At 66.4% G+C, this 57,671-nt stretch carries 48 protein-coding genes (2 of these 48 running past the window's edge); 25 read left to right on the forward strand and 23 right to left on the reverse strand.

Annotation, left to right across the window (positions count from 1 at the left end; all coding sequences use genetic code 11):
• Together galK and galT are read right to left on the reverse strand one after the other, a co-directional pair.
• Positions 1–947, reverse strand: the 5' portion of a protein-coding gene (gene galK / locus NQJ30_RS00790) for a galactokinase (protein WP_255767826.1). It extends 274 nt beyond the left edge of the window; the window shows 947 of its 1,221 coding nt (coding positions 1–947); the start codon lies at positions 945–947; the stop codon falls past the left edge of the window.
• Positions 944–2,116, reverse strand: coding sequence for a galactose-1-phosphate uridylyltransferase (gene galT / locus NQJ30_RS00795; RefSeq protein ID WP_255767827.1), 1,173 nt, complete (start codon positions 2,114–2,116; stop codon positions 944–946). The genes galK and galT overlap by 4 nt, the downstream gene beginning before the upstream one ends.
• 123 nt (positions 2,117–2,239) lie before the next feature.
• On the opposite strand from galT, the gene NQJ30_RS00800 reads away from it, so the two are divergent.
• The 4 genes from NQJ30_RS00800 to NQJ30_RS00815 are packed head-to-tail and all read left to right on the forward strand — an operon-like array spanning position 2,240 to position 6,475.
• Complete coding sequence (locus NQJ30_RS00800; protein WP_255767828.1) at positions 2,240–3,199, forward strand: aldose 1-epimerase family protein; 960 nt, start codon at positions 2,240–2,242, stop codon at positions 3,197–3,199.
• A gap of 41 nt (positions 3,200–3,240) precedes the next feature.
• Positions 3,241–4,563 (forward strand): AI-2E family transporter, encoded by a 1,323-nt coding sequence (locus tag NQJ30_RS00805; RefSeq protein WP_255767829.1) that lies wholly within the window; start codon positions 3,241–3,243, stop codon positions 4,561–4,563.
• Positions 4,564–4,610: 47 nt separating this feature from the next.
• Positions 4,611–5,849 carry a threonine ammonia-lyase gene (gene ilvA / locus NQJ30_RS00810; RefSeq protein ID WP_255767830.1) on the forward strand — a complete coding sequence of 413 codons (1,239 nt, stop codon included), beginning with the start codon at positions 4,611–4,613 and terminating at the stop codon, positions 5,847–5,849.
• An 8-nt stretch (positions 5,850–5,857) separates the two neighbouring features.
• Positions 5,858–6,475 carry a rhomboid family intramembrane serine protease gene (locus NQJ30_RS00815; protein WP_255767831.1) on the forward strand — a complete coding sequence of 206 codons (618 nt, stop codon included), beginning with the start codon at positions 5,858–5,860 and terminating at the stop codon, positions 6,473–6,475.
• 34 nt (positions 6,476–6,509) lie between these two features.
• Here the strand turns inward: NQJ30_RS00815 and greA are convergent, their stop codons facing one another.
• A complete protein-coding gene (greA, locus tag NQJ30_RS00820; protein WP_255767832.1) occupies positions 6,510–7,004 on the reverse strand; it encodes a transcription elongation factor GreA in 495 nt (164 codons plus the stop codon).
• A 152-nt stretch (positions 7,005–7,156) separates the two neighbouring features.
• A complete protein-coding gene (locus NQJ30_RS00825; RefSeq protein WP_255767833.1) occupies positions 7,157–7,615 on the reverse strand; it encodes a DUF4307 domain-containing protein in 459 nt (152 codons plus the stop codon).
• 178 nt (positions 7,616–7,793) lie between these two features.
• On the opposite strand from NQJ30_RS00825, the gene mca reads away from it, so the two are divergent.
• From mca to NQJ30_RS00840, 3 genes are all read left to right on the forward strand, one after another.
• Positions 7,794–8,699 (forward strand): mycothiol conjugate amidase Mca, encoded by a 906-nt coding sequence (mca, locus tag NQJ30_RS00830; RefSeq protein WP_255767834.1) that lies wholly within the window; start codon positions 7,794–7,796, stop codon positions 8,697–8,699.
• A gap of 114 nt (positions 8,700–8,813) precedes the next feature.
• On the forward strand, positions 8,814–9,167 hold the full coding sequence (locus NQJ30_RS00835; protein WP_255767835.1) for a hypothetical protein: 354 nt from the start codon (positions 8,814–8,816) through the stop codon (positions 9,165–9,167).
• An 83-nt stretch (positions 9,168–9,250) separates the two neighbouring features.
• On the forward strand, positions 9,251–11,458 hold the full coding sequence (locus NQJ30_RS00840) for a thioredoxin domain-containing protein (protein WP_255767836.1): 2,208 nt from the start codon (positions 9,251–9,253) through the stop codon (positions 11,456–11,458).
• On the opposite strand, the gene trhA is transcribed toward NQJ30_RS00840, so the two are convergent.
• On the reverse strand, positions 11,451–12,170 hold the full coding sequence (gene trhA, locus NQJ30_RS00845; protein WP_255767837.1) for a PAQR family membrane homeostasis protein TrhA: 720 nt from the start codon (positions 12,168–12,170) through the stop codon (positions 11,451–11,453). The two genes, NQJ30_RS00840 and trhA, sit on opposite strands and share 8 nt — an antisense overlap.
• A gap of 155 nt (positions 12,171–12,325) precedes the next feature.
• Between trhA and NQJ30_RS00850 the strand changes: the two genes are divergently transcribed.
• Together NQJ30_RS00850 and NQJ30_RS00855 are read left to right on the forward strand one after the other, a co-directional pair.
• Positions 12,326–13,087 (forward strand): isoprenyl transferase, encoded by a 762-nt coding sequence (locus NQJ30_RS00850; RefSeq protein WP_255767928.1) that lies wholly within the window; start codon positions 12,326–12,328, stop codon positions 13,085–13,087.
• A gap of 237 nt (positions 13,088–13,324) precedes the next feature.
• Positions 13,325–14,749 carry a PhoH family protein gene (locus NQJ30_RS00855; RefSeq protein ID WP_255767838.1) on the forward strand — a complete coding sequence of 475 codons (1,425 nt, stop codon included), beginning with the start codon at positions 13,325–13,327 and terminating at the stop codon, positions 14,747–14,749.
• A 166-nt stretch (positions 14,750–14,915) separates the two neighbouring features.
• On the opposite strand, the gene NQJ30_RS00860 is transcribed toward NQJ30_RS00855, so the two are convergent.
• Positions 14,916–15,563: a GNAT family N-acetyltransferase gene (locus tag NQJ30_RS00860; protein WP_255767839.1), complete on the reverse strand. Its 648-nt coding sequence runs from the start codon at positions 15,561–15,563 to the stop codon at positions 14,916–14,918.
• 49 nt (positions 15,564–15,612) lie between these two features.
• Positions 15,613–16,407 carry a hypothetical protein gene (locus tag NQJ30_RS00865; protein WP_255767840.1) on the reverse strand — a complete coding sequence of 265 codons (795 nt, stop codon included), beginning with the start codon at positions 16,405–16,407 and terminating at the stop codon, positions 15,613–15,615.
• Between the two features lie 59 nt (positions 16,408–16,466).
• On the opposite strand from NQJ30_RS00865, the gene NQJ30_RS00870 reads away from it, so the two are divergent.
• Together NQJ30_RS00870 and NQJ30_RS00875 are read left to right on the forward strand one after the other, a co-directional pair.
• A complete protein-coding gene (locus NQJ30_RS00870; protein ID WP_255767841.1) occupies positions 16,467–17,021 on the forward strand; it encodes a prepilin peptidase in 555 nt (184 codons plus the stop codon).
• 162 nt (positions 17,022–17,183) lie between these two features.
• Positions 17,184–18,992 (forward strand): HNH endonuclease signature motif containing protein, encoded by a 1,809-nt coding sequence (locus NQJ30_RS00875; RefSeq protein WP_255767842.1) that lies wholly within the window; start codon positions 17,184–17,186, stop codon positions 18,990–18,992.
• A gap of 278 nt (positions 18,993–19,270) precedes the next feature.
• Here NQJ30_RS00875 and NQJ30_RS00880 read toward each other — a convergent pair whose 3' ends face one another.
• The 5 genes from NQJ30_RS00880 to NQJ30_RS00900 form a co-directional block, all read right to left on the reverse strand.
• Entirely contained in the window at positions 19,271–20,995 is a 1,725-nt protein-coding gene (locus NQJ30_RS00880) for an MDR family MFS transporter (protein ID WP_255767843.1), read from the reverse strand.
• Entirely contained in the window at positions 20,992–21,651 is a 660-nt protein-coding gene (locus NQJ30_RS00885) for a TetR family transcriptional regulator (RefSeq protein ID WP_255767844.1), read from the reverse strand. The genes NQJ30_RS00880 and NQJ30_RS00885 overlap by 4 nt, the downstream gene beginning before the upstream one ends.
• A gap of 130 nt (positions 21,652–21,781) precedes the next feature.
• Entirely contained in the window at positions 21,782–23,209 is a 1,428-nt protein-coding gene (locus tag NQJ30_RS00890; protein ID WP_255767845.1) for a class II fumarate hydratase, read from the reverse strand.
• Between the two features lie 76 nt (positions 23,210–23,285).
• A complete protein-coding gene (locus NQJ30_RS00895) occupies positions 23,286–23,900 on the reverse strand; it encodes a carbonic anhydrase (RefSeq protein WP_255767846.1) in 615 nt (204 codons plus the stop codon).
• 9 nt (positions 23,901–23,909) lie between these two features.
• A complete protein-coding gene (locus tag NQJ30_RS00900) occupies positions 23,910–24,590 on the reverse strand; it encodes a DUF4245 domain-containing protein (RefSeq protein WP_255767929.1) in 681 nt (226 codons plus the stop codon).
• 218 nt (positions 24,591–24,808) lie between these two features.
• Here NQJ30_RS00900 and glpX point away from each other — a divergent pair, with 218 nt between their 5' ends.
• Positions 24,809–25,831: a class II fructose-bisphosphatase gene (gene glpX / locus NQJ30_RS00905; RefSeq protein WP_255767930.1), complete on the forward strand. Its 1,023-nt coding sequence runs from the start codon at positions 24,809–24,811 to the stop codon at positions 25,829–25,831.
• 151 nt (positions 25,832–25,982) lie between these two features.
• Positions 25,983–27,077 (forward strand): lipid II:glycine glycyltransferase FemX, encoded by a 1,095-nt coding sequence (locus tag NQJ30_RS00910; RefSeq protein WP_255767847.1) that lies wholly within the window; start codon positions 25,983–25,985, stop codon positions 27,075–27,077.
• 78 nt (positions 27,078–27,155) lie between these two features.
• On the opposite strand, the gene manA is transcribed toward NQJ30_RS00910, so the two are convergent.
• From manA to NQJ30_RS00930, 4 genes are all read right to left on the reverse strand, one after another.
• Complete coding sequence (gene manA, locus NQJ30_RS00915) at positions 27,156–28,418, reverse strand: mannose-6-phosphate isomerase, class I (protein ID WP_255767848.1); 1,263 nt, start codon at positions 28,416–28,418, stop codon at positions 27,156–27,158.
• A 68-nt stretch (positions 28,419–28,486) separates the two neighbouring features.
• Positions 28,487–30,136, reverse strand: a complete 1,650-nt coding sequence (locus NQJ30_RS00920) for an LCP family protein (RefSeq protein ID WP_255767849.1) — start codon at positions 30,134–30,136, stop codon at positions 28,487–28,489.
• Positions 30,137–30,147: 11 nt separating this feature from the next.
• Positions 30,148–30,741, reverse strand: coding sequence for a 5-(carboxyamino)imidazole ribonucleotide mutase (gene purE / locus NQJ30_RS00925; RefSeq protein WP_255767850.1), 594 nt, complete (start codon positions 30,739–30,741; stop codon positions 30,148–30,150).
• On the reverse strand, positions 30,738–31,934 hold the full coding sequence (locus tag NQJ30_RS00930; RefSeq protein ID WP_255767851.1) for a 5-(carboxyamino)imidazole ribonucleotide synthase: 1,197 nt from the start codon (positions 31,932–31,934) through the stop codon (positions 30,738–30,740). Before NQJ30_RS00930 ends, purE begins: the two co-directional genes overlap by 4 nt.
• A gap of 171 nt (positions 31,935–32,105) precedes the next feature.
• Here NQJ30_RS00930 and NQJ30_RS00935 point away from each other — a divergent pair, with 171 nt between their 5' ends.
• On the forward strand, positions 32,106–32,711 hold the full coding sequence (locus tag NQJ30_RS00935) for a GtrA family protein (protein ID WP_255767852.1): 606 nt from the start codon (positions 32,106–32,108) through the stop codon (positions 32,709–32,711).
• 81 nt (positions 32,712–32,792) lie between these two features.
• On the opposite strand, the gene NQJ30_RS00940 is transcribed toward NQJ30_RS00935, so the two are convergent.
• On the reverse strand, positions 32,793–33,491 hold the full coding sequence (locus NQJ30_RS00940) for a TIGR03089 family protein (protein ID WP_255767853.1): 699 nt from the start codon (positions 33,489–33,491) through the stop codon (positions 32,793–32,795).
• A gap of 427 nt (positions 33,492–33,918) precedes the next feature.
• On the opposite strand from NQJ30_RS00940, the gene NQJ30_RS00945 reads away from it, so the two are divergent.
• From NQJ30_RS00945 to NQJ30_RS00955, 3 genes are read left to right on the forward strand one after another with little or no spacing between them, the layout of a single operon-like run.
• Positions 33,919–34,458: a WhiB family transcriptional regulator gene (locus NQJ30_RS00945; RefSeq protein WP_255767854.1), complete on the forward strand. Its 540-nt coding sequence runs from the start codon at positions 33,919–33,921 to the stop codon at positions 34,456–34,458.
• 29 nt (positions 34,459–34,487) lie between these two features.
• Complete coding sequence (locus tag NQJ30_RS00950) at positions 34,488–37,823, forward strand: glycosyltransferase (protein WP_374113200.1); 3,336 nt, start codon at positions 34,488–34,490, stop codon at positions 37,821–37,823.
• Positions 37,813–39,570 carry a DUF5719 family protein gene (locus NQJ30_RS00955; RefSeq protein ID WP_255767855.1) on the forward strand — a complete coding sequence of 586 codons (1,758 nt, stop codon included), beginning with the start codon at positions 37,813–37,815 and terminating at the stop codon, positions 39,568–39,570. The genes NQJ30_RS00950 and NQJ30_RS00955 overlap by 11 nt, the downstream gene beginning before the upstream one ends.
• Positions 39,571–39,625: 55 nt before the next feature.
• Here the strand turns inward: NQJ30_RS00955 and NQJ30_RS00960 are convergent, their stop codons facing one another.
• A complete protein-coding gene (locus NQJ30_RS00960; RefSeq protein ID WP_255767856.1) occupies positions 39,626–40,141 on the reverse strand; it encodes a metallopeptidase family protein in 516 nt (171 codons plus the stop codon).
• 120 nt (positions 40,142–40,261) lie between these two features.
• Here NQJ30_RS00960 and NQJ30_RS00965 point away from each other — a divergent pair, with 120 nt between their 5' ends.
• From NQJ30_RS00965 to NQJ30_RS00985, 5 genes are all read left to right on the forward strand, one after another.
• Complete coding sequence (locus NQJ30_RS00965; protein WP_255767857.1) at positions 40,262–40,651, forward strand: DUF3499 domain-containing protein; 390 nt, start codon at positions 40,262–40,264, stop codon at positions 40,649–40,651.
• Positions 40,652–40,853: 202 nt separating this feature from the next.
• On the forward strand, positions 40,854–41,075 hold the full coding sequence (locus NQJ30_RS00970; protein WP_255767858.1) for a Trm112 family protein: 222 nt from the start codon (positions 40,854–40,856) through the stop codon (positions 41,073–41,075).
• A gap of 72 nt (positions 41,076–41,147) precedes the next feature.
• Positions 41,148–42,635: an adenosylhomocysteinase gene (gene ahcY / locus NQJ30_RS00975; protein WP_255767859.1), complete on the forward strand. Its 1,488-nt coding sequence runs from the start codon at positions 41,148–41,150 to the stop codon at positions 42,633–42,635.
• Between the two features lie 63 nt (positions 42,636–42,698).
• Complete coding sequence (locus NQJ30_RS00980; protein WP_255767860.1) at positions 42,699–43,937, forward strand: L,D-transpeptidase; 1,239 nt, start codon at positions 42,699–42,701, stop codon at positions 43,935–43,937.
• A gap of 81 nt (positions 43,938–44,018) precedes the next feature.
• On the forward strand, positions 44,019–45,242 hold the full coding sequence (locus NQJ30_RS00985) for a TIGR01906 family membrane protein (RefSeq protein ID WP_255767932.1): 1,224 nt from the start codon (positions 44,019–44,021) through the stop codon (positions 45,240–45,242).
• On the opposite strand, the gene NQJ30_RS00990 is transcribed toward NQJ30_RS00985, so the two are convergent.
• Positions 45,239–47,071: an AMP-dependent synthetase/ligase gene (locus NQJ30_RS00990; RefSeq protein WP_255767861.1), complete on the reverse strand. Its 1,833-nt coding sequence runs from the start codon at positions 47,069–47,071 to the stop codon at positions 45,239–45,241. The two genes, NQJ30_RS00985 and NQJ30_RS00990, sit on opposite strands and share 4 nt — an antisense overlap.
• Positions 47,072–47,138: 67 nt before the next feature.
• Positions 47,139–48,812, reverse strand: coding sequence for a dolichyl-phosphate-mannose--protein mannosyltransferase (locus tag NQJ30_RS00995; RefSeq protein ID WP_374113201.1), 1,674 nt, complete (start codon positions 48,810–48,812; stop codon positions 47,139–47,141).
• A 46-nt stretch (positions 48,813–48,858) separates the two neighbouring features.
• Between NQJ30_RS00995 and rsmI the strand changes: the two genes are divergently transcribed.
• Positions 48,859–49,833, forward strand: a complete 975-nt coding sequence (gene rsmI, locus NQJ30_RS01000) for a 16S rRNA (cytidine(1402)-2'-O)-methyltransferase (RefSeq protein WP_374113202.1) — start codon at positions 48,859–48,861, stop codon at positions 49,831–49,833.
• 258 nt (positions 49,834–50,091) lie between these two features.
• Positions 50,092–51,591 carry an NAD-dependent succinate-semialdehyde dehydrogenase gene (locus NQJ30_RS01005; protein WP_255767862.1) on the forward strand — a complete coding sequence of 500 codons (1,500 nt, stop codon included), beginning with the start codon at positions 50,092–50,094 and terminating at the stop codon, positions 51,589–51,591.
• 14 nt (positions 51,592–51,605) lie between these two features.
• On the opposite strand, the gene NQJ30_RS01010 is transcribed toward NQJ30_RS01005, so the two are convergent.
• The 3 genes from NQJ30_RS01010 to NQJ30_RS01020 are packed head-to-tail and all read right to left on the reverse strand — an operon-like array spanning position 51,606 to position 56,663.
• The gene (locus tag NQJ30_RS01010; RefSeq protein WP_374113203.1) at positions 51,606–54,104 is read right to left on the reverse strand and encodes a transglutaminase TgpA family protein; all 2,499 of its coding nucleotides are present in this window, start codon (positions 54,102–54,104) and stop codon (positions 51,606–51,608) included.
• Entirely contained in the window at positions 54,101–55,540 is a 1,440-nt protein-coding gene (locus NQJ30_RS01015; RefSeq protein WP_255767863.1) for a DUF58 domain-containing protein, read from the reverse strand. Before NQJ30_RS01015 ends, NQJ30_RS01010 begins: the two co-directional genes overlap by 4 nt.
• A gap of 13 nt (positions 55,541–55,553) precedes the next feature.
• The gene (locus tag NQJ30_RS01020) at positions 55,554–56,663 is read right to left on the reverse strand and encodes an AAA family ATPase (protein WP_255767864.1); all 1,110 of its coding nucleotides are present in this window, start codon (positions 56,661–56,663) and stop codon (positions 55,554–55,556) included.
• Between the two features lie 165 nt (positions 56,664–56,828).
• Between NQJ30_RS01020 and NQJ30_RS01025 the strand changes: the two genes are divergently transcribed.
• A protein-coding gene (locus tag NQJ30_RS01025; RefSeq protein ID WP_255767865.1) for a TatD family hydrolase crosses the window boundary here: on the forward strand, positions 56,829–57,671 show its 5' portion. Its footprint extends 63 nt past the window's final position; only the first 843 of its 906 coding nucleotides appear in the window; it begins with the start codon at positions 56,829–56,831; its stop codon lies beyond the right edge, outside the window.

Raw genomic sequence — 57,671 nt, forward strand, 5'->3', positions numbered from 1 at the left:
CCGATGGCGCCAGGGCCCTGGTCGGTGAGCAGCTCCACAACCTGCCGGACCCTGTCGTTTTCCGTCACCACGTGCCGCACCCGCCGGAAGGTGACGTCATCGAGCAGCCCGGCGGCCTCCTCAAGGTCGCTGACGTCGACATCCCGGAGTGCCCTGACGCCAAGAACTTCCGCACCCAGCTCGCAGGACGCCCGGCGGGAGGCGTACCCGCCGTCGGCATGCGAGTGGGAGACACGAGTGTCGATGACCAGCATCACCAGGCCCGCGGACTCGGCATCGAAAGGAACCAGCTGGACGCTCTGATCCCGGCAGTCCAGGAAAACTGCATGACCCTTTGACCCGCGCAGCGAGGCGGACTGGTCCATGATCCCGGTAGGTGCGCCCACGAAGTCGTTCTCCGCCTGCTGGGTGGCCAGGACCATCTCCTCCGGTGCCAGGCCGGCTCCGGTCAGATCGTTGAGGGCGGTGATCACGGCGCATTCGATGGCGTGGGAAGACGACAGCCCGGCGCCCAGGGGGACTTTGGAATCGAGGAGCAGGTCCAGCCCCGGAACCTCGATGCCGCGCTCTTGGAGGGCCCAGACGACCCCCAGCGGGTACTTCGTCCAGCCCTTGGCGGCTGACGGCTCCAGGCCGCCCAGGCCGGTGCTGAACAGGCCCTGGTCGCCGTAGGTGGACAGCAGGCGCACCGTGGAGCCGGGCCGGAGTGCCACGGCCACCCTGGCTGTCTTGTCGATGGCAAAGGGGAGCACAAAGCCCTCGTTGTAATCGGTATGCTCCCCGATCAGGTTGACGCGCCCCGGCGCCTGCCAGACGCCGTCGGGAGGCGTGCCGAACTCCCGCTCAAACCGGGCGGCCAGCTCCGCGGCACCGGTCGACCCTTCGGAACCGGTCGTCCCTGTGCCACCGGTCGTCCTTTCGGCGGGCGGGTTAGCTGGGGCGCTCATGCACGTGCTCCTTCGGGCTGGGGCCGGACCGCTGCGTGGCTGTCCGGGGACGGCGGAACGGTGACTTCCCGAAGCCGCTGGGCCACCGTTTCCGGGGTGGTGTCGTTGATAAAAGCGCCCATGGCGGCCTCGGAGCCGGCGAGGTACTTGAGCTTGTCGGCGGCGCGGCGCGGGGACGTCAGTTGGAGGTGCAGGTAGCTTGCCGGGCGCAGCACGTCGTCCAGCGGCGCCTGGTGCCACGCCGAAATGTAAGGGGTGGGCGTGGGGTACAGGGCGTCCAGCCGTTTGAGCAGGTCCAGGTAAACGTGCGCCAGTTCATCCTTTTCGGTGCCGCTCAGCGCAGCCAGGTCGGGTACCTGGCGGTGCGGGACGAGGTGGATTTCCAGCGGCCAGCGCGCGGCGAAGGGCACGTATGCGCTGAAGTTCCGGCCTTCGTGCACCATCCGGCTCCCGTCGTTGCGTTCGGCCTTCAGCAGTGACCCGGTGAGGGTCTGCCGGCCATCCGCTCCATCGTAGAACCGGCGGGCCGCTGCGCCCAGCGTTGCCGCGCGCGGGGTGACATAGGGATAGGCGTAGATTTGGCCGTGCGGGTGGTGCAGGGTCACACCGATGTCGGCACCGCGGTTTTCGAAGGGAAACACCTGGCGGATGCCCGGAAGGTTGCTGAGCGCCTCGGTACGGTGGGCCCAGGCTTCCACCACGGTCCGGGCGCGGGCCTCGCTCAATCCACTGAACGAACCCGTGTGCTCGGGCGTAAACGACACCACTTCGCAGCGCCCCACTGCGGGGCCCGCGGTTCCCCAGGACGGTGCATCCGGGATCAGGCCCAGCTCGGGCCCGAGTGACGGGAAGCGGTTCTCGAACACGGCGACGTCGTAGGTAGCCGCCGGAATTTCCGACGGGTTCGCCGGCGTGGTGGGGCAGATGGGGCACTGGTCTGCAGGCGGCAGGTGGGTGCGTGCCTGCCGGTGCGCGGCAACAGCCACCCATTCACCCGTCAGTGCGTCGAACCGCAGTTCCCCCGGTGCGGAGCGGCCCGGCAGGTCCCGCTGGTCAGGGGTGCCAGCCAGCGTTGCAGACCTCCCGGCGGCGTCGGGGAAGTGCCCGTCGTCGTCAAAGTACATAAGCTCGCGGCCATCGGCGAGCCGCGTGGTGGTGATGCCTGTCATGGTGGATTCCTTCGGGTGCAGGACGGTCCATCAATCATGTCATGTTTCGCTCAAAAAGAAAGAGATTCGAACAAAATATAACAACGGTGATGCGCCGGCGCGCTCCGCTGTACGGTGGTGCTCATGACTTCGAGCGCAGCCCCGGACAGCAGCATGGCCTCCGGATTCCAGACTTATGCCACCGGCCGGCAGTACGAGATCCGCAGGGGCGACGCCCTGGCGATCGTCACCGAACTTGCGGCGGGGCTGCGCCTCTACAGCAGGGCCGGTGTGCAGCTCACAGAAACCTACGGTGACGAAGAAATATCCCCCGGCGCGGCCGGAATCACGCTCGCACCCTGGGCGAACAGGGTGGAGGACGGGGTCTGGTACCTCGACGGAAAGAAGCAGCAGTTGGACATCACGGAGGTTTCGCGGAACAACGCCAGCCACGGGCTGCTCCGCAACGCCGCCTACAACCTTGTTGACGAATCCCAGTACTCAGTGACACTCGAGGCGACGGTCTTCCCGCAGCACGGGTATCCGTTCCTGGTCCGTCACCGGGTGCAGTACCTCCTGGCGGAGGACCTGGGCCTGGAAGTCCGCCAGAGCCTGATCAACGACTCCGCGGCCCCGGCTCCGTTCGTGCTGGGTGCCCACCCATACCTGCGGCTTGGCGACGATGAAGTGGACAACCTGGTCCTGACTGTGGCTGCTGAGACCCGCCTGGTGACGGACGAGCGCCTGATTCCGCGCAGTTCGGAACCCGTCACCGGCGACTCTGACCTTCGCAGCGGCCGGCGCGTGCGGGACCTGGCCATTGATGTGGCACTGACTGATATTGCGTTCGACGGCGGTACGGCCCGGCATACGCTCAGCTCACCGGATGGCCGCAGCGTGACGCTCTGGCAGGACGAGTCCTGCGGTTACGTGCATGTCTTTGTGACAACCCAGCTGCCGGGCCGGCCCAGGGCCGTAGCCATCGAACCCATGACAGGGCCCGCGAATGCCTTCAACTCAGGTGACGGGTTGCAGTGGCTCCCGCCGGGAGAATCCTTCACCATGACGTGGGGCATCGATGCCGTGTTGGGCGACGCCGGGTAGCCGTTTTCGCATATGAGCCGTGGCTGGGGAAGTATTAGGCTATGACGCCAGCCGAGGACGCCACCCCATCCACTTCAACTCCTGGCCGGCAGGAGGCGGATCCGGTCGCGCCTGCCGCTGACCCTCGGCCGCCCCGGGTCCGGGCAGACCGGGCCCGGGCGGACCTCGAACAGGACATCCCGTACGGGGTCCGCATCGCAGCCTCGTGGGCCTGGCGCGTCGGGCTCATCCTGGTGGTAGGCGGCGCCCTGATCTGGCTGCTAAGCCGAATCAGCTTCCTGATCATACCCGTCATGGTCGCAGCGCTCCTGGCCGGACTGCTGAGCCCGGTGGTGCGCTGGCTGCGGAGCAAGCGGCTGCCCAACGGCGTGGCCGTAGCCGTCACGGTGCTCGGATTCATCGGCCTGATCGTCGGTTCCCTCGCCCTCGTCGGGCGCCAGCTGGCATCCGGCTTCGGCGAGCTCTGGGCGCAGGCGCTGGCCGGAGTAACGCAGATCCAGGACTGGCTGGCCGACGGGCCGCTGCACCTTACGGCGGACCAGATCGACCAGTACCTCAAGGATGCCACCGCTGCCCTCCAGAACAACAGCAGCAGCATCCTCAGCGGCGCACTGTCCTTCGGCAGTACTGCAGGCCACTTCGCAGCGGGCCTGGTGCTGGCCCTTTTCATCCTGATTTTCTTCCTGCTTGAGGGCGACCGGATCTGGGCCTTCATCGTCCGGCTCCTGCCGAAGAACGCGCGCGCCGCCACGTTCGGCGCCGGCCGAAAGGGCTGGGCGTCGATGGTGAGCTATGCGCGGATCCAGATGTTTGTCGCCTTCGTGGACGCGGTGGGGATTGGCGTCGGAGCGGCGATCATCGGTGTTCCGCTGGCCCTGCCGCTGGGCGTCCTGGTGTTTATCGGTTCCTTTATTCCGGTAGTGGGCGCCCTCGTGACAGGAGCCATCGCAGTCCTCCTGGCCCTCGTGGCCAACGGTCCGATCAACGCCCTCATCATGCTGGCCATCGTGCTGCTGGTCCAGCAGTTGGAGAGCCACATCCTGCAACCGCTGGTGATGGGCAAGGCCGTGTCCCTGCATCCGGTGGCGGTCATCCTCAGCGTGGCGGCAGGATCATACCTGGCCGGTATCCCGGGGGCGCTGTTCTCAGTGCCCATTCTCGCCGTAGCAAACTCGGCAATTCGCTACATCGCTGCCAGAACGTGGGAATATGAACAGGTGCTGGTAACCCCCGAAGGGCCAGTGACGCTTGGTCCGGACACTGATGACACCATCAGGGAAGCCCGGTTGCCGGGCGGCAGGTCACAGCATGGCAACGACGCCGCAGCCAGCACAGAAGCATCCAATCCGGAGGGCCGGGCCTGACCCGTCCGTCTGCCGCCGGAGCCGAATCCACCCAAGGAGAACAGTCCGTGAACACCCTCGATACCCTTCCCGTCACGCTGGACGATGTCCTGGAGGCGCAGAAGCTGCTCGAGGGAATTATTACCCGGACACCGGTGGAATCGTCGCGGGCCCTCGGCGGCATGGTGGGCGGCGAGGTATTTTTCAAGTGCGAAAACCTGCAGCGTGCAGGATCCTTCAAGGTCCGCGGCGCCTACGTGCGAATGGCAAAGCTGTCCGCCGAGGAGAAGAAGCGCGGCGTTGTCGCTGCGTCGGCAGGCAACCACGCCCAAGGTGTGGCGGTGGCCGCCAAAGCACTCGGCATCAAGGCACGGATCTACATGCCGCTGGGTGTGGCGCTGCCCAAGCTGGCCGCCACCCGCAGCCACGGAGCCGAGGTGATACTCCACGGGCACAACGTGGATGAGGCCCTCGCCGAAGCGCAGCGGTATGCCAACGAGTCCGGCATGGTCTTTGTGCACCCCTTCGACAACGTCGATGTAGTGTCCGGACAGGGCACCGTCGGCCTGGAGATCCTGGAACAGATCCCCAACGTGGACACCATCCTCATGGGTGTGGGCGGTGGCGGGCTGCTGGCCGGCGTGGCCGTCGCCGTGAAGGCCAAGGCCCGGGAGCTCGGGCGCGAGATCCGGATCATCGGGGTCCAGGCTGAAAACGCGGCGGCCTATCCGCCGTCACTTGCCGCCGATGCGCTGGTTCCGCTGAAGAAAGTCTCCACCATGGCCGACGGCATCGCCGTGGGCCGCCCGGGCCAGCTGCCGTTCAGCATCATCCGTGAGCTGGTGGATGATGTGGTCACCGTCAGCGAGGACTCCTTGGCGCGTGCGCTGATCTTCCTGCTGGAACGGGCCAAGCTCGTGGTGGAACCCGCAGGAGCTGTGGGGGTGGCAGCATTGATGGACGGGAAGATCGAAAACCCCGGCACCACCGCTGTGATCCTGTCCGGCGGAAACATCGACCCGATGCTGATGCTCAAGGTCATCCAGCGCGGCCTGTCCGCCGCCGGCCGCTACATGACCGTACGCATGATGCTCGATGACCGCCCGGGCTCGCTGGCAACCATCGCCCGGATCATTGCCGAAAATGATGCCAACGTGACCGGCCTGGACCACACCCGCGTTGGCGGGTCCATCAGCATGGGCGACGTCTCCATTACCGTCAATCTCGAAACCAAGGGCCACGAACACTGCGAACAGGTCCTGGGCGCCCTCCGCGCCGAGGGTTTTCAACCGATTGTGGTGCACTAGGAGCAGCCATGTTGGACGCGCTGGGGGACAGAAAGCCAAAGAGCCGGGAAACCACGGCCTCGCGTGCGCGGGGCGGGTTGCTGGTTTCGGGCGGTTTCGTCCTCCTGCTGTTTGTCATTGAGTTGGTCAACATGCTGACGCTGCACTCGCTGAACCGGACGTTCGGGCTGAGGCCCAGGTCCTTGGACGGGATCCTGGACATCTTCACGTTCCCGCTCCTGCACGCCAACATGAACCATCTGCTGTCCAACGCCCTTCCGTTGGTGATTTTCGGGTTCCTGGTTTTCCTTTCAGGGCTGCGCGTGTTCCTGACGGCGCTGGCGTTCAGCTGGCTTGGCTCCGGGCTGACCGTGTGGCTGATTGGCGACGGCGGCATCACCGTGGGCGCTTCCGGCCTGGTCTTCGGACTGTTCGCCTTCCTCCTGGTCCGGGGTTTCTTCAACCGCAGTTGGCGGCAAATCCTCCTGGCCGTGGTCCTGTTCATGGTCTACGGCAGCATCCTGCTCGGTGTGCTGCCGATCATGGGCGGCCTGGTCTCCTGGCAGGCGCACCTAGGCGGGGCGGTGGGCGGGGTGGCCGCTGCCCTGTTGCTGCGCCCCAAGTACGCCAAAACGCCGGCCCCCTGACGGGGACCGGCGTTGCGGTTGATGCTAGTGGATATCAGGCCGTGTATGGCTTGGCCGAGATGATCTCCACCGTGATGTCCTTGCCGTTCGGGGCGGTGTAGCTGAGCGTCTCGCCCTCTTTGTGGCCCACAATGGCGGCGCCGAGCGGTGACTTCTCGCTGAAGACATCCAGGTCGGAGTCGCCGGCGATTTCGCGGGAGCCGAGCAGGAACCGTTCTTCGTCGCCGGCGATCTTGGCGACAACAAGCATGCCGGCCTCCACGATGCCGTCATCTGCAGGGGCTTCCCCCACATGGGCGTCGCGCAGAAGTACCGTCAGTTGGCGGATCCGGGCTTCAATCTTTCCCTGTTCCTCTTTGGCTGCGTGGTAGCCGCCGTTTTCCTTAAGGTCGCCCTCCTGCCGGGCAGATTCAATCTTCTGGACAATCTCCGCACGGCCAGCGCCGGAAAGGTGGTCCAGCTCTGCCTTCAGGCGGTCAAAAGCTTCCTGGGTGAGCCAGGCTGCAGGCGCGCTGTTGGTGGTAGACACGGACTTCTCCTAATGGTCATACATGCAAAAGACCCCGCCACGGTGGCCACTTGTGGAACTCAGTAACCAGCTCAGCGGGGTAAAGGTATTGATCCATTGTAGTCAAAACTGTGGAGATATCCCAACGGGCAAGCGGCGCAGATCACATGTTGTTACTTTCCGCTACCCGGGACCCAGCAGCTGTCCACTACACCGGAAACGGAAGGTGACTCGGTCCGAACTGCCACGCGCTGCGCAACGGTCCGGCCGCCGTCGGCCGTTTTGTCCGCTGCTCCCACCGGGATGTCCACCACTTTCCAGCCCACCACGGCGAACTTGGAATCGAGGGCCTTTACCGCGCACTTAACGGCCGTGCCGGGGTCCCTGACCACCTGGAAATCAATTTCGGCCTGCGTGGCGTCCACCGTGCTGAAGCCAATGTCTTTGAAGCTCACACCACCGGTGGCCGAGGATGTGGAGGACCAGGCCAGGAAGCCCACGCCGGCGGCGAGGGCGGCCAGAACGATGCCGCGTTTGGCCGCGCGCGAAAGGGGGCGCTTTTGGCCGCCATAGCGATTGGCTAGGCTAGTGTCTGCAGGCGGGGACACGGCGGGCTGATCCTGGGTAGTCACCAGTCCAGTTTAGTTCGGATCCGGAGTGAGCCCGTCCCGGCGGATCATGCAGCGGTCCGTGCATTCCCGTGAACCGTCATCGCCAGCGCAGCCGTCAACGTTCCCAGCCCGTTCAGCAAAGCGGCAGAAATGCCAACCCGGAAGAAACCAGCCCAGAAGAAAGAGGAGCCGTCCTTCGATGACAGCGTCCACCCCCAGCCCGGATTCACTGCGTCTGCTCGCCGTTCATGCGCATCCTGACGACGAGTCCAGCAAGGGCGCAGCCACTATGGCCATGTACGCTGCCGCCGGCGTGGACGTGATGGTGGCCACCTGTACGGACGGCTCCCGGGGCGATATCCAGAATCCCGCGGTGGAAGGCGCCCCCCATCCGAAACGGGACATGGCCGGCGCCCGGCGGCTGGAGATGACCCAGGCAGCCGGGATCCTCGGTATCAGGCAGCGCTGGCTGGGGTTTACGGATTCCGGGCTGCCCGAGGGTGACCCGTTGCCGCCTCTGCCGGCCGGATCGTTCGCAGTGCAGCCGCTGGAGCGCGCCGCTGCACCCCTGGTCCGGCTGGTGCGGGACTTCAAGCCGCACGTCATCATCAGCTATGACGAAAACGGGGGATACCCGCACCCCGACCACATCATGGCGCACAAGGTGGCCGTCGAGGCCTTTGCCGCAGCCGGCGACCCGGCCCGCTACCCGGGAACAGGGCCCGCCTGGGAGCCCAGCAAGCTCTACTACGACCGTGCCTTCAACCCGGAGCGGTTCCGTGCTTTGCACTTTGCCCTTGAAGAAGCCGGCCTGCGCTCCCCGTATGCGGAGCGCCTGGCCGCGTGGCTGGAGGCTGACGCCGAGGGCCATACCCCGCCGCCGGGCACCCATCCCACCACCACGCAGATTGATTGCGGCGACTACTTTGAGGCCCGCGACGACGCCCTCCGGGCACACAGCACCCAGGTGGACCCCTTGGGATTCTTCTTTGCCGTGTCCGCTGAGATGCAACGCCGGGTGTGGCCATGGGAAGACTACTCGCTGATCGAGTCCAGGGTTCCGTCCACCGTTCCGGAGAAGGATTTGTTCGCCGGGCTAAGATAGATGCGGCAGATTGTTCTATGCCGTGTAGAAAAGCAGTGGGATGATCCGGGTCCAGCGGCCCCGGGTGCGGAAACCGTCGCCGGCTGCCCACCAGTTTCCATAGAAGGTTAAACCGTGCATCACTTCCTCCTCGCGTTGTCCACCACGCCCACGCCCCTGCCCACGCCGAGCCTGCGGGACGGCATCACCGAGGACCAGATCACGCCGGGCCTGTGGGGCTTCATCATGACGGCCTTTTTTGTCCTGGCTACCACGCTGCTGATCGTGGACATGGTCCGTCGCATCCGCCGGGTCCGGTACCGCGGCCAGGTGGAAGAAGAACGCCAGGCGGCGGCCGAGGCGGCAGACATTGAAGCCGACGATGCCCGTCATCCGTCCGTGAACCAGGCCCAGGCCGAGGTCGAGGACCATGCCCAGGACCACGCCCGGGACGGCTCGGACACCAGCCAGCGCAGCCCGAAGGACTAGCCGGGACGCCACCCCTGTTCGCCGCAACTTTCATAGACTGGGACTGACTGCATCATTCCCGGTAGCGGAGAAGAGGGGCACGGATGAACATCGAGGACCCGGGCCTTCCCGCGGGAGCGCGGGTGCCCGCCGCCAATGCCCTGGGCAGCGAACCTTCGGCTTATCTGCGCCAGCATGCGGGCAATCCGGTCCACTGGCAGCCGTTCGGCGATGCTGCCTTCGCCGCCGCCGCTGCCCGGGATGTGCCGGTGTTCCTGTCGGTGGGCTACGCCGCGTGCCACTGGTGCCACGTCATGGCGCAGGAATCGTTTGATGACCAGGAAACAGCGGACTTCCTGAACGCGCACTTCGTAGCCGTGAAAGTGGACCGCGAAGAGCGGCCCGACGTTGACGCCGTGTACATGGCAGCCACGCAGGCGATCAGCGGCGAGGGCGGCTGGCCGATGTCCGTGTTCCTCACCCCAAAAGGCCTGGCCTTCCACGCCGGCACCTACTTCCCGCCCCGGCCGATGCCCGGGCGGCCGTCGTTCCGCCAGGTCCTGGAAGCTGTCCGGGATGCGTGGCAGGAGCGGCGCGATGCGGTGGAACAGAACGCCTCCAACCTGGCACAAAGCCTCGGCGACGCACAGCTCTCCGCCGCCGTAAGGGTGTCCGGGCCTCCGCCGGTGCTTGACCCGGACCTCCTTCCCGCCGCGGTGGCGTCGCTGGCGCGTTCCGAGGATGTGGCCGACGGCGGATTCGGCACCGCCCCCAAATTCCCGCCGTCGGCGGTTCTTGAGTTCCTCCTGCGGCACGCCGCCGTACCCTCGGACACCGCTGACGCGGCCCGGGACATGGCAGGCCGCACGTTGGCGGCCATGGCACGCTCGGCGCTGTTCGACCAGTTGGACGGCGGCTTTGCCCGGTACTCCGTGACCCGGGACTGGTCAGTGCCGCACTTCGAAAAGATGCTGTACGACAATGCGCAGCTGCTCCGCGGCTACGTGCACTGGGTGCGCCTGGGCGGCAACGAGGTGTTCTCCACGGAGGAGGCCGCGGACGTGGCCGTTCGCACTGCTGAATGGATGCTGGAATCCCTCGGCCTGGCCGGTGACCCGGCCGGTTCCGGCGAGGCAGGCTTCGCACTCGCCTCCTCTTTGGATGCCGACTCCGTGGTGGACGGTGAGCATCACGAAGGGGCCGCCTACCTCTGGACGGTTGCCGGCCTGGCGGACGTGCTGGGCGACGCTGACGGGGCGGCTGTTGGCCGCCTAATGAACGTCGGACCGGCAGGCACAGTCTCCGCAGATGGCTCACCCTTGCACCCCGCCCGTCGCCTTGACGGCGACGGGGCAGAGTTGTGGGCCAGGGTCCGTCCAGCCCTGCTGGGCGCCAGGAACCTGCGGCCGCAGCCTGCGCGGGATGACAAGGTGGTGGCCGGCTGGAACGGGCTGGCCGTCGCCGCGCTGGCAGAGGCCGGTGCTGTGCTGGGCCGCAATGACTTTGTGGTGGCGGCCGGGACGATCGCGGCCTACCTGGAAGGCGTCCACTGGCAGCCGGAATCCCGCTCTCTGATCCGGGTCTCCCACGCCGGGAAAGCCCGCGGGATGGATGGGCTGCTGGAGGACTACGCTTTCTGCGCAGAAGGCCTGTTTGCCCTGTACGCAGCCACCGGCCGGACGCACTGGTACCGCTTCGCCGAGCAACTCGTGCACACGGCCACCAGCCGCTTCGTGGTGGCGGGCCGCCTGGTGGACACGGCCGGGGGAGACGGCCAGGTACGGGCGGCGCAGGGCGGCCAGGCGGGCTTGGACCCGTTCGACAACGCCACTCCCAGCGGAGCTGCGGCGTTCGCGGGCGTCCTGCTCAGCTACGCGGCCCTCTCCGGGTCCGCGGAGCACCGTGACCTGGCCTGCCAGGTCCTCGCGCTCGTGCCGCCGCTGGCAGGCCGCGCGCCGCGGGTGGCCGGCTGGCTCCTGGCGACCGCCCAGGCTGCCCTCGCGGGCCCGGTGGAGGCCGCCGTCGTCGGGCCGCCCGGTCCCGAAAGGACGGAACTGCACCTGGAGCTGCTCAAGTCGGCCAGTCCCGGCCTGGTGATCGCGGTGGAGGACGACGACGGCACGGACGTTCCGCCGTCGGACGCCCCTTCCGGAGGAGAGCCCGTCCCGCTGCTGGCGGGCAGGCCTGCGGGACCGGGAGGTGCCCCCCTGGCCTATCTGTGCCGGAACATGGTGTGTGAACGACCCGTGGCTACGCCCAGGCAACTGCGGGCGCGGCTGGCGGTAATGGTGGCCGCAGGACCCGTCAGCTGAGGACGGCGATGAGGATCGCCGCGAAATGCGCCCCGAACGCAAAGACGGTCAGCGCGTGGAACAGCTCATGGAAGCCGAAGTGCTGGTAGCTGAAGTTGGGTTTCTTGAGCGCATAGAACACGGCGCCGGTGATGTACAGGACACCCCCAGCGCAGATGAGGACGGCCGCCGGAGCGCTGGCGGCGAAGAATTCCGGCAGGTAGAAGAGCGCCCCGCAGCCGAGGGCGATGTAGATGGGCACATACAGCCAGCGCGGGGCGTCGGTCCACAGGAGGCGGAAGAGGACGCCGAGGATCGCGCCGGACCAGATGACCCAGAGCAGCAGGACGGCTTGGGGCTGCGCCAGCAGGGACCAGGCCAGCGGCGTGTAGCTGCCCGCGATGACCAGCATGATATTGGTGTGGTCCAGCCGTTTGAGGACCATCTTGACGCGGGGGGACCAGTTTCCCCGGTGGTAGACGGCACTGACTCCGAATAGCAGGACGCCGGTGGCTGCGTAGATGGCTGAGGTGATCTTGCGGTCCGTTGTGGGGGCCACGGCCACCAGGATGATCCCTGCCGCCAGCGCTAGCGGTGCGGCGACCGTGTGGATCCAGCCGCGCCATTTGGGCTTGATCATCAGGAGTTCGGCGAGCCGGACCGCGGCGTTATCCACCGGGCCGCGGCTGTCCGGTCCGGGTGCGCGGCCGGCGTCGGGGGTCTGGCTGTTCATGGCTCCAGAATATCCTCCGGCGCCACTAAGTTACTCATCGGTAACCCGAGTGCTGGTGCCGGATTGTTGGCGACGGCGCCAGCGGCCTGCCTGTGGACGGTAGCCTAAGATGTGCAATGCCGTCGATCAGTAACGGAAGTCAGGTGAGTCTCCTCGTGGAATTGGGCGGGTTCCTTTATGGCTTCTACGAGAGGCGGCTGCTCCGGGAGTTGGCCGGCGGCCGCATCCCCAAACACATTGGCGTGATGGTGGACGGCAACCGCCGGTGGGCCAAGCAGTTCAACGCACCTACCAGCCAGGGCCACCAGGCCGGCGCCGACAAGATCCACGAGTTCCTGGGCTGGTGCCAGGAACTCGGCGTCAAAGTAGTCACGCTGTACATGCTGTCCACGGACAACATGAGCCGCTCCACCGAGGAACTGGATCTCCTGATGGGGATCATCGCCAACACCCTGGACCGGCTGGACGACGACGCCAACATCTCCGTCAATGCCATGGGCGCCCCCGAGCTCCTTCCCGATTACCTGGCCGAGCGGCTCACCAAGCTGACGGCCCGGACGCCGGTGCAGGAAAAGATCCATGTCAACGTGGCGGTGGGTTACGGGGGACGCCGGGAGATCGTTGACGCCGTGCGGGAACTGCTTCACGACGCCGTCGCCAAAGGAACGGACATTTCCGCGCTCGCGGACAACCTCACGGTGGACGACATCTCCCGCTTCCTGTACACCCGCGGCCAGCCCGACCCCGACCTCGTGATCAGGACCTCCGGAGAACAGCGGCTGTCCGGTTTCCTGATGTGGCAGAGCGCCTACAGCGAGTTCTACTTCTGCGAGGCACTGTGGCCCGCGTTCCGCAAGGTCGATTTCCTGCGCGCCCTCCGGGACTATGCCGGACGGCAGCGCCGCTTCGGCACCTGACCCCGGGTTAATCTGGAATTCACATGCTGGCAACAGGAATCGCCGACTCAAGATTCGGGAAATTACTTCGTGTGGATTTACGTTGTAAACATCAGCAGGCAAAAACGCCGGCTGTTCGGGGAGGCCAGCACATGGAGCGGATTTTCGCACCGGTTGTAGGGGAGGCCGAGTCCGGCCTTCAGGCCGAACCGCCTCACCAATAACAATTCCGGGCATGTGCCCGGGGCTGGAGTCGATGTGGCTATTTCTGAACAACTGCCCGAGGTCGTTTCCGAGGGACAGAAAGCTACCTCTCGCACCACGCGAGCCACCACAAAAACCGGTGCGGCCAAAAAAGCTGCGGCCGGTTTTGCTGTCTCCGAAAGGGATGCCACCATCAGCAGCTTCGTCATTGACACCTCCGTCCTGCTCTCGGACCCGCGCGCACTGCTGCGCTTCGCAGAACACGAGGTCATCGTCCCCATCGTTGTCATCACGGAACTTGAGGGGAAACGGCACGACCCCGAGCTGGGCTACTTTGCCCGCAAGGCCCTCCGGTTGCTCGACGATCTTCGGGTGAAGCACGGCGGCCTGAGCCAGCCCATTCCCCTTGGCGATAGCGGCGGTACCCTGATGGTGGAGCTGAACCACATCTCCGCCGATGTGCTTCCCCTCGGGTTCCGCAGCGGCGACAACGACAGCCGCATCCTGGCCGTAGCGAAGAACCTGGCCAATGAAGGCCGGAACGTCACGGTGGTGTCGAAGGACCTGCCGATGCGGGTCAAGGCTTCGGCCATGGGGCTGACCGCGGACGAATACCGCAACGAACTGGTGCAGGATTCCGGGTGGACAGGCATTGCCGAGGTGGAAGCCAGCGAGGACGAAGTCAACACCCTGTACGGCCACGAGCCGGTCTTCATCCCCGCAGCTGCGGAAATGCCGGTCAACACCGGCCTGGTGCTCCTCTCCAACCGCGGTTCGGCGCTGGGCCGGGTTGGCGCCGACAAGCAGGTCCGGCTCGTCAAGGGTGACCGGGATGTGTTCGGGCTGCACGGCCGGTCGGCCGAGCAGCGGCTGGCCATCGACATGCTGATGGATCCCGCCGTCGGCATTGTGTCCATCGGCGGCCGGGCAGGCACCGGCAAGTCCGCCCTCGCCCTCTGCGCGGGCCTGGAAGCGGTGCTGGAGCGCCGCGAGCACCGCAAGGTGATCGTGTTCCGCCCGCTCTACGCCGTGGGCGGCCAGGAACTCGGCTACCTGCCCGGCTCCGAGTCCGAAAAGATGAATCCGTGGGCGCAGGCCGTCTTCGACACCCTGGGCGCGCTGGTCAGCCAGGAAGTCGTGGAAGAAGTGATGGACCGCGGCATGCTGGAAGTCATGCCGCTGACGCACATCCGCGGCCGCTCGCTGCACGACGCCTTTGTGATCGTTGATGAGGCCCAGTCACTGGAGAAGAACGTCCTCCTCACCGTGATGAGCCGCATCGGCCAGAACTCGAAGATCGTCCTTACCCACGACGTCGCCCAGCGCGACAATCTCCGCGTCGGCCGGCACGACGGCATCGCTGCCGTCGTCGAAACCCTCAAGGGACACCCTCTCTTCGGCCACATCACCCTGACCCGCTCGGAGCGTTCACCGATCGCGGCCCTGGTGACTGAACTCCTGGAGGGGGCGGAGATCTAAGCCGCACCGGTTCGCCTGTGAGGGCCGTGGTTCCGTTCGTCGGGCCACGGCCCTTCTCCGTCGCTTAGACACCTCCCGCCGCTCTGCTGCGGTCGCTGCGCGACCTCCGCGCCGCTTTGGTCGGCGATGCGCTCCTACGAGAAGGACCGTAACCCGACTTGAGTGCCTAGCCAGCCCCGAGGAATCTGGCTGCGGCTTCGTGGCCTTTTACTTGGAGGGTCCAGTCGGGGCGCTCGAGGGTTTCCGGGGTGACGCGGACTTTTTGGACGTCCACTGCTTTGTTGCCCCAGGCTTTTCGGGTGGTGCCGTTGAGTTCGTAGCCTAGGGCACGCGACACGCCCAGGGAGGCGGCGTTCCAGGCTGCGGCTTCCGATTCGGCCACTTCGGCGCCCAGCCAGTCGAAGGCCCACAGGACGACGGCGGCACGCATCTCCGTGCCCAGGCCCCGGCCCTGCACGGACTGGGTGAGCCAGGAGCCGGTGCTGACGGTCCTGAGGGTTGCGAAATCCTTGGCGCCGATGTCCTGGCAGCCGACGAACCGGCCCTCATGCCAGATTCCCAGCAGCAGGGTCCAGTCCTCGGGAGTGGCTTGCCCGCGGCAGCGCCAGTACCACTGGGCCATGTTGGTGCCCAGCGTGTCCGCCGGAAGTTCCGTCCACGGGTTGCTGAAGGGGTTCCGGCCCGGGTCATGGATGCCGCTCGCGGCCGCCGCGGCAGCAGCAGGTATGTCGTCGTCTGTGATGGGGCGCAGTATCAGCCTGGGTGTGGTCAGCGTGAGCCCGGACAGGGGCCAGATGGAGGTTAGCGCAGTCATCAGCGAAGCCTAACCGAGGGCTGGAGGTACTGCCTGTCATACGAACCGTTCAGGTCCGGATGTCCCAACTGATGTGGCGGCGGACGTCTGTCAGGTTCATTGACTGGGCGAGGAAGAGGTCGTCCAGCATGTACTCGTCAACGGCCATGATGCGGATCCAATGGCCATGATCCTGTGAGGCGTCCTCCAACGACTGGCTGGCGACACAAACGCCCGTCTCAAGATCGATCCGCACCCGGTTGCTGCCGGCCAGGCAGAGCGGGGCACTTGGATCCGTGGGCCGGTAGGAGGCAGTTGGCGAGACTCTTGCCTCCAACGAGGGCCGGCCATGATGCTCGACGCGGCGCACACTCTGCACATCGACCGGGTTCGACCCCGGGAATTCCAACGGAGCCGGAGCCTTGCCGGCGAGCTCTACAGGATCCAGCGCGGCCGAGAAGCGGCCGTTGCCGAAGTCCGGTTCGCCATAGGCGGCCTCGGGTCGGCGCCTGACCAGGCCGGCGTCGTCGTATACGGGGGCCACCAGGTGCGGCGGCAACAGCCAGGACTTCCGGGTGGAACTGACGTACAGCCCGTCTCGCGAATCGTTGATCCCGGTGGTGCTGTGGAGGACAAGACCGTCGGCGGTTTCCAGCCGCAGCGCGCCGGGCCGGCGGAGCCAAGCCCGGATCAGCGGTGCCGCCGGGTCGGGTGCCTCGGCAAAGGGCTCATCCCAGTACTCGAACCGAAGGGATTGCCATTTCCAGGGGGAAGATCGGCACAGGTTGCGGAACGTCGCCGTCAGGTCTGTGGACGCTGCACTGCTTTCCGGGTCCGGCCGGCGCCTCGTGTCCCAGGTCGACATATCCACAGTTTACGCGTGGGCCCTCCGCTGCCACGCCGAAATCCAGTAGCATCCGAGGGGTGATTCGACGACTCGATGGACTATGGGACGCCACTCCGCTGGCGTTCTGGCTGGTGCTGGCGGCCTGTGCCTATTTCCTGGTCATGGCGGCACGGCTGACGATAATTGACGTCCGCCACCATCTGCTGCCGAACCGCATTGTGTTTCCGTCCTACGGCGTGGCGGGAGTCCTGCTGCTTACCGCTGCCATCGTGCACGTTGTTGCCTCCGGCGCCACGCCAGGAATGTCCGACGGCGGCGCTGAACTCCTGGGCGTTCCTGCCCTTCGGATCGTGGCCGGGGGAGCGGTCCTTTGGCTCTTCTACTTTGTCTTGAGGTTGGTGTACCCGCCGGGCATGGGCTTCGGTGACGTCAAGCTCGCAGGCGTCTTGGGGATGTACTTGGGCTACCTCGGCTGGGGGCACGTGTTTGCAGGCACATTCGCGGCCTTCCTGCTGGGCGGGCTCTGGTCCTTGGCACTGCTGGCAGCACGGCGCGGCACACTGAAGTCGGCCATCCCTTTCGGCCCGTTCATGCTCGCCGGGGCGGCCGCCGCCATGCTGCTGCCGGCCTGAACCGGCCTGATCTGACAAGCCTGATACTGCCTCGCAGCAGCCCATCGTGGACCCCGCCCGGTGTCTCCCGCTCCAGGTGCTCCACGTATCCATATGGGCCATTTATCCACATAGGCAACCCGCTTAGGTGCTGACGCCGGGGCCCGCTGTGATGCTTGACGTATGGAGGGCATAGCGGTGGACGAAGCGGCGGATGCGAACGCCGTCCTTGGGGCTTCGGGTAGCGTTGCGGGCCCGAACGTCGCGCCGGAAGTGCCTGTTCTGCGCCATGCGGAAGGCGCAGGGTCGTCGCCCGCGCTGGGACCCTGTGATGTAGATCTGTTGCGTCGGGACTATGACGACTGCCTGAATTCGTTGGCGGAGATCCGTGGTGCGGAGGCACGGTTGGCGGCCCGGAGGGTGCGGGAGGTGGCCCGGTGTGCGGAACTGGCGCGGTCTTTGGCGGCGCCGGGGATGTCGCTGCAGGAGCGGAGCGTGCAGGAGATGTCGCTGGTTGCGGAGTTGGCGGGGGTGTTGACCGTGGGTGAACCGGCGGCCGCGGGGCTGCTGGTGGAGGCCCGGGAGCTGACCACGGCCCTGCCGTTGACGATGGCGGCGTTGGAGGCCGGGGCGGTGTCGTGGCAGCATGCCCGGATCATGGTGGACGAGGCCAGCAGCCTCGGGCCCGAGGGTGCGCAGGCGTTGGAAGCGCACTTTTTGGGCCCGGATGCGGTGGGCCCGGCGCGGGGTTGTCCGGTCGGGGAACTGGTTCCCGGCCGGTTCCGGGCCAGGGCGCGGCTGTGGCGGGAGCGGCACCATCCGGTGAGTATCGAAAAGCGTTATGCCAAATGTGTGGCGGACCGGCGGGTGGTGTTTGCCCCGGACCGGGACGGGATGGCGTGGCTCTCGGCCTATCTGCCGGCCGATACCGCGTCGGGGATCTGGGAGCGGACCACCGCCGCCGCGCGGGCTATGCAGGGCCCGGGCGAGGACCGCACCCTCACCCAGCTCCGCGCCGACAACGCAGCAACCTGGCTCCTGGGCGGGACCTGCACCTCCGACGTCGAGAACATCACCGGAGAAAACCCAAACCAGACAGCTCCGCTCAACGGGGCCGCGGACGGCCTGTCCGCTATGCGGGCCGGCATTGGCGCTGATGGGTTGGCTGGCGGATCCGCCGGCCCGGGCAGTGGCCCCGGCCCGGGCGCCGGCGCCGGTGGGGGTGCTGGTGTGCCGTCGCCGCGGGCGCAGGTGCTGATCACGGTCCCGGTGATGGCTTTGCTGGGAGTGACGGAGGAACCGGCGATGCTGGACGGGTACGGGCCGATCCCGCCGTCCATGGCCCGGCGACTGATCGCCGACGGCGCAGACTCCTTCCACCGGGTCCTGATCGACCCCCGTGACGGGGCACCGTTGGAGATCGGCCGGTCCAGCTACCGGGTCACCAAAGCCCAACGCCAATGGCTCAGGCTCCGCGACGGGCGATGCCCCTTCCCCGGCTGTACTAACCAGTCCCTGGATAACGAAGCTGACCATATCCTCGCGTGGGCCGACGGCGGGACCACCGGGGTCTCAAACCTTGGCCAGCCCTGCCGCCGCCACCACAGGCTCCGCCACACCACCGCCTGGACACCCACCGAACCCACCCAAGACACACCACCCGGCTGGATCTCACCCTCCGGACGCCAGTACCAAAGCGAACCACCCGACTGGGAACCACCCACCTGGCCCGCCGACTTGGGCGAGCCGACCCGTTCTGGCGGCCCCGTTGTGTCTGGCCGCCATGCCGAGCCGGGCGGGTCAGCCGAGCCCGTCGGGTCAGCCGGGCCGGGCGGGACAGTCGGGCTAGGCAGCTTGGGCGAGACCGTCGGGTCAGCCGGGCCAGGCGGGTCAGTCGGGCTAGGCAGCTTGGGCGAGCCCGCCGGGTCAGCCGGGCCGGGCGGAGGGCGTCAGCCCGGTGCTGTGGACGCACGCCCAAGTCCGGATCCATAAGGGGACTTCACGAACCAGTCTGGATGGAGACCGGAAGACAAAGGTGGATGTTGGATAACAAAACAGGGGCGCCGCAACCCCCAATATTGCGGCACCCCTGCGGGCCCTTCATGAAACATTTGCCGGAGGAAACATCCAGCGGCTCGCCGGTGTCCGGCTGTAGATGGCCAGCCAGTCTGCCGGTCCAAGCTTGTGTTGAGACCGGGGGACCGGAAGCCGGAATTGCCGAGAAACCGGGGTCGTTCCGGCTCAGAGGACGGGCCCGGAGAACGCTGAGATCAGGATCGCTGGGAAGCCAGCTCGCCGTCCCTTTCAAGGCTCTCCGGGTCGCCGTCAGGGACCGTCCCTTCCGGGGCACCTGTATTCTCGGCATTGCCCAGCTTGTCCCTGCGCAGGCCCTGCAAGCGCTCGGCCTCCAGCCGGTCCGCCTCTTCGCCGCCCACGGCCTCACCACGGGCCACCATGCCGGCGGTGTCCGAGAGAGGTATCTGCTTCAGTGTGATAGCCAGCAGCAGGGCCACGGCAATGAAGGGGATGAGGTACCAGAACACGGGTGCCAGCGACTCAGCGTAGGCATTGACGATGGCGTCCCGGAGCTGTTCCGGAAGCTGACTTAGAGCCTGAGGGTCCAGTGAACGGGTGGACTGGGATGCCTGAGCCGCGGATGCCCCGGCGCCGGTGAACGCGTTCGTGAGGGATTCGGCGAGCCTGTTGGTGAAGATGGCACCAAAGACTGCCACGCCCATCGCGGCGCCAACTTCGCGGAAGTAGTTGTTGGTGCTGGTGGCTGTGCCGATCTGGTCCGCGGGGACGGAATTCTGGACCACCAGGACGATGACCTGCATGATCAGGCCAAGACCGGCGCCGAAGACGAACAGCTGCAGACAAATGACCCAGATCGGGGTGGCCGCAGTCAGGGTGGTCATCCACAGCATTGCGGCCATCGTGAAGGCTGCGCCCAGGATGGGGAACATCTTGTACTTCCCGGTTTTGGAGATCCTGATGCCGGAGTAGATGGACGTTCCCATCAGGCCCACCATCATGGGCAGCATCAGAAGGCCGGATTCCGCGGCGGAGGTACCGGACGACATCTGCAGGAACGTGGGGACAAACGCGATGGCCGAGAACATGCCCAGGCCCAGGGTGAAGCCGATGGCCGTGGCGTTGATGAAGATTCGGTTGCGGAACAGGCTCAGCGGAATAATGGGGTCCTCGGCACGCCGTTCCACCATCACGAAGGCTGCGGCGCACAGCACGAGTCCTGCACCGAAGGCCCACGTGAGGGGGGAGTCCCAGCCTTCGTCCTTCTTGCCGCCGAAGTCGGTGAAGAAGATCAGGCAGGTGGTGGCGGCCGACAGGAGGAGAACGCCCAGGACATCGATTCGCTTCTCGGCCTTTTTGTTCGGCAGGGTCAGGGTGAACCAGGCAACGGCAAACGCCGCGAGGCCGATGGGGATGTTGATGTAGAAGGCCCATTCCCAGGTCAGGTGGTCCACAAAGAAACCGCCAAGCAGCGGGCCGGCAACGGCAGAGAGCCCGAAGATCGCTCCCAGCGGGCCCATGTACTTGCCGCGGTCCTTGGCCGGCACGATGTCAGCGATGATGGCTTGTGACAGGATCATCAACCCGCCGCCGCCCAGGCCCTGGATGGCCCGGAAGATGACAAAGCCCCAGAAATCGGTAGCCAGGGCGCAGCCCACTGAGGCGAGCGTAAACAGGGCGATGGCGACGAGGAAGAGGTTGCGCCGGCCCAGGACGTCACCGAACTTGCCGTAGATGGGCATCACGATGGTCGTGGCCAGCAGGTACGCGGTGGTGATCCAGGCCTGGTGTTCCACACCGCCGAGCTTGCCCACGATGGTGGGCATGGCCGTGGAGACGATGGTCTGGTCGAGGCTGGAGAGCAGCATCCCGGCGATCAGCGCCGAGAAGATGATCCAGATGCGTTTCTGGGTCAGAAGCAGCTGTGCGGCTGCCGGTTGGGGACCGGTGGTGGTGGTCATGGTGTTCCTTTGGGGGTGTCTGGCAGATTTTGCGCAAGGAGTGTTTTGAGGGCGTGGGCATCCTCGAGGAGGATGTCGCGGAAGTCGCGGGTGTTCGACGGCGAGAAATACGTTTCGTGCGCGTGGTTGGCGATTGCGCCGATCATGGTGACAGCCATGACCACCACTGGGTGGTCGGGCGCGACACCCTCGCGCTGGGCCACGATCTGGCGTGAAGCGGCCGCCCGCTCAACGCTGACTCCGGCGATCTTCGCCACCAGCTGGGGTTCTTTTTTGATGGCTGCAATGAGCTGGCGGACGTCGGTTGCTGACTCGGAATCGACCTTGGCAGCCCAGATGTCCAGGGTGAGCTGGATGAGGTCCGGCAGCAGGGAAGCAGAGATGGTGCCCGGCTCTCCGCCGCCCGCCATGAACGCGGCTATCAGCTCATCGGGGTGCTCATCGTCGTGGTGGCCGAGGATGGCGTCTTCCTTGGCTGGGAAGTAGTTGAAGAACGTGCGCCGGGAGATACCCACCGCCTCGCAGACTTCCTCCACTGTGAAGCCGTTGAGTCCTCGCGCGGCCGTCAGGGCGCGGGCGGCTGCGGTCAGTGCCTGGCGGGTCTGCCGGCGTTTGCGCTCCCGAAGCCCACCGTCGGTTTCTGCACTATTAGTCACGGAGTAAAGTTTTGCACTCAAGTATTAGGAGTGCAAAATTCTGGAGTGTGTCCTTAACCACCGGCGGCCAGTCACCTTCGGATGAAGGTGACTGGCCGCCGTCGTAATGCGTTTTAGGCGCCCGGAAAGGCTAAGCCTTGTGCGCCGGAGCCGTCATGGTGGTGACGTCCAGCGCCTTGTCCAGGTCCGCTTCCGTGACCTTGCCTTCGCCTTCGCCGACGAAACCGAGCTTCTCCGTAGCCTGGCGGACGGTGAGGCCCTCGGCGACGGCCGTTTTGGCGATCTTGGCGGCGTTCTCGTAGCCGATGTACTTGTTCAGCGGTGTGACGATGGACGGGGATGCCTCGGCCAGGAAGAGGGCACGCTCAACGTTGGCGGTGATGCCGTCGATCATCTTGTCCGCCATGACGCGGCTGGTGTTGGCCAGCAGGCGGACGGACTCGAGGAGGTTGGATGCCATGACCGGGATGCCCACGTTCAGCTCGAAGGCCCCGTTGGTGCCGGACCAGGCGATGGCGGTGTCGTTGCCGATGACCTGGGCGCAAACCATGATGGACGCCTCGCAGATGACGGGGTTGACCTTGCCGGGCATGATCGAGGAGCCGGGCTGCAGGTCCGGGATGGCGATTTCGCCGAGGCCGGTGTTGGGGCCGGAACCCATCCAGCGGAGGTCGTTGTTGATCTTCATGAAGGAGATCGCGATGTTCCGCAGCTGGCTGGAGGCTTCGATGAGGCCGTCGCGGTTGGCCTGGGCCTCGAAGTGGTCGCGGGCTTCGGTCAGCGGCAGGCCGGTGTCCGTGGCGAGGAGTTCGATGACGCGCTCCGGGAAGCCTGCGGGGGTGTTGATGCCGGTGCCGACGGCCGTACCGCCAAGGGGTACCTCAGCCACGCGGGGGAGGGAGGCGTTGATGCGCTCGATGCCGTAGCGGACCTGCGCTGCGTAGCCGCCGAATTCCTGGCCGAGGGTCACGGGGGTGGCGTCCATCAGGTGGGTGCGGCCGGACTTGACCACGTCCTTGAACTCAACGGCCTTGCGCTCCAGGGACTCGGCCAGGTAGCCGAGGGCCGGGATGAGGTCGTTGATCAGCGCCGAGGTGGCAGCTACGTGAACCGAGGTGGGGAAGACGTCGTTGGAGGACTGCGAGGCGTTGACGTGGTCGTTCGGGTGGACCACCTTGTCGCTGCCCGCTGCCTTCAGCGCACGCGTCGCCAGTTCTGCCAGGACCTCGTTGGTGTTCATGTTCGACGACGTGCCGGAGCCGGTCTGGAAAACGTCGATCGGGAAGTCGCCGTCGTACTTGCCCGCGGCTACCTCATCGGCAGCCTCGGCAATTGCCTTGGCCAGCTCGCCGTCGAGCACCCCAAGTTCAGCGTTGGCCTGCGCCGCAGCCTTCTTGACCCGGGCCAGCGCCTCGATGTGAGTGCGTTCCAGGGTCTTGCCGGAGATGGGGAAGTTCTCAACTGCACGCTGCGTCTGTGCACGGTACAGGGCGTTCACGGGGACGCGGACTTCGCCCATCGTGTCGTGTTCAATGCGGAATTCTTCAGTGGAAGTCATGGGGCTAGCTTAGGACGAGGTGCGCCCCGGGCTGAAACCGGGAACCGCATGCTACGCACCCTGTCCCGCTGCGGGCTTAGACCTCGCCGATGCCCGAAACCAACTTGGCCCGGCCGTGCTTCAGGCTGTATTTGAGGCCGATCACGGCGGCGCGGCCCTCGTCGACTGCGTCGGCGATCACACGGGAGCTGTCCACCAGCCGTTGCGAGGTCTGCTTGGTGTGCTCCACCACCATCTCATTGATCTCGTGCTGGTCGTTCCGCAGGGAGGTCAGCACCGACGGAGTGATCCGCTCCACGAGGTCCCGCATGAAGCCGACCGGCATCTCGCCGGTTTCCACCGCGGATTTCGTTGCGGTCACGGCACCGCAGCTGTCGTGCCCCAGCACCACGATCAGCGGTACCCCCAACACACTGATGCTGTACTCCAAGGAGCCCAGGACGGCGTCGTCAATTACCTGCCCCGCCGTTCGCACCACGAAAGCGTCCCCGAGGCCAAGGTCGAAAATAATTTCGGCCGCCAGCCGTGAATCGGAGCAGCCGAAAATGACGGCGAACGGGTGCTGGTTCTCCACCAGCGACGACCGGCGCGACGCGTCCTGGTTCGGATGCGAAGATTCGCCGTTGACAAAACGTTCGTTGCCTTCGCGCAGCCGGCGCCAGGCGAGGGCAGGAGTTAGGTATGTAGCCACCGGCCTATTTTACGGTGCAGGGCTGGCCGACGGTGAAACCGTTACGGCGGGATTGCTGTCCATGGATTTCACGACGGCGTCGGCCAGGACGGCGAATTCGTCCAGTTGCGCCGTCCCGGTGAGCACAACGGTGGTTCCGCGGTACTCCAGGATCATACTCTTTTCACCTTTGCCGGCGTCCCGGAGTTCCCAGGGGTGGCCGCCGGCGTCGCGCGTCCCGGTGACGGGGGCACTTTTGGTCTGCTGCAGCAGCCAGGTGGGGTTGGACTGCCGGGTCTGGACCAGGCCGATGAAGGCGTCCTTGGGGGTGATGTAGCCCACCTCCCAGGTGGGCACTCCGCTGCCGCTCCCGGACTCCCAGCGTGCGTAGTTTGGCTTGAAGGCGTTGGCCGTATCCGGGGCGGCCGGTGTGAATCCCGCCACATCGGCAGCATTCGCGGCTACGGCGCTGACGTTGATGTCCGGGCGGAACCCGTCGCTTTTGGGAAGCGGATTCATCAGAACGATGGGCAGGAACGCCCCGATGCTGACCACCAGCGCAACGATCATCCCGATCACTGAGGCGTTGGCCCGTTTGGCCGCCGCGGCCGGGATGACGGGCTTTACGGCGGGCCCGTCGCCGTCAGGCGTGTCCTGTCCGGTGCGTCCGGGGTCCGAGGGATCTGTCCCGGGGCTTGTCTTTTCCTGCATTTCGCTCACCCCTCTATAGTCGCCCATCCACGTGCCCATCTCACATTCGGCGAACCGCAACCTGCCGGTAGCCCATGTTGCGCGGAGGCGTCATGCCAGCGCCCGGGGGTGGCGCCACGACTATGATCAGTAGCAGAGGAATCACCGCTCGGCTGAATCCGGCTGAGCGGGTCCAATGATCGCCACTCGAAGAAGAGGTTCACGTGCCAGCAACGCCTATGACCCAGCAGTACTCCACGCTCTCCCCCTCACTTGCTGTGGGTATCGACGAGCCGGACCGCAACCTTGCCCTTGAGCTCGTCCGCGTCACCGAAGCCGCCGCCATCGCGGGTGGCCACTGGGTTGGTTTCGGGGACAAGAACAAGGCTGACGGCGCCGCCGTCGACGCCATGCGCTCTTTCCTCCAGACCGTCCACTTCAATGGCGTTGTGGTCATCGGTGAAGGTGAAAAAGATGAAGCCCCCATGCTTTTCAACGGCGAACACGTTGGTGACGGCACCGGTCCCGAGTGCGACGTTGCTGTGGACCCGATCGATGGCACCCGGCTCACCGCCCTGGGCATCAACAACGCGCTCGCCGTCCTCGCGGTGGCTGAGCGCGGCTCCATGTTCGATCCGTCCGCCGTGTTCTACATGGAGAAGCTTGTCACCGGCCCCGAGGCCGCCGACATGGTCGACCTGCGCCTCCCGGTGAAGCAGAACCTGCATTTAATCGCCAAGGCGAAGGGCGTCAAGGTCAACCAGCTCAACGTCATGATCCTGGACCGTGACCGCCACCGTCCGCTGGTTGAGGAAATCCGCGAGGCCGGCGCCCGCACCAAGTTCATCATGGACGGCGACGTCGCCGGTGCCATCGCCGCAGCCCGCTCCGGCACCGGTGTTGACGCACTCATGGGAATCGGCGGCACCCCGGAAGGCATCGTTGCCGCCTGCGCCATCAAGTCCCTCGGCGGCGTGATCCAGGGCCGGCTGTGGCCCACCAGCGATGACGAGAAGCAGAAGGCCATCGACGCCGGCCACGACCTGGACCGCGTGCTGTCCACCAACGACCTCGTATCCAGCGACAACTGCTACTTCGCGGCCACTGGCATCACCGACGGCGACCTCCTCAGGGGCGTCCGCTACTCCAAGGACAAGGTCCTGACGCAGTCCATCGTGATGCGCTCCAAGTCGGGCACCATCCGCTTTGTTGAAGGCGAGCACCAGGCCAGCAAATGGGAAGGCTACGCCCGCAAGAACTAACTCAACGCCACGGCGAGCGACATGCCACCGCGAGGGAAGCGCCACACTGCAGCAGCGGTGGGGCGCTTCCCTGCTTTAAGCCTCGTTCCCGGGCCGGTTGCTCCCAGAGCCGGGACCTTTCGTTGGAAGGCGTTGGTATAAGGTGGAATTCATGAGTCTTGCCGTTGTGACCTGTTCTGACCGCGCCGTCTGGGATGATTACGTTGACCGGTTTCAGGGACATCCGCAGCAACTTTGGGGCTGGGGTGAGACCAAGGCCATGCATGGCTGGTCCGTGGACCGTGTCCTGGTCACGGACGGTGATGAAATCCGCGGCTGCGCGCAGTTGCTGGTACGGAAGCTGCCGTTGCCTTTCCGGGCGCTGGTCTATGTGCCGCGCGGACCCATGTGCTCCGCCGAAAACACCACCGCCGTCCTCGAAGCGCTGGCCGGATACGCTGCGGCCCGCCACCGCGGCGTTGCGCTGAGCATCGAGCCCGACTGGGACGCCGATTCACCCTTTGCCGCTGCGGTGGCCGCAGCAGGCTTCAAACCAAGCTCCAACACGGTCCTGATCCCGCGCACCCTCATTCTGGACCTGACCAGGACTGATGATGAGCTCATGGCGGACATGTCCAAGTCCACGCGCGCCAATATCCGCAAGGCGATGCGCAGCGATGTGGAGTTCCGGAAAGTGCAGACCGCCGGAGAGCTTGAGCAGGTGCTGGGCATCTACCACGAAACGGCGGCCCGCGCAGGGTTCGGGATCCATGAGGATCAGTACTACCGGGACATCTTCGCCAATATGGGGGAGGGGTCGCCCATCATCGGAGCTTTCGACGGCGACCGGTTGCTGGCTTTCGTGTGGCTGTCCCGCAGCGGGGCAACGGCGTTTGAGCTCTACGGCGGGGTCTCGGCCGAGGGGCAGAAACAGCGGGTGAACTACGGCGTTAAGTGGGCTGCGCTGCGCGCCATGCGTGAGGACGGCTGCGGCCGCTACGACTTCAACGGTTTGCTCAACGACGGCATCTCCGACTTCAAGAAGCAGTTTGCCAAGCACGAGAACATGCTGATCGGAACCTGGGAGAAGCCGCTTTCACCGCTCTACCCCGTGTACGCGCGGGCCATGCCGGCCGCCCGCAAGGGGCTCCAGGCTGCCCGGAAGGCCCTGCCGGCTGCCCGCCGTGGCCTCCAGGGCGCACTTCCGGCGGCGCGCAAGGCCGTGCCCGCCGCCCGCCAGGTCCTGGGCCGGCTTACCCGGCGCTAAGAGCCCGAGCCCGAATTACCCGGCCCTGAGGCCATGGCCAGAAGCCCGCTTCGGGGCCTGGCTCGCCGGGCCCCCTCGCTAGGAGCCTGAGCCAGCGGCAGGAACTCCGGTGGTGACGGCGAAGGCAACGGCTGTTCCCGTTGCACCCGTGACAGCATGGACGTTGACCGGAGCTTCGGAGGCGGCCAGGAACGCACTGCCGCCGCGGGCCAGCTGCAGGTCACCCTTGGGCGAGTCGAGGTACACGGCGCCTTCCACCACAAGCACAACGACGGCGCCTGACTGGGCGAGCGGGACCGGTGCCGCGCCCGGGGCCAGCTCGATCCGCTGAAGCTGGAACTCCCGGAACGGGGGGCGGTACAGTTCCTGGCCCAGTCCGGAAATTTCCCGGTTCAGCATCGGGACCTGCACGGACGTGAAGTCGACGGTGCGCAGGAGTTCGGGCACGTCAATGAATTTGGGGGTCAGCCCGCCCCGAAGGACGTTATCGGAGGACGCCATGACTTCCACTCCGAGGCCGGAGAGGTATGCATGGATCTTGCCCTCGGGCAGGTAGACAGCTTCACCCGGGGCGAGCGAGATGCGGTTGAGCAGCAGCGAGATCAGCACGCCGGGGTCACCCGGGTACTGCTCATGGAGGTCGACGACCGTGCTCAATTCCTTCTGGTACGGCGCCAGCGAGGCGCCTTCGGCGCTCAGGGCAGCAGCCACCGTCGCCGTGGCCGGCGGGACGTCGTCGCCGCCCTGGATCAGGCGTTCGAACGCGGCCCGCAGGCCTGCACCCTCATCCGGGTTTTCCAGGAACTGCAGCAGTTCGGTGACCAGGGGCGGCACTTCGGTCTGGCCGAAACAGGTGCCAATGTGGGCCAGGATCTTCCTGGTGGCGGCAGGATCCCGGAAGCCGCAGAGCGATTCAAAGGGCGTCAGCGCGAAGATCATCTCCGGCTTGTGGTTGTCATCACGGTAATTCCGGTTGGCCGCGTCCTGGGCGATTCCCGCCGCATTTTCCCGTGCAAAGCCTTCCTTGGCCTGCTCGATGCTCGGGTGGACCTGGAGCGACAAAGGCTGGGCCGCTGCCAGGACCTTGGCGAGGAACGGCAGCCGCGGCCCGAATTCGGCCACCGATTCGCTGCCGAGGAAGTGTTCAGGATCCGAGGCAATCAACGCATCCAGCGGTGTTTCCGAGCCGTCAGCACGGCGGGCCACTGACGGTGCGCCGGGGTGTGCACCGATCCACAATTCAGCTTCCGGACCGCCGGAGACGGGGCGTCCCAAAAGCTCGGCGATGGCTGTTCTGGATCCCCAGGCATAGTCTCGGAGGGCGTTTTCAAGTTCGTACACGGCCGGGTCCATTCCTTAGTATTCAGCTCTTCAGAGGGTGTCTTGTGAGGCAGGGCGGGGCGGCGGCCCTACAACGGCGCGCACTGGCCATTGGTGGCCACGAGTTCGCGGATGGCTTCTTCGTTACCGGCGCGCTTGAGCTGGTTCAGCAGCTCCGCGGTGATCGGTTCGCCGTCGGGCGTTGTGGTCACCGGAGTGAAGTCCGACGACGGCGGTGGGGTTTGCTGCGAATGCCCGCCGGCTCCCTGACCGGCAACAGGCTGCAGCGGTGCGGATGCCTGCAGGGTTCCGGCTGCCGGGGGCGCCTGCACCATGCCGTCGACGGGCGCGGCAGCCTGGGGTCCCGAGGCTGCTGCTAGGAGCTGGTCCACCTTGTTGTGGATGACGTCGAAGTCAGGCACCGTGGAAAACGATGGGTCGAAGTCGGGCGGACCGATGGTGAGCCGCCGGATGTCCTGCCCCTTGGCCTTCATGGCTAGATCCACAAAGCTGCCGAGCTGGGACGAAGAGATGTTGGATTCCACCACTTTGGTGCCTGCGTTGGCGATGTCCTCGAATTTGGACAGCAGGGTGGCCGGGTCCAGCTGCTTCAGCATGGCCTGCTGGACGCACTGCTGCCGCTGGATCCGGGAGTAGTCGTCGACGTATTCGCGGGACCGCCCGTACCACAGTGCATGCTCGCCATCGAGTGTTTGTTCACCGGCGGGAATCCAGCCTAGCGGCATGCCATGGGTGCGGGTCGCTTCGTCGAAGAAGCCGCTCATCGGGACCCAGCCTCCGGCCTTGATCTTGATGCCGCCCATGGCGTCAATGAGTTTGGCGAAGCCCGCCATATCCACCAGGACATAGGCCTGGACCTTAAGGCCCAGCGTCCCGGAGACTGCTTCGAGGGTGGCCTGTGCACCGGGATCCGCCACGCCGGGGTAGAGATCGGTGTGCTCATTAGTCACTTCGGTATTGATGGCGTTGATCAGGCATTCGTCGCCGCAGTTGTAGCCGTCGGGGTAGATCTTGCGCATGGGGGACCCCTCGCTGAACTGGGCGTTCTGGAGGTTGCGCGGCACGGAGATGATGGCGGTCTTGCCGGACTTGGCGTCCACGCTGAGGACGGACAGGCTGTCCGGTCGCCGGCCCGTGCGGTCATCGCCGGCGTCACCGCCCATCATCAGGAAGTTGTAGCGGCCGTCCACGGGATCGATCGCTGGTCCGCCCGAAAAGATGTTGCCGATGGCGTTGCGGCCCACGTTGAGCAGGTAAGCGGCGTAACCCAATGTGCCGCTGCTGAGGACCAGGGCCATGACAAGCGAAATCACGACGGCGGGACGCGCCCCGGGTGCAAGGAGGACCGGTTTGATGATCCGCAGGGTGTTGACAAAGAGCAACGCCCACCCGACGGCGAGTGCCACCAGGAGAACGATGATCAGCAGCGAAGCGAAGGGGTTGGTGATGACATTGATCAGGAGGGTGCGGTCGAGGACCAGCAGCAACACTGCCGCCACCAGCGCCACCCAGACGCCCAGGGTGACCCGCAGGGCGATCCGGCCGAGTTTACGGTCGCCAGCCACAATCTGTGCGCTTCCGGGCACCAGGAGGGTCATCAGCAGCAGGACAAAGGCCCGCTTGGTCCGGACCGGGGACGAGGCGCCGGACGGATACCGTACGGGGTCGGTCATGACCGTGCCGGGGGCAGGGTGCTGCCGCGAATCGCTTCTGGACATGTTCGGCGTACCTAGCGGCTGCCCCGGAGGACGCCATTGCCGTCGGAGAAAACTTCGCTGACTTTCTGCCTGAGGTTGGCTCCCTTGCGGGTGGCGGCATCATTGAGCTCCTGGGCGAAGTCCACGAGGTCGGCCCGCAGCGTTGAGGCCAACGCATCCGTGCCGGAGGCGAGGATGCGGACGGCCAGCAGCCCCGCGTTGCGGGCGCCGGCTATGGACACGGTGGCTACCGGTACGCCGGCCGGCATCTGCACGATGGACAGCAGGGAATCCATTCCGTCCAGGGTTTTCAACGGGACCGGGACGCCAATGACAGGCAGGGGAGTCACGCTTGCCAGCATGCCCGGGAGGTGGGCCGCCCCGCCGGCACCCGCGATGATGACGCGCAGGCCACGTTCGTGGGCGGTCTGCCCGTAGCGGATCATTTCTGTGGGCATCCGGTGGGCGGACACCACGTCGGCCTCAAATGGAATGCCGAACTCAGCCAGGGCATCGGCAGCGGCTTCCATCACCGGCCAGTCCGAATCCGAACCCATCACAAGCCCGACCAGGGGGCCGGTGCCGGCCTCTGCGGTCCCGGAACCGGGGGTGGTTTCGATGCTCATGCGCTCTCCTCGGAAGTCCGTGCTGAATTGTCGGCCGGGACCCGGCCGTCCCGGATGATGGCTGCCACCCGGGTGGCGCGCCGCCGCACCGAGTCCACATCATCAGTGGAGTCTCCAACCAGGTTGACGTGGCCGATCTTGCGGCCCGGGCGCACCGACTTGCCGTAGCAGTGGACCTTGGCGGCCGGCTCGCTTGCAAGGGCGGCAGGGTAGGCAGAGAACAGATCCTGGTTGTCGCCGCCGAGGAAATTCTTCATCACAACAACCGGGCCCAGGACGTCGGTGGCGCCCAGCGGAAGATCCAGGACTGCCCGCAAATGCTGTTCAAACTGGCTGGTGACCGAACCGTCCTGGGTCCAGTGGCCCGTGTTGTGCGGCCGCATGGCGAGCTCGTTGATGAGGAAGCCGGCGCCGGTTCCGGGTGTTTCGAAGAGCTCGGCGGCCATGACGCCGGTGACGCCGAGCTCGCTGGCGATCCGCAGGGCCGCGTCTTCGGCTGCGGCCGCAACCTCCAGGGGAATGCCCAGGGCGGGCGCAATGACTTCGTCGCAGACGCCGTCCACCTGGATGGTGTGCACCACCGGCCACGCCCGCGCTTCGCCGCCCGGGGTCCGTGCAACCAAGGCGGAGAGTTCGCGGCTGAATTCAACTTTTGCTTCGGCGAGGAGCGGGCTCATGGCCTCGAACCACGGAGCGGCCGCAGCTGCGTCGTCGGGCGAGTCGATAATCCGCACGCCCTTCCCGTCGTACCCGCCGCGGGGCATTTTGAGGACAACCGGCCAGCCGATCCTGTTGCCGAATTCCACCAGTGCGGCGGCGTCGGCCACCTCGGCCCAGGCCGGGTTGGGCAAGCCCAGCCTGTCGATGGCTGCCCGCATCACCAGTTTGTCCTGGGCGTTGACCAGCGCATCGGGGCCGGGCTGGACGTTGACGCCGGCGGCAAGAAGTTCGCGCAGGTGGTCGTTGGGGACATGTTCGTGATCGAACGTCATGACGTCCAGGCCGTCCGCGAAGTCGAGGAGCGTCTGGAGGTCCTTGTAGTCGCCCACCGGTGACGTGGCGACAGCTGAGACGGCTGAGACGTCGTCAGCTTCGGCGAGTACACGCAGTTCGAAACCAAGGGCGGTGGCGGCGGGGGCCATCATGCGCGCGAGTTGGCCGCCGCCAACCACGCCGATTACTGGAAAAGTCACATAGGCCAGCCTACAGAAAAGGTCGCCGGATCCCGGCTTTCGGGCGCCACGAGGCCCATAAACGGGGTAATCGGGCTGCCGGCAACCCTGACGACAGGCTGGTTCCCAGCTTTGGGGGCTAAAATGGACCTCCGGCCGTGTGGCCCACAGATCGGACGGCCATGGAGGGTCATGATTAACTCACTCGCAGATCGTATCCGGGGACTCGCCTCGCTGTTTTGGCGCGAGGTAGCCAAGTTCGGAGCCGTTGGCGGTGTGGCGTTCGTCATTGACAACGGCATGACGTACTACCTGATGCACGGCCCCATGACGGACAGTGAAGCCAAGGCCCGCTTCGTCGGTGCGAGCATCGCAACTGTCTTTTCCTGGATCGCGAACCGGCTGTGGACCTTCCGGCATCGTCGGCAGGCAAACGTGCTGCGCGAATTCCTGATGTTCATCCTCATCAACGGCATCGGGATCGGCATCTCAACGGGGTTCACGGCCCTGGCGAAATATTCGTTCAACGTGACCGACAAGAACCTGCTGTTCTCCGCGGGTGTTGTGGGCATCCTGGTAGCCACGGTGGTCCGATTCTTCGCCTACCGGTTCCTTGTCTTCAACCAGGAACTGGACCAGGAGCCGGAGTTCTCCCACGACCACGAGATCGTGGAAGCGCACCACCGGGACAAAGCCGTGGCAGCCACCGTCCATGGCGGGCGAGCCACACCGGCCGGCGCCCCAGGCTCGGAAGTTCCTGACCAGGACGCCTCCGGCAGTGCGCGGCAGCCGAATTAAGCAGGCCCCTGCAGCTGCACCAGCATTTCCTGCGGAACTAGGTCCGCGGCGGGTGCAGTGCCCCGGCCTGCGTCGGGACCACTAGCTTCCCTGGACGCGTTCGGCAGCCAAAAGCTGCTCGGTCAGCTGCACATCGGGGTGAACCAGTACCACTGAGCCCCCGTTGTGCCAGGCACCGAGGGAGTTGGACAGCGCTGCCTCCAAACCGTCCGAGGCCGTGACCAGAAGCCTCACCCCCTCATCATGCGGAGCGGAAAAACCGGTCAGCAGGTCCTGATGGAGGTGACGCGTCCCCTCATGGTCAGCGATGGCGTATCCGGACGCGGACGGATCGGAGTGGGCCATAAAAACGTCGCCATGGGAACGCACCTCCGCTGCGTAGTCGATGACTCCGGCAGGGAGCTCTCCCGGCCACCGCATGGCCAGCGCGGGCAGCGCGACCGCGATGACGGCGTCGTACTTTCCTGCTCCGCTTTCCGGGTTGTCGGTGACCAGCAAATCAGCCTCGCCCCTGTCAAGGACTGTCTCCATGCCGAGCTGCCAGGCGGCCAGGGCCCAAATCAGTGATTTCCAGTGGACGGGGAGGTCGAGGCCCAGCCGCATCCCCGGCTCGGCGTCCAGCTCGTCCTGGAGGAGGTTGCCGGTTTTGGCGACCCAGTTGTCCAGGACCCGGCCGGAGAGTTCCACCCGCTCCGAGTCCGGCCCGTACCAGGTGAGCCGGGGCGAGGTGGCATGGCCGGAACGCAGGGTGGTCATCAGTTTGATCGCCGGGATGCTCATGGGACCATCTTGCCACGGGTGCCCCAGGCGCCCCGGATGCGCCCCTCGCGGCGGGAGGCCTCTCCCAGGTGCTGAATTCCTGGCCCGCATCCTGGAAAATCAATGTGATCTTAGTCACGTTGAGTTTGTCAGGTGATTTGCCTTATTGCGTCAGCGCCTGTAGTTTTGGCCGTTATTCTTGGCGCGCACGGCCGTTTGGCGTCGCAGTGGACGTGGCCGTCGTCCGGCACGTCGAACCTGGAAAAAATTCCCGGGCGTGGCGTGACGGCGTTTCGTCGGGAAAGTTGATTATTATCCGAGCGACGGCTTGACTCCCCGCTAGTTACACACGTGTAATTAGATATCGAAAGCGACTGCATAAATACCCGCACTCAACCGAGTGTCCATGGGAACCATGCAGTGGCTGCAAACATTCAGGAGGGTCGCCGTGGGGCAAGCAGAGCGTATCCATGAAGATGCCGTCGCCGGCCAGGCAACGGCAAAATACCGCGCCCGGGGAGTACCGAGCGACTGGTATGTGGATCCCGCCGATCCTGACGCCGCGGACCGCTACAACCGAAACACCAAAGACTCCCTCCAGGACCAGGCAACGGCATTCCTGGCGGCGCACGAGGCGCTCCTGGACCGCGGGCATCCCGAGGACGGGGACGAACTCGACCCGCCCATGGAACTGCTGACGTCCGGCCCCCAGACAACCCAGCCGGTCTGGATCGGACTGCCTTTCCAGCAGGACTTTGACGACGAAGGCGAACTCGGCTGGCAGACTGATGCCTTGTGCGCCCAGACCGACCCGGAAGCCTTCTTCCCGGAAAAGGGCGGATCCACGCGGGACGCCAAGAAGGTCTGCGGCGCCTGCAACGTGCGGTCACAGTGCCTGGAATACGCGTTGGCCAATGATGAACGGTTCGGCATTTGGGGCGGCCTTTCCGAGCGTGAACGCCGGCGGCTAAGGAAGCGAGCAAGCTAATTCTTCAGGAAGTACATGTCACTGCCGTTGTGGTCTCCCACAACGGCAGTGCCTATCTCCCCAGAACGCTGGCCGCCCTCGCGGACCAGACACGTCCCGCCGATTCCGTCATCGGAGTGGATACCGGCTCCCGCGACGATTCCGCGGTCCTCCTGGAACGGTCCCTAGGCATAGAGAATGTCATCAGGTTTCCGCACGGCAGGAGCGGGATGGGCGGTGCCGTGCGCGCCGGGCTCGCCGCGCACTCACCGTGGGACGGGCAGTCCGAACGCGCCGCTGCAGAGTGGATCTGGCTGCTCCACGACGATGCGGCCCCTGCTCCGGAGGCCCTGGCGGAACTCCTGGGGGCAGTGGAACGCGCACCTTCTGTCACGGTCGCCGGGTGCAAGCAACTCGACTGGCACAGCGAACGCCGCCTGATCGACGTTGGACTGTCCACCAGCAGGTGGGCGGAGCGGCTCACCCTGATCGACGCCGACGAACTCGATCAGGGCCAGTACAACGGCCGCTCGGACACGTTCGCGGTCAATTCAGCCGGCATGTTGGTGCGGCGTGACATCTGGGAACACCTGGGAGGCTTTGACCCCGCACTGCCGGGAACCGGCGATGACGTGGACTTCTGTTGGCGCAACCGCTTGGCCGGCCATCGTGTGGTTGTGGTGCCCACGGCGCGGATGCTGCATGTGGCCCACCGGCCCCACGCGCAAGGCAACCCCTCGGCGGCCCGGAAGGCGCAGGTCCACCTCCGGCTCAAGCATGCCCCACTCTGGAAAGTGCCCTTCCACGCCCTGGGCGCGCTGCTCGGCAGCATTTTCAAGCTCGTGCTCAGTGTGGCCGTTAAGGACCCGGGGCATGGACTTTCCCAGCTCGTCGCCACCTTCGCGGCCCTGGCACGGCCCGCTGCCCTGGCCAAATCGCGCACCACGGCGGCCAGTACCCGCCGGATCCGGCGTTCGGTCATCAGGAAACTGCAGACCCCGCGCCGCGAAGTCTGGAACCACCGCCGCTCCCTGATCGAGGCCCTGGGCGCAGACAAGTCCACTGCCGACGGCCTGGTTCACGATCCCCTCGCTGACCAGCCGACAGGCGACTCGTCAGACGACTTCGCCGCGTTGACCACCACCGAACGCGGCTGGGTGGGGGCTGGCGCGCTTGCGGCCGTGATCATCGCCTCCGCCGCCTCCCTGACGGCTCTCAGCGGCCTGTTCCGTGCCGAGGCGGTTTCCGGTGGCGGCCTGATACCGGTATCGGCATCCCTGGGCGAAATCTGGCATCACGCCTCAAGCTGGTGGATCAGCCTGGGCGCAGGCCTTCCCGGAAAGGGTGACCCTTTCGACTATGTGCTGTGGGTTCTTGGCGTCCTTGGCGGCGGGGATGCCAATGCGGCCATGGCCTGGCTGCTGCTGCTCGCGGCTCCGCTGTCGGGGCTGACGGCGTGGTTTGCCGCGGGCGGAGTAACCACCCGGCGCCGCTTCCGATTTATTGCGGCACTGTTCTGGGCTGCAGCACCCGCACTGCAGGTGGCCCTCAACCAGGGCCGGGTGGGGGCTCTGGTGGCCCACATCATGATCCCCCTGCTGGCTTTGGGGCTCCTCCGCGCCACCGGGTCCGCTGTGGGCCACGGGCGGTTCGCCCTGCCGTCCCCGGGCGATCGCCGGTTCACCGAAAAGCCGCCTTCCCGGCCGGGGATCAACGGCATGCCGTCGTGGACCGCCTCCGCCGCTGCAGGCCTGGCCCTGGCCGTGGTTGCCGCCTCCGCACCCTCTCTGCTGATCCCCGCCGTGGTGCTGGTTGTGCTGTGTGGGCTACTGCTTGGCAGGCGCGGCCGCACGGTGTGGTGGGCATTGCTGCCCAGCGCTGCACTCTTCCTTCCCTTTGGACTCTCCGTCATGGACCGGCCCCGGGCGCTCCTGGCTGATCCGGGTGTTCCGCTCGGATTTGAACCGGCACCGCTGTGGCAGCAGCTGCTGGGCCAGCCGCTGGCCTTTGCACCCGGCGGCGGCCTCTACGGCCTTGCGTGGTTCAACGGGGACATCATCCCGTGGGCGCTCCTTTTGGCGCTGCTCGTGGCCGTCCCGGTCCTGGTACTCGGTGCTGCCGCACTGTTTCTCCCTGGCAAACGCAACCGCCCTGCCCGCGCCCTGTGGGTGGCGGCCCTGATCGTCCTGGCGGGTGGCTGGCTCGCCGGCCACGTTGCGACAGGGGCAAACGCAGACACCCTGGTCGCCCCGTTCACCGGGCCGGCTGTTTCGGGCGCCGGCTTCGCACTCCTTGCAGCCGCCCTCATCGGTGCCGAGCGCCTGCTGGACGCCGCCGACCGCTCCGCGTCGGTGAACGCGAGGCGCAGCGTTGCCCTTCGTTCCGCCACAGCCGTCGCCATCGTCATCTTCCTCGCCGGCCCTTTGGCCGGCATGGCGGCATGGTCGGCCCAGAACATTCTTCGGACAGCTGCCACAGCGCAGGCCGTCGACGGTCCGGGCGGACCTGCGCTTGGTACGCCGCGGCTTATTGAGGCGGGAAATGCACGAACGCTTCCCGCTACGGCGATTGACCGGGGTACGGGGCCGGAGCAGACGCGCACCTTGCTGATCAGCACCCATGAGAACGGCACTTTCGACGCGTCGCTGATGCGCGGCGCGGGCACCACCCTGGACAGCCTTTCGGCCATCGCCGCGGCCCGGAACATCATGGGCCCTCCCGGCCACGAGACACTCCGGGAAGATGACGATGTCACGGCTTCGCTCCGCAGCGTTGTAGCCACCCTGGTGGCCGGTCAGGGCGTCGATCCCCGGCCGGAGCTGGAGCGCCTGGGCGCCGGATTCGTGGTGCTGCGCTCCGCGGACACGGCAGCCCAGCTGACGGCCAGCCGGATGGACGCGGTCCCGGGCCTGGTTGCCGTAGGCCAGACGGACGTGGGCTGGCTTTGGCGGATTACCCCACTCAACCAGCCTGCCCTGCAGCCTGCTGACGTTGCCCACCGGGTGCGGATTGTGGACCCGGCCGGAGCCACGGTGGCGCTGGTACCCTCCAGATACGACGACGTCGACACCGCCGTTTCCGGGGGTGTGGAAGGCCGGCTCGTGGTCCTCGCTGAACGGGCGGATCCGGGATGGAGCGCCTGGTTCGACGGCCGGAAACTCACCGCCACAACCTCAGGTTCCGCCCAGGCCTTCACCTTGCCGGCGACGGCCGGACAGTTGACCATCCGGTATGACGCCCCGTGGGCCCTATGGTCGGGAATCGCGCAGGTCACCGTCTTCGTCCTCACCGTGATACTCGCCCTGCCCATGCCCGCCCGGCGGCCCAACACGGGCCTGTCACGGGACGAGGGATCTTTGCGTAAGGAACACCAGAATGCAGCATGATGCGCCAGGCTCCGCACCCGCGGGCGGAAAGGCTGCGGGAACCGCGGCACAGGTACAGGACAACATCGACGGCGCTCGGCCCGTGGCTCCGGCCGTTGCCAACGCCGGTGCCCCCGCGCCAGCCAAACCACCTGCACCGGCCAAGCCCCCCGCACCGGCCGGGCCCGCCGCCCGGAGGACACCGTCCAGGGAGTTGCTCACCGGTTTGCTTTCCGCAGTGGCCATCGTCGCCGCAACCGGCGGCATCGTTGCCGGCGCATCGTACGCGCCACAGGCCACAGGAAGCCGCGACATCCCTGCCGTGCTCGCCTCCGTCCCCGCCGGCTCAAGCGTCGGGGTCTGTCCCGGACCGGCACGGCTGCTCGAAGGCACTGTTGCCGGCACCGATCCCCAGTTCAGCCCCGAGTCTGCAACCGCCAAAAGCGTGGTCACCGGCGCCGTGCTGAGCGCGCCCGGTGGTGTCCTGCCGGCCAGCCAGCTTGCCGCGCTTAACGGGACTCCCGCCGTCGAGATCGCCAAGGGCGGCGGCCAGCCGGCCCAGGAGGCCGGTCCCCAGGAACTGAAAGCCGGGGTACTGAACGGTCACAGCGTGAACGGCGCCACCGTGCTGGGTGCGGAGGCCATGGCAGGCCAGAAAGCGTCAGCGGCCGGTGCGCTGAAATATTCGGCCACGGACGGCGACCTGCAGGGCTCAGCTGCAGCCAATTGCACGCCGCCGGCCAACGACCTGTGGCTCGCCGGGGCCAGTACCACGGTAGGCCGCACGTCCGTCCTGATCCTCAGCAACGCTTCGAGTACGCCGGCCACCGTGAGCCTGGAGCTGTTTGGCAGCAAAGGGCAGATCCAGGCGCCCGGCAGCAGGGGCCTTCTTGTCGCTCCAGGCACCACCCGGTCGATCGTCCTCGCCGGGCTGGCCCCCAGTGAGGCGCAGCTGAGCGTTCATGTCCGCAGCGCCGGCGGTCCCGTGGCGGCAACCATTCAACAAAGCGTCCTTCGGGGACTCACGCCCGGCGGCGTGGACTTCATCGTGCCCGGGGCCGCTCCGGCAGCCCGCCAGGTCATGACCGGCCTGGACATCCAGGACGCCGCCGGGATTTCGGCCATTACCGGCAAAAGCGGTTTTGGCGACGCCGGACCCTCCCTTGGCATCACCGTCCCAGGCCCGGCAGATGCGGTAGTAGAGGTCAAGCTTTTTGGCCGCGACGGTCAGAAGGCCCTGCCCGGCGGGGGTGTGGTCACTGCGAAGGCGGGGTCCGTCACGGAGATCTCACTGGCAGGTGTCCCGGCCGGCCACTACACCGTGTCCGCCAGTTCGGATGTGTCGTTCGTGGCGTCGGCACGGGTTACTCGCGGCGTCAACGGTGACAAGGCATCCGATGTTGCCTGGGCAGCCTCCGGCGTCCGGCTGGGCAGCCAGCATGTTGTTCCTGTACCGCAGGGCGGTGACCGCAGCCTGGTCTTCGGCGTGCTGGAGAACAGGGCCACGATCTCCTATGCACCCATCACCGCGGACGGCAAGATCCGGCCGGCCGCGACCGCCGACGTCGCCGGCGGAACCACAACCTCCATCAAGCTCCCGGAATCGGTCGGCGACTCACCGGTGGTGGCCTACGTGGTCTCCGCTTCGGGTGACGCGGCCTACGGCGCCCTGCTGCTCGAACAGGAAGGCCGGGAGGACGTTTCGACCCTGGCCTTGATGCCGGCCGCGTCGGGACAGGAAAAAGTGGCCGTCGCCCTCGGCTATTAAGGCTGGTGCGGTACCCGCAAAGCAGGCGGTAACGAACCAGTTACTGTGCGGGTGCTCAGTACCTGCGGCGGTAGACAGGGTCGAGAGTTTCCGGAGCCACGCCGAGCATCTCGGCGGTATGCTCCACCACGACGTCGTGGACCAGGTCCTGGAGTTCCTCCCGGCTGCCGCAGGCCTGTTCCACCACCCGGCGGTACAAGGTGATCACCGGGCCCTCCCCGCCCGTGGCCGGAGTGTAAACACCCAGGGGCGGAGGCGCGGCGTTGGCCACCAGTTGCTCCAGGTCCGGGGGTATTTCGTCCACGGCGAACCGGACGCCGTCCAGCGTCTTGCCCCAGATATCGTGGAGCCGCTGCGCGGAGTCGAGCACCATGTCATCAAAACGGTCGGACCGCGTGCGGTACCCGGGGTGCGTGGGCAGGACCAATTCCCCCCGCAGGCCGCGTCCGTGGCGGTTCCTGCGGCGCATCGCAAAGCTTCGGCCCGTTGAGGCCGGTACCGCTTCCCCGCTTCGGGCGTCCGGGTCAGCCAAACGGACCGAAAAAGCTGAATCATGGTTCGATGACTGCATACATTGACTGTAAACCCGGCCGCACATTTACGCGACACCAACGCGACCCAGTTCGGAGACCCGGCGATTGGGGCGGCAAATGCCGGGAAACACGGGCCGGGCAGAGTAGTCTGTGATGTCGTGGGAGCTATCCGTCAATGTTCAAGATCCGCCTGCCGTCAGTCAGCGGTGGCTACTTTGACGTACGTGTATGCGGACTCCACCGCCGTTCTGGGTCCGCTGGCCACTTACGCCGAGCCGCATTGTTACGATTTGTGCGAGCAGCATGCGGGGTCGCTGACCGTTCCCCGCGGCTGGGAGGTGCTCCGCCTGGCGATGCCCACCACGCCGCATCAGCCGGGCCCGGACGACCTCCTTGCCCTGGCCAACGCGGTCCGGGAAGCAGCGGCGCTGCCACCCAAGCCACAGCCGACGCAGGCCCAGCGGGCCTCGCATTCAGCACTGGAAGCGCCTGCCGGTGCCGAAGGTACCCGCAGGGGCCACCTGCGTATCCTGCGCGAACCGTCCTGACCGCCAGCCACTGATTGCGGCCGTGCTGGGTTGTACGTGCCGCGTGTATGTGGCGTGCTCCGGCCAGCCCTCCGGCCCGTACACCTTCTGATTGCGAACGCCCGCCGTCGGACGCCTGGCCGGTGCTGATGTGGCGGTAGGCTTGAACCTGCTAATCAGTCAGCCACCGGCGCCAACGCGCGCCCTTTCGGGAGCATCAACCATGGCAAAGATCAGTCCTGAGCTGTTGTCCGTCCTGCGCTGTCCCGTGACCGGCTCACCGCTGGTCCAGGAAGGCGAAGAGCTCGTGTCGACGGCGGCGGGAGAGTCGGGCGGGAAGCTCCGGTATCCCATCCAGGACGGCATCCCGCTCCTCCTTCCGCCGGAACTGCTGCAGGCCGCCACCGCGGCCGGCTCCGACCAGCACGACTCAGCCGCCTCCTGACTTTTAACCCAACCGACCTGCAGCAGATGCATCAACGCCGTCGCCGCTATCGGACTGAGCAAAGGAATACCCATGACAATTGACTACAAGGTTGCCGACATTTCGCTGGCCGAAGCAGGCCGCCACCAGATCCGGCTGGCTGAGCACGAGATGCCGGGTCTGATGTCCCTTCGCCGGGAGTTCGGCCCCAGCCAGCCGCTGAAGGGCGCACGGATCGCCGGCTCCCTGCACATGACGGTGCAGACAGCGGTCCTGATCGAAACGCTCACCGCCCTCGGTGCCGAGGTACGCTGGGCCTCCTGCAACATTTTCTCCACCCAGGACGAAGCTGCGGCCGCCGTTGTGGTGGGAACCGGCACGGCTGAGGACCCCCGGGGCGTCCCGGTGTTTGCTTGGAAGGGCGAAACCCTCGAAGAGTACTGGTGGACTGCGCAGCAGATCCTCACCTGGCCCGGCGCTGACGCCGACCCGGAACTTGGCCCGAACATGATCCTCGACGACGGCGGCGACGCCACCATGCTGGTCCACAAGGGAGTTGAGTTCGAAGCCGCCGGCGCTGTGCCGGATGCAGCCGAGGACGAGTCCGACGAAGGCCGGATCTTCCTGAACGTGCTCCGCACCTCCCTGCAGGAGGACAGCCAGCGCTGGACCCGGATCGGTTCCCGCCTGCGCGGCGTCACAGAGGAAACCACCACCGGCGTGCACCGCCTCTACCAGCTCGCGGAACAGGGCAAGCTGCTGTTCCCTGCCATCAACGTCAACGACTCGGTCACCAAGAGCAAGTTCGACAACAAGTACGGCATCCGGCACTCCCTGCCCGATGGCATCAACCGTGCCACCGATGTCCTCATGGGCGGCAAGGTCGCCGTCGTCTGCGGCTACGGCGACGTCGGCAAGGGCGCCGCGGAGGCATTCCGCGGCCAGGGCTCCCGCGTGATCGTGACCGAAATCGATCCCATTTGCGCCCTCCAGGCAGCCATGGACGGCTACCAGGTGGCCAAGCTTGAGTCCGTCCTCAGCGAAGGCCACATCTTCATCACCACCACCGGTAACAAGGACGTCATCCTCGCCGAGCACATGGCAGGGATGCGGGACAAAGCCATCGTGGGCAACATCGGCCACTTCGACAACGAGATCGACATGGCCGGCCTGGCCCGGATCCCGGGCATCAGGAAGGTCGAGATCAAGCCCCAGGTGCACGAGTGGGTGTTCGAAGCCGATCCGGCCACCGGGCAGGACAGCCGTTCCATCATCGTCCTGTCCGAAGGACGGCTGCTGAACCTTGGCAACGCCACCGGCCACCCGTCCTTCGTGATGAGCAACTCCTTCGCCAACCAGACCATTGCCCAGATCGAGTTGTGGACCAAGCGGGACCAGCCTGAGGGCGGGCGGGAGTATGAGAACCAGGTCTACGTCCTGCCCAAGATCCTCGACGAAAAGGTTGCCCGGCTCCACCTGGACGCCCTCGACGTCGAGCTCACCGAACTGTCAAAGGAACAGGCCGCCTACCTGGACCTCGACGTCGCCGGCCCGTACAAGCCGGAGCACTATCGTTACTGAGGTGTGACTCCCCGGGCGCCGACCACGCCCGGGGTTGTGATCTTCAACCATTAAGATCGGACTATGGAGCCTGCAGCAAAGCCACACCGTATGTCGACAGCCAGAAAGATTTTCGTGCTGGCAGCCGTCTGCGTCCTGGCTGCGGCCGGCGGCGTTTTTGCCGCCGTCGCTCCGGGCCTCACTCGTGGCGCCCTGGAATCGGAAGCAGCCTCGGCGGTCCGTTCGGCACCGGGCGTGGCATCGCCCGTGGTGGCTCCGGTGAAGGTGGACATCACGCCCGCCGCGTCCGCCAAGCAGGTCAACCCGGCCACGCCGGCGTCGGTCAAGGTGGGCAACGGCAGGATAGAAAGCGTCACCCTGACCAGCACCTCGGGAGACGCAATCCCGGGCACCTTCGCCACCGACGGCAGCAGTTGGTCCGCTACGGCGCCGCTGAAGTTCAATACTGAATACAGCTACACGTACGTGGTCACCGACGAAGCAGGGCGCCAGTCCACCGCCACGCAGTCATTCAATACGGTGTCCAGCACCCACGAGGCCGACGCCGCGATCTACCCCCTGGACGGGATGAAGGTGGGAGTCGGCCAGCCGCTCCAGGTCGTATTCAGTGAGCCGGTGGTCAACCGGGACGCGGTGGAAAAGGCCATCAAGATCACCTCCAGCGCCGGCCAGGTGGGGGCCTTCCACTGGTTCAGCGACACCATGGTCCGTTACCGCCCCGAAGCTTTCTGGGCCGCCAACTCCACCGTCACCATGGACCTGCAGCTTTTCGGTGTTGATCTTGGCAACGGCCAGATCGCCAACTTCAACAAGAAGGCGAACATCCGTTTCGGTGACAAAAAGGTTGCCATTGCCGACGCCTCCGCGCACACCTTCACCCTCAGCGTCAATGACCAGGTGGTGAAGACCCTTCCGGTCAGCATGGGGGACGAGCGCTTCCCGTCCGCTCGCGGGTACGCCGTGCTGATGGAGAAGAACCGCTTCGACCACTTCCGTGCCGCCAGCATCGGCCTCAAACCAGGGGACCCGGCGTACTACGGTGAAGTGGATGTGGAATACTCCATCCGGCTGACGCTCAGCGGGGCATACATCCACCAGGCGCTCGAGTCCGCCTACCCCTACATCGGAAACACCAACGTTTCCCACGGCTGCATCGGGTTCGCTCCCGACGGCGCAGCGTGGGTCTTTGACAACATGACCACCGGAGATGTTGTGCAGATCGTCAACACCGAAGGCGACTACGCCGCCTTGGACGACGGCTACGGGGACTGGAACATCCCCTGGGCCCAGTATGACAACTAGGCCGGTAGGCTCGACACCAGACACCCTGTGCTGCCCGGACCAGAGCCGGGCGGCAAGGACCCCAACGGAAGTGACGCTGCTGTGAACGACAACTCGCCGACCCCTGCCAAGCGCACGGATCCGCAGCCGGATCCGCACCTTGATACTTCTTCGGACTCGGATGAGCCCGCATTTGCCTGGATGACGGGTCAGCCCGAAAGCCGCGCCGACCGCAAAGCGGCGGAAGCCGCCGTCGAACCTGCCGCCGTCGAACCTGCCGCCTTCGAGCCTGGTGCCGCCACGCCGGCAGCAGCCAAACCCGCTGCTGACGAACCCGCGGCAGCCAACCCTGCTCCCGCGAAACCGGCAACGCGGGAGCCCGGAGCAGCCGAACCGGAGGTGACCGGGCCTCGTGTGCCGGACCGTCGAGAGCCGGAGCCTGCCTGGGACGACACCGCAGATTCTGAGCCGGCTGCCGGGCGGGAAGCACCCCTCACCGGCGGGGCCCGCCACCAGGCCAGCCCTTACAACGAACCGCTGCCCACGTCGGCACTCCAGGTCCGCCCTCCCGAGGAGGAAGTGGAACGCCGCAACGCGGAGCGGGAAAGCGCCGCCAACGCAAAACCGGTGGCCCCGCGTATCTGGCAGGTCCTCCTCGCCCTGTTCTACCCGGTCATCCTGCTGGTGCTCGCCGTCCGGGCCGTGACCAGCCCCCTGTTCCTGTGGATCGAGTACAACAGGCCCGGTTTTCCCGGCGACGGGTACGGCTTCAGCACGGACGACAGGATGACGTACGGTTCCTACGCCGTCGACTATCTCAGTAACTGGGCGGGCCCGCGGTACCTCGGAGACCTGGTGAACCGCAGCGGCGGCAACCTGTTCAAGAGCGGCGAAGTCAGCCACATGGCGGACGTAAAGATGGTCATCCTCTCGGCGTTCGCCGCCGGGGCGGTCCTGATCGTGCTCAGCATCATCGCTATCGCGTATCTGCGCCGCCGAAGCTCCGGGGGAGTGCGGCGGGGGCTGTTCGCGGGATCGATCGTGTCCCTGGCAATCATCCTGGGCCTCGGTGCACTGGCCATGCTGAGCTGGCAGCAGTTCTTCACTGAATTCCACCGGCTGTTCTTCGCCAGCGGGTCCTGGACGTTTGCCCTGGAGGATACCCTGATCCGCCTGTTCCCGGGGCAGTTCTGGATTGATGCGGGCATCGTCATCGCCGGGCTCGTCTTCCTGGCATCGGTGGTGACGCTGATCATCACGTGGCCCACCCGCCGCCGTCGCGGTCTGCTCAAAGATGACCCGGAGGCCGCTGAGGTTCCGGCCTAGTTGCCGTACAGCCCGGTAATCTCCGCCTCAAAATCGTGGACGACGGCGGCCCGCTTGAGTTTCAGCGACGGCGTCAGGTGGCCGGATTCCTCCGTGAGCGGCGCTGCCAGAATGGTAAACCTGCGGACGGCTTCAGCCTTGGAGACCAGCGTGTTGGCCTGGTCCACGGCAGCCTGGATGGCGCTCCGGACGCGGGAGTCCCGGGCAGCCTCGGACAGGGGCAATAGCCCTACACGGTTTTCCCGGCACCAGTTTTCTAGGCCGGCCGGGTCCAGGCTCACGAGCGCGGCGACATAGGGTTTCCCGTCGCCCACCACCACCGCGTGGTCCACCAGCTGGTGCAGACGGATTTTTTCTTCGAGCGGCCCGGGAGCTACGTTCTTTCCGCCGGCGGTCACCAGCAGGTCCTTCTTGCGGCCGGTAATGGTCAGGAAACCCTCGGGGTCGAGTTCGCCGAGGTCGCCGGTGCGGAGGAAGCCGTCCACGAAGGCCGCCGCGTTGGCGGTTTCGTTGGCGTGGTATCCCTTGAAGACACCGATGCCCTTGACGAGCACCTCGCCATCCTCGGCGACCCGGATAGTGGTTCCGGGCAGGGGGATGCCCACGCTGCCCACCCGGGAGCGGCCAACGGTGTTGGCAGTACAGGGCGCCGTGGTTTCGGTCAGCCCGTAGCCCTCCAGAACGGGGATCCCAGCACCGCGGAAGAAGTGCGCATCGTCCGGTGCCAGGGCGCTGGCCCCGGACACCATGTGACCCACCCGGCCACCGAAGGTGTGGCGGAGCCGGGAATAAATGAGCCGGTCAAAAACGGCATGCTGGACGCGCAGGGCGAAGCCAGGCCCGGCGCCTTCACCGCGTGCCGCATTGTCCTGCTCCGTTGAAAAGCGGATCGCCACTGCGGAGGCCGCCGCAAAAATCCGGGTCCTCCCCGCCATGGCCGCCTTGTGAGCGGCGCCTGCACGCACCTTTTCGAAAATCCGGGGCACGGCCAGGAGGAAAGTCGGCCTGAAACTTCCCAGGTCCTCCAGCAGCGCCGCAGCAGTGCTGACATGGCCCAGCGTGGCACCGGCATGAAGGCATGCCACCTGAACCGCGCGGGCCAGGACGTGGGCCAGGGGCAGGAACATCAGGGTGCGTGCATGGGGCTGCTTGAGGATTTCGGGCAGGAATGCCACCACGTTGACTGCCACGAGCGCGAAGTTGCCGTGCGTGATTTCGCAGCCTTTGGGGTGGCCGGTGGTGCCGGACGTGTAGACCAGTGACGCGACGTCGTTGAGGCCCGCGGCGGTGCGGTGGCGTTCCAGTTCGGCGTCCGTTACCCCCGTTCCGGCCGCCGAGAGGCTGGCGAGGTCCGGGGCGTCGCCGTCGAAGTCCATCCTGACAACACTGACCAGCCGGTCCGCCAGGACCTTCGAGGTATCCAGCACCCCGGCCATCAGTGCCAACTTTGCGTGGTCCTCGGCGAACACGTGGCGTGCGCCGGCGTCGTGCAGGATCCACTCCACCTGCGCGGCGGAGGAGCTCTCATAGACGGGCACGGTCACGCCGCCGGCGAACCAGATTGCGAAGTCCACCAGCGTCCACTCATAGCGGGTGGCGGACATGACCACCACGCGGTCTCCCGGTTCCAGGCCACCGGCAATCAGCCCCTTTGCGAGGGCCCGGACGTCCTGCAGGAATTTGTGCGCCGGTACATCAGCCCAGCCGTTGGGGCCCTTCCGGGCGTACAGCGGGTGGGCGGGGTTGGCAGTTTCCTGCCGGATCAGGAGGTCGGTGACATTGCTGTCCGGGTCCAGGTCCACCAGGAGTTCTGTGCTTGCTTCTCGCACGGGGGCGTCTCCGTTCCGCAGCCGTACCGCGGCGCGCGGCGATTTCGAGGTCTCCTGCCATCCTGCCTTAGATCCAGGACGGCATCCACATTCTGTAGCGCCATTCCTCATAGGAAATGGTCTCCGCGGTCCACAAGGGGTAGAAGAAGGCGGAGAGCAAGAATGCGGCGGCGATGAACAGCGCAACAAGGTAGAGGCCCGAGCGCCGGCGCCAGAGCGGGTCGCCTTCCCGGCCCAGGACCAGGCCCAGGCAGTAAACGAGGGCGAGGATCAGGAACGGCTCAAAGGAGACGGCGTAGAAGAAGAACATGGTGCGTTCCGGATACATGAACCAGGGCAGGTATCCTGCCGCCACGCCGGCCAGGACCGCCCCGGCGCGCCAGTCGCGGCGTCCTGCCCACCAGAAAAGCAGGACCACCAGTGCGATGGCGGCACTCCACCAGATCAGCGGGTTTCCGACGGAGAGGATGGCCGAGGCGCAGCGGGCCGCCGCGCACTCCACGGTCTCCGGGCTGGGCTGCTGGTAGTAGAACGAGGTTGGCCGGCCCATGACCAGCCAGCTCCAGGCACTGGCCTCATAGGGGTGCTCCGAGCCCAGGCCCTGGTGGAACTTGTAGGCCTCCAGATGGTAGTGCGCCAGCGAGCGGATCGGGTCCGGGACCCAGCCCCATCCGCCGGCCGGATTGTTCTCGGCCCAGTGCCGGAAGTAGGCATCCCCGGAACGGAACCAGCCAGTCCAGGTTGCCGTGTACACCAGGGCGGCCACGGGAACCATGCTGGCGAAGGCAGGCAGCCCGTCCTTGATGACTCCCCCGCTGATCCAGCCCCGGATGCCTGCCACCCGGCGGGCATTCAAATCCCACAGGACAGTGAGGATGCCGAACCCGGCCAGGAAGAACAGGCCGGACCATTTGGTGCCAATGGCCAGGCCCATGCACACGCCCGCCGCGACCCGCCACCAGCGGATGCCCAGCCACGGACCCGCCAGGAGCTGGCCACCGGAGGGGCGGCCCGTCGTCGAACCCGCTGCGAGCCTGGCGGCGAGGCGGCGCCGCCCGTCGTCACGGTCCAGCAGCAGGGCGCCGAAGGCGGCCAGGACCCAGAACATCAGGAAGATGTCGAGCAGCGACGTCCGGGACATGACCAGGTGGTGGCCGTCGACGGCGAGCAGGAGTCCGGCAGCTGCGGCCAGTGGTAGGGAACGGAACAGCTTCAGTGCGATGAGCGTCAGAAGCAGGATGGACAGGGTGCCTGTCAGTGCAGCACCGAACCGCCAGCCAAAGGGATTTTCCGAACCGAACAGCCACATGCCCGCCGCGATCATCCATTTGCCGACGGGAGGATGGACCACGTATTCGGGGCTGTTCAGCAGGATGGCAGGGTTGCCGGCGTTGAAGGAGTCGTTGGCCTTGTCCGGCCAGGTACGTTCGTAGCCGCTGATGAGGTATGAGTAGGCGTCCTTGACGTAATACGTTTCGTCGAAGACCAGGCTGTGGGGGTTGTCCAGGCGCACAAAGCGGAGGATGCCGCCAAGCAGGGTGGTCAGGGCTGGAACCAGCCAGAACCAGATGCGCAGCGACGGCGGGTAATCACGCCAGCTGCGGATGTCGCCGATGAGGCGCTCGCGGAGGGATGCGGCGGAAAAGGCCTCCGTTGGGCGGGCGAGCCACGGCCGGCCCGCCAGGACAGTGGTGTTTCTGGCCTCGGCAGGCCGCATCGAGGTCTGCGTCACGAGCCCCATGCTACCTTTTCCTGCCTGCATTCCCCGCCGGCAGTAGGCTGGTGGGGTGGACCCTAACCCCAGCACCTTCGCCGAATCCAGCCCTGCAGATCGCAACGTTTCCGATCCCGCGCCCGAATCTGAGCCGGGTCCGGCCGCTGCTGCTCCTGGTGCTGATGCTCCGGCCGCTGCTGTTCCGACCGCCGGGGGACCGGGCCGGATTGTCCTGGCGGCCACGCCGATCGGCAATACCGGCGACGCCTCCGCCCGGCTGATCGAGCTGCTTGGCACGGCGGACATCGTGGCTGCCGAGGACACCAGGCGCCTGCACCGTTTGGTCCAAAGCCTCGGCATTACCGTTGCCGGGCGGGTCATCAGCTACCACGAACACAATGAGGCCACCAAGACAGCAGAGTTGCTGGAGCAGGTCCGGGCAGGAAAAACCCTCGTCATGGTGACGGACGCCGGGATGCCGGCGGTCTCGGATCCGGGCTTTCGCCTGGTGGAAGGTGCGGTGGCTGCCGGGCTGATCGTGACCGCCGTTCCGGGGCCTTCTGCCGTGCTGACGGCCTTGGCGTTGTCCGGTCTCCCCACTGACCGCTTCTGCTTCGAGGGGTTCCTGCCCAGGAAGGCGGGCGAGCGTGCGTCGAGGCTTGCGGACCTGGCCGCTGAGCGCCGGACCATGGTCTTCTTCGAGGCGCCGCACCGGCTCGAAGCGATGCTGCGCGCGCTCCGGGAACGCTTTGGCGCCGAGCGGCGGATCGCGGTGTGCCGCGAGCTGACCAAAACCTATGAGGAGGTGCTCCGCGGCACCGTGGGGGAATTGCTGCTCTGGGCCGAGAACAACGAGGTCCGCGGTGAGATCGCCGTGGTGCTCGGCGGCGCACCCGAGCAGGCGCCGGGCACGCCGGAAGACCACGTCGCAGCCGTCAACGAGTTGATCGCCCAGGGGATCCGGCTTAAGGAGGCAGTGGCCGCCGTCGCTGAAGATGTGCGGGTCAGTAAGCGCGAGCTGTACTCGGCGGTGCTGGCGGCGCGCTGATTGGCCTGAGTGGCGGCCCCCTGAGTGGCGGAACGGCGGGCAGGACAGTCGGCAGGTCAGGGTCGGAACAGGCCCGGATCGCGCCGCAGGCAAGCCGGTGCACCGTTGTGCAGGTGCACATTCCGGGGTCACGAAGTGGTGCATTCAGGCGTAGACCCTCAATTCGGCGGAGCAGTACTGTGAAAGGGAATTCACCGCCGGGACCGGCCACCCATGGCTCCCCGGGGCTCAACTAATCCAACTGACGAGGGAGTCACCGTGACTGTCACTGCACAGACTGCTGTTACCGCCGAGCGCGAGAGCGAGCTGCTGGCTTCTGTCCCTACCGGCCTGCTTATCGGCGGCGAGTGGCGGCCTGCCGCCTCGGGGAAAACGTTCGACGTCGAAGATCCCGCCACCGGGAAGGTGCTGGTGAGCATCGCCGACGCAGGGCCGGAGGATGGCATGGCGGCCCTGGATGCCGCGGCCGCGGCCCAGGAGTCCTGGGCGAAGGTGCCGGCGCGGGAGCGCGGCGAAATCCTGCGGCGGGCGTTCGATCTGGTCACCGAGCGGGCCGAGGATTTTGCCCTTCTGATGACGTTGGAGATGGGCAAGCCGTTGGCGGAGGCCCGCGGGGAAGTGACCTACGGGGCGGAGTTCCTGCGCTGGTTCTCCGAGGAGGCGGTGCGCGCTTTTGGCCGGTACTCGGTGTCGCCTGACGGAAAGTCCCGGCTGCTGGTCACCAAGAAGCCCGTTGGTCCCTGCCTGCTCATCACGCCGTGGAACTTCCCGCTGGCCATGGCCACCCGCAAGATCGCCCCCGCCGTGGCTGCCGGCTGCACTATGGTGCTGAAGTCGGCCAAGCTGACACCGCTGACATCCCAGCTGTTCGCCGCCGTCATGGTCGAAGCCGGCCTGCCGGCCGGGGTCCTGAATGTCATCCCGAGCTCGACTGCAGGAGCCACCACGGGTCCGCTGATTAAGGACCAGCGGCTCCGGAAACTGTCCTTCACCGGCTCCACCGAAGTAGGCCGCAGCCTGCTGGCGGATGCCTCCGGGACCGTCCTGCGGACCTCCATGGAGCTCGGCGGAAACGCCCCCTTTGTGGTGTTCGAGGACGCCGACCTGGATGCCGCCGTCGCCGGGGCGATGCTGGCGAAGCTGCGCAACATGGGCGAGGCCTGCACGGCAGCCAACCGCTTCATTGTGCACGAGTCGGTCGCAGACGAATTCGCCGAAAAGTTCGCCGCGAAAATGCGCGCCATGACCACCGCCCGTGGCACCGAACCCGAGTCCAAAGTGGGTCCCCTGATCGATGCCAAGAGCAGGGACAAGGTCCATGAACTGGTTACGGACGCCCTGGCCTCCGGCGCAAAGGCAGTCCTGGGCGGTGCCGCCGCGGAGGGCCCGGGTTACTTCTATCAGCCCACCATCCTCACCGGCGTCACCGAGGGCACCCGGATCCTGGCCGAGGAGATTTTCGGGCCTGTCGCACCGATCGTCACGTTCGGCACCGAGGATGAGGCGGTCCGCCTGGCCAACAACACCGAATTCGGGCTGGTGGCGTACGTCTTCACGAAGGACCTGAACCGCGGCATCCGGATGGGTGAACGCCTTGAGACAGGCATGCTGGGCCTGAACGCCGGCGTCATCTCCAATGCCGCGGCACCGTTCGGCGGAGTCAAGCAGTCAGGGCTGGGACGCGAAGGCGGCCTCGAAGGCATCGAGGAATACCTGTACACCCAGTACATCGGGATTGCCGACCCCTACGCCGGCTGACGTCACCGGCCGCCTTACGGGCCGCTTTTCGGGCGGGCCAGTCCGCCGCGCACCCGGGACCAGCATCGCGCAGCGGCTGCGGCCGTCCGGCTGGCGGCCGTCCGGATCCCGCGGAAGGGAGCTGCCAGGAGCCCGGCCCAGCGGCACAGGACCGATGCCGGGAGCCACGCCGCGCGGAAGCGCCGTGCGGGTGAGGCGTTGTTCCGCAGGGACTGTTGGACCGCCGGGATGCCCGGTGCAACGTTCTCAGTCGTCTCGGTCGGGGTTGCGGGGCCGCCCGGCCGGCCGTAGTTCCGGTGTTCGAAGTCGGCGGTCAGTGTGGTGACCGCCTGGTGGGCCTCCTCCTCCATCCCGCCGGGCTCTCCAAGCAGTGCGGAAGCCCGGAGCCGCGCGGAGTAGGCCCGGGCCGTTTCGCTGGGGTGCGGCGGCAAGCCATAGTCGGTGCCAAGGTCGCGCAGTTCAGCCCACGCCAACGAAACGGCTGCGTCCGGTTCCGGCCGCTGCAGCCGCCGGGACCGGATGCCCATGCGGACCAGCCGCGGCGTCGCTGCGACGAGGAGCAACCCCAGGAATCCGGCGATGCCCGGAAGCCACGGCAGGAGCAGATGGCCGACGTCGTCACTACCGCCGGCACCAGGGAGGGGCGCCGTCGTTGGGCTTGGTGTCGGTACAGGGGCCGTGGCGTTCGGCAACAGGTCATTGTTACCAAAGACGTCAGGAGCGCCGGGGCTGACCGTTTCAACAGCATAAGAGGGAACCACGCCGCGGGACGGGGTGGGCTCAAAGGGTACCCAGCCCAATCCCTGGAAGTAGAGTTCCGGCCACGCGTGGGCGTCGCGGGCATCCACTTCATATTCCGGGAGCGGCCCCTGCCCGGCCACCGAGACGCTTGCGCCGGTGGCACGGCCCGGCGCGTAGCCGACGGCGATGCGGCTGGGAATCCCCTCCAGCCGGGCCATGACAGCCATGGCCGAGGAGAAGTGAATGCAATAGCCGCTCTTTTGGGTGAGGAAATCGGCGAGTACCGAAAGTCCGTTTCCGTCGTAGCCGCCCTGGACGGGGGACTGCAGGGAATAGGTGAACTCTCCCGAGCGCAGGTAATTCTGAATGGCCATCGCCTTGGCGTACGCATTCCCGCCGGCACCGGTCACAGCATCCGCGGTGCGGCTGACGATGTCCGGCACGCCGCTCGGGACCCTGGTGAATTCAGCCGGGAGTCCGCGCACATCCCGGGATGCCTGCCCGAGCGTGGCGGCAGTCAGTTCCGGCACCGCGGACGCCACAACATACTGCTGGGCGCGCGTGGTGGTGTTGACTCCCTTGACGGCCAGGGTGGCCGGGTCCCAGGTCCAGGAGCCGTTCAGCCCGCGGATTGCTTCCGGCGCATACGGCAACGGCAGGTAGGGGCTGGTAAAGGTGCCGGTGTTCACCACGGTCACCTGCTGCCGCTGCGGGACAGCGATGTCATATCCCGGCTGGATCTGCCCGGCAACGGGGCGGCGCTCCGCGTCCCGGTCGTCCGGTCCCCAGGTTTCGCCGTCGAAATTGTCCACCGTGACGGACCGCAAGTACAGCGGCTGGGACGCACTGGTGGCATACGTGATCCGGCCTGTGCCCGCGGGGGTCCGCAGGCTGTTGCCGAGGGTGATCATGGGATTCAGGCCGGTGCCGGCGCCGCCCCAGGGGTTGAGGCGGGAACCTTGCGGGAAGGTGCCCTGATCGAAGCCGGGAATGGCCAGCGGAACTGTCAGTGTTGCCACCAGGGCCACGACGCCCGTCAGCACCGCCCGGCGGAGATGTCCCGGTGTCCTCCCGCTGTCCGCCGGGGTCCGTGAATCCGGGACGAACCATTGGCTGAAGGCCAGGATCAGCAGGTAGCCTGCCGCCGCCGCGCCGAATCCCCACGCCCCCACGCTCTGCGGTTTCACCATCGCAGGAACCACCAGGATGGCGAGCAGGCCGATACCGGTTGTGGCCGGCATGCCGAGGGGGACCGCCAACGCATCAATCAGGATGACTGCCAGGCCCAGCACGGCGCAGGTGACCATCACGATCCCCGAGTTCGGGGCCACCGGGGAACTCTCGGCGAGGACGGTCTCGCTGGCGCGGCGAATGAACCTGTCCAGTTCGGCCATGGTTGCCCCGGAGGGAATGAAGCCGGCAATACCCGTGCTGCGGAAGAATGTGAGGGTGAGGATCGCGACCAGGGCTGCGAAGCCGCCCGCTGCCACCAGGAGCGGGTGGGCCCGCAGGGCGCGAAGGGCGGCAAGGGTAAGGCAGACTACCCCTACCGTCGTCAGGACGGGCAGGTACCAGGCCCATCCGCGCAGGACACCGTTGAGGGACAACGCCGCCCCGGCCACGGACAGGGCGACCGCGCCGGCCATGGCCCACGGGTACGCTCCCACCCGGGCCTTGGCGGGCACCGGTCCCCGGGGGCCTGGCGCGGAGGCAGTGCCGTTGCCCGCGGGCCGCGGTTCACGCGGGGCACTGCGTTCCGGCGCCAGGGTCACCGACCCACCTCCGCTCCGCGGCGGACGTCGGCTGCGGCGGTGGCCGGTGCCGCTCCTTCCTCGTCAAAGTAACTCCAGGCCACGGGGACGGGAACCGAGGCCTGCACGGCAACGGCCCGCCAGCCGCCCCGGCGCAGTGTTTCCAGCATTTCCTCGGCGTCGTTGGGCCGGTCGGTCACAATGATGGCGAAGGCATTCGCGCCGTAGCCTGCACCCGGCGCCAGGGCCCGGGCTTCGGCTGGTGAGATCCTGCCGAGGAGCGCGATGATGGGCCCCCGCATCCGGTGGGCTGACAGCTTGTCCATCAGGTGGTCATCGAAGACCTCCGGACCGGAGTCGTGGCCGCCGTGCACCTTGGCGGTGTGCGGTGCCCCGGTGGAGTGCCGTTCCCGTCCGCCGTGGTGCGGTCCGGAGAGTTGGATGGCGGCGAGGCTCTCGGCGATGCTCTGCAGGCCCGCTGCCCCCGAATACTCTTCCGCATCCCGCTCCGGCGCGGAGGGGGAGCGGAGGAAGGCCGGCTCGCCACGGGGGTCCAGGAGCCGCAGGGCGTAGTTGCGTTCCGACAGGTGCGAGCAGATGGACATCGCGGCCACTACCGTCCACTCAAAGGTGCCGCTGCTGGCCATCTCATGGCCGTCCACGGAAACCGTTCCCCCCAAACCGGACCCCGAGCCGCCCGGAAACGCACCAAACCGCTGATCCAGGATGATGGTGGCTTCCGGTGTCGTCACGGATTCCTCCTGCCGCACCATGAGTTCGCCATGGCGGGCGGTGGCTGCCCAATGGACCCGCCGCATCGGATCGCCCGGGCGGTATTCACGCGTCATCACGTCGTCGTCGCTGGGATTGGCACGGATCCGGGTGGCGGTGATGCCGTCGTTGCCGCGGGCGCCCGCCAGCCCCGTGGCGGGAAGTTCGACGGCGGCCGGCGTGACGGTGAGGATCTCGCCGTCGTCGATGGCCTGGCGATGTAGGGACAGGCCGAACGGATCAGTAAACTCCGCAGTCACCGGACCGATCAGGTACTGCCCGCGTTTGCTGGCCTGCAGGCGGTATTCGTACCTGCTGATCCCGCCCGTGGCTGACCGTGCAGGAAAGCGAAAGGCCGGCGACGTACCGAAACGCGGGGGCAGTTTCTCTTCCATGATGGCCCGGCCGCCGCCCGAACCGCTGCGGGCTACGGCAAGCCGGACAGTGGTGGCGGCGGCGGTCTCCACGGGGGAGGGCTGGAATTCCCGGTACACCTGGAAGCGTGGCTTCACCAGCCTGATCCCCGCCAGGGAAACAAGCGGCAGGACGATGAGGAGCACGCTCAGGCTTAGGAGGTCCCGGCGGCCCATGATCTGCGCCGCCGCCAGCGAAAGAGCACCTGCAGCCAAAAGCCCCCACCCGCGTTGGCTGAAGAGATGCCGGGGAAACCGGTCAAGCAGCGCCATGGGAATGCCCTGCCTAGTGGTTCCGCCGCAACCCGGCCGGCGGGACCGAAGACCGGGCCGGACTGTTTCCAGGATCCTGGCTTACGGGTAGCCGGGACAGGATTCCCTGGATCACGCTCTGCGGTGTTTCACCGGCGCCCGCAGCTTTGCGGTCCACGATGATGCGGTGGGCCAGGACGGACTCCGCCACGTCCACGACGTCGTCAGGCAGGACGAAGTCACGCCCGTCCAGGGCCGCCGTGGCTTTGGCAGCCCGGAGCAGCTGGAGCATTGAGCGCGGGCTCGCACCCAGCCGGAGCAGGGGACTCTCGCGCGTGGCCCGTCCCACGGAGACCGTATATTCCTTCACCGCCTGGGAGACGTAGACCTGCTGGACCGTGGCGATCATTGCCGCGACCTCCGCGGCGGTGACCACGGCTGACAACTTCGCCAGCGGTGAGGTTGCCTGATGGGTCTCCAGCATTTCGATCTCGGAGTCCTTGTCCGGATAGCCCATGGAGATGCGTGCCATGAACCTGTCGCGCTGGGCCTCGGGAAGGGGATAGGTCCCCTCCATTTCGATGGGGTTCTGCGTCGCCACCACCATGAAGGGCTCATCGAGCTTGTAGGAATCCCCATCCACGGTGACCTGGTGCTCCTCCATGCACTCCAGCAGTGCGGACTGGGTCTTGGCGGAGGCGCGGTTGATCTCATCGCCGATGACGATGTTGGCGAAGACGGCCCCGGGCCGGAATTCGAACTGGCGCGTTGACTGGTTATAGATGGAAACGCCGGTCACGTCCGAGGGCAGCAGGTCCGGGGTGAACTGGATCCGGCTCACCGTGCAGTCGATGGTCCGGGCCAGGCTCTTTGCCAGCAGTGTCTTCCCCACGCCGGGCACGTCTTCAAGCAGAAGGTGGCCCTGGGCCAGGAGTACCGTCAGGGCCAGCCTGGCGGCATCGGATTTGCCATCGATCACTGTGTTGATGGAGTCCAGGATGCGGCGGCTGGCGGCATGGAATTCCGCGGCGTCCATGGCGGCTGTCCGGCGGCCGTTGAGGTGTCCCACCTGCGCCGGGACCGCAGTGAAGTTCCTGCCGGCAGGGGTGACGTCGTTGACGGCGGTGCGGCGGTGGGGGTCCATCTGCAACCTTTCAGCCCGGGGATCACCTGGGACGGGACAGTCGGCCTGCCTGCGCCCGGCGGTGGGCGTTCGCATCTGTTTGGTACCAGACTACTAAGACAACTGACGGTCTAGGCAGACAGTTCCTTGAATTCTGCGGGCAGCCGCCAGCGCTAGGGTGGATGGATGTGCAATTCGCCGATTCCCGCCGCTTACCGGGTGGCCCGGGCCGATGCTCCGGCCGGTCCCGGCCAGCAGAAGCGCCCCGACTACCCGCCGGCCCCCGAACCGTTGCCGGTCCCCGTGATGGACAACCATACGCACTTCGATTTCCCCGATGGCGAGAGCCCGGTAGCCATTGCCGCAGCATTGGATGCAGCCGAAGCCGTCGGCGTCCAGGGCGCCGTCCAGGTGGGTACGGACCTGGAGTCCTCCCGGTTCACCGTCCAGTCCGTTGACCAGGACAGCCGGTTGCTGGGGGCGGTGGCGCTTCATCCGAACGATGCCCCGGCCTACGCCATGCGCGGCGAGCTGGAGGAAGCTCTGGCTGAGATTGAACGGCTGGCCGCCCATCCCCGGATCCGGGCCATCGGGGAGACCGGCCTGGACTTCTTCCGCACCGAGGGGGAGGGGCTGGCGCATCAGCGCTATTCGTTCCGCCGGCACATCGATATTGCCAAGCGACTGGACTTGACCCTCCAGATCCATGACCGGGACGCGCACGACGACGTTGTGCAGGTCCTCCGCGAAGAGGGGGCCCCGGAGCGGGTTGTGTTTCACTGCTTCTCCGGTGATGCGGAGCTGGCCAGGATCTGCAACGAGGCGGGCTGGAACATGTCCTTCGCGGGGACGCTGACGTTTAAGAACGCCGCCAACCTGCGGGCCGCGCTCGCGGTGGCGGATCCGGACCTTGTGCTGGTGGAAACCGACGCTCCGTTCCTGACACCCCACCCGCACCGGGGCCGCCCCAACGCCAGTTACATGGTGCCTTACACCGTCCGTGCCATGGCCGAATTGACAGGGACAGAC

Source organism: Pseudarthrobacter sulfonivorans, from assembly GCF_024391045.1.
GTDB lineage: Bacteria > Actinomycetota > Actinomycetes > Actinomycetales > Micrococcaceae > Arthrobacter > Arthrobacter sulfonivorans_B.

What these genes read in the sequence shown, in the direction of transcription:
- NQJ30_RS00805 (WP_255767829.1), top strand. Translation starts at nt 3,241, where the DNA reads ATGACGCCAGCCGAGGACGCCACCCCATCCACTTCAACTCCTGGCCGG.
- purE (WP_255767850.1), bottom strand. Translation starts at nt 30,741, where the DNA reads ATGAGCATCGAAACCACCCCCGGTTCCGGGACCGCAGAGGCCGGCACC.
- trhA (WP_255767837.1), bottom strand. Translation starts at nt 12,170, where the DNA reads ATGAACAGCCAGACCCCCGACGCCGGCCGCGCACCCGGACCGGACAGC.
- NQJ30_RS00875 (WP_255767842.1), top strand. Translation starts at nt 17,184, where the DNA reads ATGGAGGGCATAGCGGTGGACGAAGCGGCGGATGCGAACGCCGTCCTT.
- NQJ30_RS01015 (WP_255767863.1), bottom strand. Translation starts at nt 55,540, where the DNA reads ATGGCGCTGCTTGACCGGTTTCCCCGGCATCTCTTCAGCCAACGCGGG.
- NQJ30_RS01020 (WP_255767864.1), bottom strand. Translation starts at nt 56,663, where the DNA reads ATGGACCCCCACCGCCGCACCGCCGTCAACGACGTCACCCCTGCCGGC.
- NQJ30_RS00860 (WP_255767839.1), bottom strand. Translation starts at nt 15,563, where the DNA reads ATGACTGCGCTAACCTCCATCTGGCCCCTGTCCGGGCTCACGCTGACC.
- NQJ30_RS00880 (WP_255767843.1), bottom strand. Translation starts at nt 20,995, where the DNA reads ATGACCACCACCACCGGTCCCCAACCGGCAGCCGCACAGCTGCTTCTG.
- NQJ30_RS00815 (WP_255767831.1), top strand. Translation starts at nt 5,858, where the DNA reads ATGTTGGACGCGCTGGGGGACAGAAAGCCAAAGAGCCGGGAAACCACG.
- NQJ30_RS00910 (WP_255767847.1), top strand. Translation starts at nt 25,983, where the DNA reads ATGAGTCTTGCCGTTGTGACCTGTTCTGACCGCGCCGTCTGGGATGAT.
- NQJ30_RS00840 (WP_255767836.1), top strand. Translation starts at nt 9,251, where the DNA reads ATGAACATCGAGGACCCGGGCCTTCCCGCGGGAGCGCGGGTGCCCGCC.
- NQJ30_RS00995 (WP_374113201.1), bottom strand. Translation starts at nt 48,812, where the DNA reads ATGGGGCTCGTGACGCAGACCTCGATGCGGCCTGCCGAGGCCAGAAAC.
- NQJ30_RS00940 (WP_255767853.1), bottom strand. Translation starts at nt 33,491, where the DNA reads ATGAGCATCCCGGCGATCAAACTGATGACCACCCTGCGTTCCGGCCAT.
- NQJ30_RS00955 (WP_255767855.1), top strand. Translation starts at nt 37,813, where the DNA reads ATGCAGCATGATGCGCCAGGCTCCGCACCCGCGGGCGGAAAGGCTGCG.
- glpX (WP_255767930.1), top strand. Translation starts at nt 24,809, where the DNA reads ATGACCCAGCAGTACTCCACGCTCTCCCCCTCACTTGCTGTGGGTATC.
- NQJ30_RS00980 (WP_255767860.1), top strand. Translation starts at nt 42,699, where the DNA reads ATGGAGCCTGCAGCAAAGCCACACCGTATGTCGACAGCCAGAAAGATT.
- NQJ30_RS00935 (WP_255767852.1), top strand. Translation starts at nt 32,106, where the DNA reads ATGATTAACTCACTCGCAGATCGTATCCGGGGACTCGCCTCGCTGTTT.
- NQJ30_RS00920 (WP_255767849.1), bottom strand. Translation starts at nt 30,136, where the DNA reads ATGTCCAGAAGCGATTCGCGGCAGCACCCTGCCCCCGGCACGGTCATG.
- ahcY (WP_255767859.1), top strand. Translation starts at nt 41,148, where the DNA reads ATGACAATTGACTACAAGGTTGCCGACATTTCGCTGGCCGAAGCAGGC.
- NQJ30_RS00960 (WP_255767856.1), bottom strand. Translation starts at nt 40,141, where the DNA reads ATGCAGTCATCGAACCATGATTCAGCTTTTTCGGTCCGTTTGGCTGAC.
- NQJ30_RS00970 (WP_255767858.1), top strand. Translation starts at nt 40,854, where the DNA reads ATGGCAAAGATCAGTCCTGAGCTGTTGTCCGTCCTGCGCTGTCCCGTG.
- NQJ30_RS00890 (WP_255767845.1), bottom strand. Translation starts at nt 23,209, where the DNA reads ATGACTTCCACTGAAGAATTCCGCATTGAACACGACACGATGGGCGAA.
- galT (WP_255767827.1), bottom strand. Translation starts at nt 2,116, where the DNA reads ATGACAGGCATCACCACCACGCGGCTCGCCGATGGCCGCGAGCTTATG.
- NQJ30_RS00900 (WP_255767929.1), bottom strand. Translation starts at nt 24,590, where the DNA reads ATGCAGGAAAAGACAAGCCCCGGGACAGATCCCTCGGACCCCGGACGC.
- NQJ30_RS00800 (WP_255767828.1), top strand. Translation starts at nt 2,240, where the DNA reads ATGACTTCGAGCGCAGCCCCGGACAGCAGCATGGCCTCCGGATTCCAG.
- NQJ30_RS00865 (WP_255767840.1), bottom strand. Translation starts at nt 16,407, where the DNA reads ATGTCGACCTGGGACACGAGGCGCCGGCCGGACCCGGAAAGCAGTGCA.
- mca (WP_255767834.1), top strand. Translation starts at nt 7,794, where the DNA reads ATGACAGCGTCCACCCCCAGCCCGGATTCACTGCGTCTGCTCGCCGTT.